Below are 54,830 nucleotides of genomic sequence, written 5' to 3'. Positions count from 1 at the left end.
TTCCAACTGTTATCCCCCAGTATGAGGCAGGTTGCCCACGCGTTACTCACCCGTCCGCCACTAACTTTACTCAAGCTTCGACCGAAGTCTCTGCTGCGAGCAAAATCCGTTCGACTTGCATGTGTTAGGCACGCCGCCAGCGTTCATCCTGAGCCAGGATCGAACTCTCACGTTTAAAAGTTTGATCTGGCCAGAACTTAAGCTTGGCTTTTGTTCTGTCCGTTATTTACTATCTTCGTTCTGAATAATTCTTTTGGAATTTTTCAGGGTTGCATTACTGTTTATTTGTCAATGTGCTGGAGTTTATATTCCGCTCCTTTGTTGCATTTGAAGCTGTTCATCAGTTGCATCAGCAGCAACGAATACAAATATACCACCCTCCCCTTAACATGTCAACAACTTTTTTAAAAAATTTATAATTTCTAATATTCTAATATTATAAATTATTGAAGAATGATTAATTAGTATATTCAGGCTGTCAACGCCTTGGGAATATGTTTGTATGATCATCTTCCCCATTCCTTATCAAGTATTTATAAGGAATTGATATTGCTTTAACAAAAAAGGAACTGTAAAAAAGATTCCTCTTCTTTACAGTCCCCATATATCACTTTACTGTTACTTTGCAAGTTGCAGTAAGTTTTGTTTTGCTTGTTGTAGCAGTAATCTTTGCAGTTCCTGGTGCAACTGCTTTTACTTTTCCTGAAGCTGAAACTGTAGCAACATTTGGATTACTGCTCTTCCAGATAATTGGTTCATTTGCATCAGCAGATGCTTCTGTTGCCTTTAATGTGAATGATTTTCCCTTGTTTATTGCCTTTGACTTTACATTAAGCTTAATGCTTGCAGCTTTTACAAGGCCAAGCTTAACACTCTTAGCATAAGAAAGCTCGCCGAAAGATTTCTCTCCGTAAATCATTTTATAAGCTCTTACACGAAAATAGTATGTGCTTCCACCGGTAAGATTGTTCATATTAAATGTAGTGATTGAAGGATCTGTAATATCTGCCACTTTCTTATAATCACCCTTGTCCTGTTTCATATAAACAGCATAGCCTTTTGCTCCGGAAACCTTTTTCCAAGAGACATTAATTGACTTGTAGCTTGCTTTCTTAACACTTGAAAGAGTAACCTGATCCGGTAAGATATCTTCTGTAGATGTATCCCACTCACACATATAATAATAAAATGTAGTAGTCCACCAACTATCTAAAGCACCAGAATTCATTCTCTTTGCACAAACGAGATCAGTCCCTGCTGATGGCCAGCCACCACATGGTGTATAAGTTGCCTTTTCATTAGTAATCCATTTCCATCCAGCGCCTTTAGAATATGCTCCAATTGCATATTCTTCATAACTGGATTTATCTACAATATTCTCAATAAATGTTTCTTCTTTTGATGATGTAATTGTTACAAGATGTCCCCCCAATGCATCACATAATTGCTGTGCCTTAGCCCATGTTACACCACTTTGGCTGTAGTACAATTTGTAATAATGCCCATTAAAAGGCTTTGCATCGTTCGGAATTTTAAATGTTGATGCCTCAACTGTCTGCGCTGGCAAAATACACATTAGCAATGCAATTGCCAATAAAACTCCCCCTACTCGTTGTAATACTTTTTTCATTTGTTACTTTCCCTCCTTGTTTAACCCAAAAATCATTATATTAGCAAAGCATCCATGTTTTCGGGCTTTTTTCCGTGAATTATTATAGCATCCCGCAAATATACTGACAATATTAAACTATTTCTCTGTTGCGCTGATTTTCTACAATTTTCAAAACAATTAATTTACACTTAAATCTTAAAAAAATTGTACCTGAATACCAAAAAACATATGATGCCTCGACAAATGATATATAAAAAATGGAGAAACTCTGTTTCACTAACAGTTTTCTCCATTTTCATAATCTTATGATATTACTTTACAGTAACCTTACATGTTGCTGTCTTCTTTGTAGATTTTGTTATTGCTGTAATCTTAGCTGTTCCTTTTCCTACAGCTGTTACCTTACCTGTTGATGAAACCTTGGCAACCTTTGTATTGCTGCTCTTCCATACTATTGGTTCATTGGCATCAGTAGATGTTTCTGTTGCCTTTAATGTGAATGATTTTCCCTTATTCATCACCTTAGCCTTCACATTAAGTCTAACACTTGCAGCTTTTACAAGACCAAGCTTAACACTCTTAGGATAAGAAAGCTCACCGAAAGATTTTTCCCCATAAATCATTTTATAAGCTCTTACACGAAAACAATATGTGCTTCCACCGGTAAGATTATTAAAAGTAAATGTAGTTATTGAAGGATCTGCAATGTCTGCAACCTTCTTATATTCGCCTTTATCCTGCTTCATATATACAGCATAGCCTTTTGCTCCAGAAACCTTTTTCCAAGAAGCATTAATTGACTTATAGCTGGCTTTCTTCACACTTGTAAGTGTAACCTGGTCCGGCAAAATATCTTCAGTAGATGTATCCCACTCGCAAACATAAGCATTGACTGCGAAATAACTATCACAATAATTCAACTCACCTCTCTGAGAGCTTTTCAGACAGTATAAATTTAAACCTGTTGATGGCCAGTCTTCGCCCGGCTTATAAGTTGTTTTTTCATTTGTAACCCATTTCCATTCAGAATCTTTGCAATAAGCTCCAATAAAATACCAATAAAAATTTGAATCTTTACCTGGAAGAGTCTCTATAAATGTTTCTTCTTTTGATGAAGTGATTGTTACAAGATGTCCGCCCAATGACTCACATAACTGCTGAGCTTTTGTCCATTCCATACCATTCTCATAACTATATAATTTGTAATAATGCCCATTAAAAGGCTTTGCATCGCTTGGTATTTTAAACGTGGACGCCTCAGCTGTCTGTGCCGGCAAAATACACATAAGTAATGCCATTGCTAGTAAAACTCCCCCGAATCTTTGTAATACTTTTTTCATTTGATACCTTTCCCTCCTTGTTCACCCCGATAATTATCACATTAGCAAAAACACGCGTGTTTTCGAGTTCTTTAACGTGAATTATTATAACATTTGCCAAATATACCGACAATTCACATATATGTTGAAGCCTTTTATTATGAATAAGCAAAGATTGCAAAAAAATGGAGAAACTCTGTTTCACTAACAGTTTTCTCCATTTTCATAATAATATGATATTACTTTACAGTAACCTTACATGTTGCTGTCTTCTTTGTAGATTTTGTTGTTGCTGTGATCTTAGCAGTTCCTTTACCAACTGCAGTTACCTTACCGGTTGATGAAACCTTGGCAACTTTTGTATTGCTGCTCTTCCAAATGATTGGTTCATTAGCATCAACAGATGTTTCAGTTGCTTTAAGAGTAAATGATTTACCCTTTGCAATGCTCTTGGATGTAACATTAAGCTTAACACTTGCAGCCTTTACAAGACCAATCTTGGCACTCTTTTCAAATGAAAGATCACCATAAGATTTCTCTCCAAAAATATACTTGAATGCTCTTACGCAGAAAGTATATGTGCTTCCACCTGTAAGACCTGTCGCGGTGAATGTTGTTATTGAAGGGTCTGTAATATCTGCAACTTTCTTGTATTCACCCTTATCCTGCTTCATATAAACAGCGTAGCCCTTTGCACCGGAAACTTTATTCCATGCAACATTGATTGACCTATAGCTAGCTTTCTTAACACTTGTAAGATTAACCTGATCCGGAAGGATATTAGCTGTAGATGTATCCCACTCGCAAATATAATACTTGAACTCATGTCCTTTATTCCAATAATCAAACTTTCCAGAATTTGTATTTTTTACACAAATACGATTACTTCCAGCTACTGGCCATCCGCTATAAGGAGTATAAGAAAACTTCTCATTAGTAACCCATCTCCAAGTATCACCATTTGAATAAGCTCCAATAAAGCACCATTCATATACGCCTTTTTCAGTAAAAAGTTGATTTTCTATAAAGGTGTCTTCCTTGAGTGACGTAATAGTTACAAGATGTCCGCCCATAGATACACATTGCTGTTGTGCCTTATCCCATGTTATATAATCTTCAACATGGTACAATTTGTAATAATGCCCATTAAAAGGCTTTGCGTTGCTTGGAATCTTAAATGTGGATGCCTTAGCTGTCTGAGCCGGCAAAATACACATTAACAACGCCACTGACAATAGAATTGTCACAACTCTTTTTAATACATTCTTCATTGATACACTTTCCTCCTATCTCACTCAAAATTTTAACGACAAACTAGATATTTTTTGAGCTTTTTCGGGTAAAATTATACCATTGTGCATATATACGAAGCAATAAATTTGATCATTTATTTCAAAAATTTAACAAGTAATAAAATGAATTTTCATATCCATTTACAACTCATTTTTTATAGACAACATGATAGCCACAATAGTCTTCGACGTTGTACAAAGAAGCATCTGAAAGCAAACTCAGATCATTACTTGAAAGCACAAATACATCTTTGATATAACCATCAGCATTTATATCTTCAGGCAAAGAAAAAATGAAATTGCCAAAGCTCTCAGCTATACGAAATTCCGCTTTTTCGTCCTTATAAACAACTGAGTCTATAAATTTGTAAGGATCGTATTCATTGTAATAAAGCGCTAGCATAAACGGAGCCGACAAACCATCATAAGTAGAATAAATTGTATTATCATCTCCTGTTATTTCGTATGCTCTTTTTATTGCTTCGCCATAACCAGGCATAAAGATACTGGTTGCATATGTGCTATATTGCATAAAATAATCCTTAGAAAAAGAAATTGCTGCAAACATCAGCAGTAAAGCAGCCACCACAAAAAGCTTGTGTGATTTATCAATAACAAATTCCATTCCTATCACTAAAAAGTAAATAAATGGAATAAACATCATGACCATTCTGCTGGTGTCGGGAACAATTATCATGTTTAGAACAGTGCATGCAAAAAGAAATGCTGTAAACAATGCATCTGAAAATATTTTAAATTTTCTTTTTATCACAAGAAATAATCCCAAAAATGTTATCGGAAATGTGAACTTATATAATGTTCCATACCCCGGAAAAAAATGCATCAAAGTATGGCTCTCATCTCCAATTGTAATGGAAAGAAGCATTGATTTTAAATTTCTGATAATAGTCGTGGGCAAAGAATCTATTGGAACAAGCGCTTCTCCTGTTCTGTCAGCTGTAAATCTATTTACGCAAAAGACTTCAGAAATAAACTCAGGAACTCCCAGATAATTGACACTATAAAACCATAACAATGGAGCAAATACAACAACAAATACAATAATCGCCAAAACAAGCTGATTTACACTAATTTCTTTTTTTACCAAACAATAAGTGCTAAACAGCACAAGAAAAACCGGAATAACAATCGTGGCAGCGCCATAACTGTACATGCACACAGCAAAAGCAGCAGAACTCAGGCAATAAAGCACAGTACTTTTCTTTTTGTGTGCAATTAAGAACAAGTATAGTCCAAGCATCATATTAAAAGGCATGATATTGCAATCAAGACTCCATCTTGACAATATAACGTGCCATGGACAAACAGCAAGAAATGCCGCTCCAAAAAGAGCTATTGCATTCTTATTCTTATTATTTTCAAACGATATTCTAAGTGAAAGATAAAAAAGAAAGACAGTCATAACTCCACAAATTGCAGGTATTAGCCTCAATTTAAAAATACCTGTTCCAAAGAGTTTGATTGAAATAACATTAAGATATATAAGAAGCGGGCTTCCTCCACCGCATCCCCATGTAATAGGATAAATAGGCCATGAATAGCCATTTCTGTCGATTCCAAAATTTGCAAGAATATAGGCCTCATAACCAATTGAAGCTTCATCCTGCTGAAGTCCAAGCGGAATGCTATCGAGTCTGAAAATCCTTATTACAGCAGCTACAAGAATAATAAGAATCAATAGAATATTTGTAATTCTATCATTAAGCCTTATCTCTTTATCTTTTCTTTTCATAAAAATGGCTGCACCAGCCATAAGGATGAATGCAGCCATGCATATATAATTATAGTAATCGATAATTCGCATAAATTCCCCGTCCCAACAATTCATTTTCAATTCACTATTGTATATCAACGCGGGGCTACTGACAACATCCTTACTTATTGCAATACTGAGAATATTTCTTTGGGGAAATACCTACTGATTTAGTGAATGCTTTGAGAAAGTTGCTGTAATCACTAAAACCGCACTTATCGCATACTTCGCTGACTCCAATGCCATCAGCAAGAAGTGACTTGGCCATAGATATTCTCCTTGCAGTCATATATTTATTAATTGTAGTTCCGGTTGCAGCCTTGAATATTCTGCAAATATAAGACTCACTGATATAAAAATGCTTGGACAGGTCATTAATACTGATGGGATATTGAATGTTATTATTTAAATATGAAAGAATCGCATCAACCTGCTCGTTATAGGTCGTAGTTTTCTCAGTTGTCTTATTGGTATTCATATTAATAATGATATTGTTGATCATCACAAAAAGTTCTGTAAAAGTAGCCTTTTCTAGAAGATCATGTCCATAATCATTACTTGTAGTTATCTTATTTATAAAATATAAAAAACGTCCCTGCTGTTCCTGATTGAGTCTTATTTTATGCGAAAACTTTTCGCCACGATTCTGAAAGCAAGCATCAAGATTGGTCTCAGGGCTTGAAATCTTCTGCATATACTCAGGATCGATCATTATCACAATTCTCTCATGAAGTTCCTTGTCAATCTGAGTCAGATAATGAGAATCATATTGATTTATCAGAAAAAGATCTCCCGGCTCAATATCATAGACTTTATTATCTATAAGAAACTGTTTCCCGCCAGAAATAGAATAATACACTTCATAACAATCATGAATATGCATCTCCATTGCTTTCTCATCTTTGTATAAGTGAGCAACGGCAAAATATTTATTCTCCATGCTCGCTGCCATTGCATCTTTACAGGAGTTTAGTTCTTTCATACACACCTCTAATAGCTGATAAAAATAAAATATTTTAGTAAAACACAAAGAAATTGTTCATGCTCATCCATAGAGGATGACTCTAAATTTATCAGGGTTTTCCTATTCAATTTAAAAGAGACAACATACATATTGTACATTGTCTCTTCAAGATATTCAATAATATTAAATCAATTGTTTTATTTTGTGCAAATTTTGCATTGCAGTTTATTCAACATAAATCTGTTTAATACCAAAAACTCCAGAATAAAGAATTACTTTGAACTCTTTATTTGCAAAGTGCGTATGTATCTCTTGCAATAGCAAGTTCCTCATTTGTAGGAACTACCATAAGAGTTACTTTACTGTCATCACCGGAAATAATCTGTTCTTTTCCACGTACCTTGTTAGCTTCATCATTTACTGTTGCTCCGATAAATGCAAGCTTTTCACAGATAAGTTTGCGAACAAATCCGCTGTTCTCACCAACACCGGCTGTAAAGCAGATAGCATCTACTCTACCCATTGCAGCTGTATAAGCGCCGATATACTTAACTACTCTGTAAACAAATGCATCAACAGCTCGCTTTGCACCTGCATGTCCGCCTACATATCCATCTTCAAGATCTCTGAAATCAGAAGAAAGTTCATCAGAAAGGCCAAATACACCAGACTTCTTATTAAGAAGATTTGTAACGTCTGCTACTGATGAATTCTCTTTTTTCATGATGAATTCTACAACAGATGGGTCAATGTCACCTGTTCTTGTTCCCATGATAAGTCCTTCAAGAGGAGTAAGTCCCATGGAAGTATCTACACACTTGCCGCCATCAACTGCTGATACTGAAGCACCATTTCCAAGGTGACATACGATCATCTTGAGGTCCTTTGCATCTTTTCCAAGAATCTCAGCAGCGCGCTTGCTTACATATGAATGGCTTGTACCGTGGAAACCATATCTTCTGATGCCATACTTCTCATAGTATGTATATGGAAGTCCGTAGAGATAAGCATTCTCAGGCATTGTCTGATGGAAAGCTGTATCAAATACTGCAACCATAGGAACCCCGGGCATAACCTTCTGGCAAGCTCTGATGCCAATGAGGTTTGCAGGATTATGAAGAGGTGCAAGGTCGCTTACTTCTTCAATTGCCTTAATAACTTCATCATCAATTATAACTGACTTTGTAAATTTCTCTCCGCCATGAACAATACGATGACCAACAGCTCCGATTTCTTCAAGAGAAACTACACCATTTTCACTGTTTGTAAGAGCCTCAATGACCATCTCGATAGCTCTGTTATGATCAGGCATAGGCTCTGCTATAGTAATCTTATCTTTTCCTGAAGGAGTATAAACTATCTGACTTCCATCGATCCCGATTCTCTCACATAAGCCTTTACAGATAACTGCCTCTGTCTCTGAATCGATAAGCTGGAATTTAAGAGATGAACTTCCACAATTAATAACGAGAATTTTCATAAAAAACCTTCTTTCTTTTAAATATGTGAATAGTAATTTTTGACTTAATAAAGACCATACCATTATAATTGTAACAGTGATAAATATATTCGCAAGGAAAAAATTGTACAAAAATCAGTAAAAAATGAAAGCGTTTACATTTTATGAAAATTGTCGGTATCGTAGCTGAATTTAATCCCTTCCATAATGGGCATCTGCATCTGGTTGATTATTGCAAAACAAAGCTAAATGCAGATTATATCATTGTTGTAATGAGCGGAGATTTTGTTCAGCGAGGTGCTCCTGCCCTGACAGATAAATTCACAAGGACAAAGATGGCTTTATCCTGCGGAGCTGACATATGCCTTGAACTTCCAATTTATTACAGTACAGGAAGCGCTGAGTTTTTTGCAAAAGGCGCAGTCTCTATTCTTGACAAACTTGGCATCGTGGATGAACTTGTTTTTGGAAGTGAATGCGGAGATATCGTGGCACTATCAGAAATAGCCACTACTTTATCTGAAGAATCCAATGATTTTAAATCTGCACTGGATAGTTCATTAAAGAAAGGTTCAAATTTTGCAAAAGCAAGGCAGGATGCTCTTTTATCCGTATTGAATCCGGAAAATGATCCATCAATAAAAGAACACTATTCAAACATCTTAAACTCATCAAATAACATTTTAGGAATTGAATATATAAAGGCAATCATATTAAGAAACAGCAGTATCAAGCCATTGACTATACAAAGAATCGGTGAAGACTATAAGTCTGAAGAAATAAATAATTTCAGTAGTGCTACTGCCATAAGGGCGCATATCTTAAAGCATGGTCTGTCTTCTGAGATATCAAATTCCATGCCATCAGAGTGTTTTAATTGTTTAAAAGATAATTCCGCCAGATTTGCTGACATGAACGAACTTTCAAAGCTTCTTTTGTTTAAATTGCTTGAGGAAAAGAAAAACGGATATGAGAAGTTTTTGGATATCACAAAGGATTTTTCAAATAAAATCCTTTCAAACTTGGAAAAATATACTACTTTTGATGATTTTTGCATGACACTAAAGTCTAAAGATCTGACCTATTCACGAATCAGCAGAAATCTCATCCATATTTTACTGAATATTACATCTTCAAATATGGATGAGTATAAGGAAGATGATTTCACTTCATTTGTTCGTATTCTTGGAATGAAAAAAGCTGCAACTGTAGCGTTAAAAAAAGCAAAAGATAATTCGTCTCTTCCTATAATAAGCAATCTGAAACAGGCTGATTCGCAGCTTGATTTTAATAGCAAAAGACTATTGGATGAGACTCTCTATGCCAGCAAGATCTATAATCTTATCTGCAGCTCTCTTCCACAGAGTGAATACCGTATGAAACAGATTATTATTTAATGAAAGTGCAAACTCCCCAAGGTCATTCCACATCAATGACCTTGGGGAGCGTCTTATAATTCTTTAATAATACAGCTATGATGTTTGTAATTATATTTCTTACTATCGGCATCCTTGTCGTAGCTAATACCTACAACAATGAGGTTTCCTTTGTATGCTTCAAGTACTTGCGGGTAATTATTCTTTTCAATCTGAGTTATTGCCGTCTTGGCACTTTCATCATACTTAAGCTCTATTAAAAGTGCCGGCTTATCAGGATGTTCCGGCGCCGGAATATATACAAGATCAGCATATCCCTTTCCGGTGTCCAACTCCTGTATCAGAGTATAGTAATTATGTGCGCTATAATATGCTAGCTGCACAGCATAACTTAGCGCGGCCTCGCTATTATATGTCATATTTGAAGCTCTGTCATGCGCATATTCTAGCAATTCTGCTACTGTTTCACTATCTTTTTCCCAGGTGGCTATTAAAAGCCTTTCAGAATCGTTTAATATAGCAAACAATCTGTTCCATTTTCCGTTTCTTTCTACAGAATTCTTATACTCATCAAGAATTTCTTTATTTGGTATAAATACTTCTTCTGTTTCAGAATCATATCCAAGATAACCAAGATGTATGAGCAATGTAAGAACGTCATCAGCGCTTACAAATGTTGTCATATCGTTCTGATATTTCTTAATATTTACTTTATATCGTCCACCATTTATTAAAACACTTATTATCTCACTTAGGCCATCTTCGTTTCTTTCTATATGAACTTTCAGAGCTTCTATCGTTTCAGTTGCATTCCAGTAATTTTTAAAATCGCCCTTCATCATACAGTTGACAACAGATTCCGGACTGTAAAGATTTACAGAACAATCTCTCCATCCTACTATTTCACCATTATTACATTCTCTCTTTTTATATTTTAAGACATAGCCATCATACCATTCTTTTACCTTAGCGTAATCAACTTTATACTTATCGCATAAGTTCTTAGCCTCATAATCAGTAAAACCCACATAGTCAGATAATTCTCCGGCGTCAACCATTGAAAACTCGTCAAACATGTTGAGTGCCGAATGCTCTCCATATTTCTTAATAGGCAGTATTCCTGTCATATAAACAAGTGCAATGTTTTTGTTATCTTTAAGAAGGTCACGTAAAAAATCCAGATACTCTTTTTGAAGCTTTGTCTCTTCCTGAAGATTTCTGAAAATACAATCCCATTCGTCAATTACAAAAATAAACTGTTTTTCATTTTTGCTAAAAGACTTTTCAATTGCTTTTTTCAGATTGCCATTATCATACCCTTCTTCAATTATTCCTTCTTCATATAATTCATGTAATATGTCACTTTGGAGAAGCTGAAACATATTTTTTTCTTTTCCAATATAATCAAGCATATTAATATGTATCACATAATACTTATTCATATGCTTTTTAAAGCTTTCATCTTCAGAAATTACATATTTATCAAAAATCGCTGCACTGCCAACGCTATAGTCATAATAAGCACACACCATATCAGCCGCAGTTGTCTTTCCAAAACGCCTTGGCCTTGAAACACAAACAAACCGCTGTTTTGTTCCGATAACTCTATTCAAATAGGCTAACATGCCTGTTTTATCAACATATATTTCAGAATTGATAGCTGTTTCAAATGACATTGTGCCCGGACTTACGATATTCCCCATTTATTTCTTCACACCTTCCTAAAAATATGACAATTCTTGCCTTTTTTATTATAGCGTACAATATTTTCAAGAACAATCGTATGTCTAACATATCAAAGAAGCCAGCGGACACAAAGCAAACACAAAAGCCGCAATAACAAATCCTGCCTCACGTTCTCTTTTATACTTTTACATCTTCCAGTTCTGGGAGATCATCTGTTGTTTTGTCATGCGGCTATAGATGCTGTCATAGCCTGACAAAGATTCAGGACTTCCCTGCTCGGCAACAACACCATCTTTTAAGACAACAATGTGGTCTGCTTTTGCTATAGTTCTCATGCGGTGAGCGATGATCATTACTGTCTTGTTCTTTATAAGTCTTGAAAGTGCTTCCTGAATTGCTGTCTCATTTTCAGCATCAAGTGAAGCTGTTGCTTCATCAAGAAGAATTACAGGGGCATCCTTTAAAAAGGCTCTTGCTATGGAGATTCTTTGTCTTTCACCGCCCGAGAGTTCACTTCCGTTCTCTCCGATATTTGTGTTGTATTTATCGGGTAAAAGATTTACAAATTCATCGCAGTTTGCAAGTCTGGCTGCTTCCATGACTTCTTTGTCAGTTGCTCCGCTCTTACCGATACGGATATTTTCCATAACTGAATTGTTAAACAATGTTACATCCTGAAAAACTATAGAATATTTGGAAAGAAGTGTCTCAGGATCAACCTTGGAAACATCTGCGCCGCCTAGAGTTATTTTGCCGCTGTTTACATCCCAAAATCTTGCAGCAAGTCTTGAAATAGTGGTCTTTCCTCCGCCTGAAGGTCCGATAAGGGCTGTAACCTCACCCTGTCTTGCAGTGAAACTTACGTCTTTTAATACATCCGTGTCATCAGAATACTTAAAGCCTACATGATCGAATACAATATCATAGCCATTGTTCTTTAGTTCCTCTGAGCCTTTCTGTATCTCATGTGAGAGCACTTCATCCAGTCGCTCGCACTGAATTCCTGTAGCAATTATTGCTGCAAAGTTCTGCAAAGTTATTTCCATTGGATCATAGAGCCTTGATACCAGCATTAAAAACATGAAGAACGTGAGCAGATCAATCTCCCCTTTGGCAAAAAGAATACCTCCAACAACAGCTGTTGTTCCAATTCCCAGTTTCAATATGATTGCTGCTGAATTTACATATACTGCCATTTTCAGTTCAGTAAAAAGAGCAAACTTTTCAACTTTCTTAATTTTCCCGTCAAGTTCCTCCATGTATCTGTCCTGAGCGTTATTTGCCCTCAAATCTCTGATTGATTCAAGGCATTCCTGAATACCATCTGCCATATCAAGCTTTACCGCCTGATTCTTGCGGACAGCTCTTTTCTCAGCGCCGGAACATGTTATCACGATAGTAAATGCAACTGGTATCACCCAAAAGCTCGCAAGTACCATTCTGAAATCAAAAAAGAAAAACATGCTTATTCCTACAAGACTGACTGATGCCACTGCCCCGATAAGTTCAGGAATCCAATGGCTTGATGCTGTTTCGATCATTGCGCAGTCACCCATGATATTTGTTGTGAGATCTGCAATATTCTTTTTACCAAAATAGGATAATGGCAGTTTTCTTAATCTCTCAGCTATAGTCGTCCTTCTGACTCCGCTCTCACGATAAGTGGTAAGGAATGTGGCATTATACTGAATAAAGTTCATGATAAAAACAAGGACAAGAACAATAACCGAGCTTATAACATAAAATGAAATTCTGTCTTTATTTAAAGTGTTGCACAATAAATCTTTTATCAGCGTATATAGTATTCCGGCCGACATCATATATACAATATTTGTACATGTAACACTTATGCAGGCTTTGATCATGTCAACTGCGCCTTGCCTTGAAAGCGCGTATTTATGCTGAAGTTTTTCTATCATCTTTATGCACCTACCTTCCACTCAATGGATCTTGTATATTCATCAAACATATGCTTATACAATCCGTTCTTTTTCATTAGTTCATCGTGGTTTCCGGATTCGATGCACTTTCCGTCATCCATGACAAAAATCCTGTCTGCATTCATAACTGTACTTAATCTGTGGGCTATCATTATGAGTGTTTTATCCTTCGAAAGTTCTTCAAATGCCGCCTGCACTTTAGTCTCATTATCAGGATCTGCAAAAGCTGTTGTTTCATCCAAAATGAGTATCGGAGCATCCTTTAGGACCGCTCTTGCAATGGTTATTCTCTGCTGTTCACCTCCGGAAAGATATGTTCCCTTTTCTCCGATCACTGTATGAATACCATCCGGAAGTTTTTCTATGATATCCATGCACTGTGCTTTTTTGAGTGCTTCCAAAACCTGTTCTTCCGATGCGTCCGGCTTAGCCATACGGACATTTTCCAAAATAGATTTTTTTATAAGTCTGCTATCCTGAAATACAAAAGAAACCTGCTCCATAAGTTTGGCAGAACTGATATTTTTTACATTGACACCACCAATCAAAATCTCACCGGATGTAACATCAAAAAATCTCACCATGAGTTCAGCCAAAGTAGTCTTCCCTGAACCTGAAGGTCCCACAAGTGCAACATGCTCGCCGGGCATGATACTAATTGATACGTTGCTTACAGCATCTCTACTTGCCTCTTTGTATCTATAGGTTACGTTTTTAAGGTCAATACCACAGTCTTTGGGCATCTGACCGGATTTTTTTTCTTCGAGAGGCTCTATTTCCATGATTCTGTCCACTCTTTTTAAAGCATCAATAAGATTCATTTCTGCCTCACCGGAATATGCAATCTTTGTAAGAGCCACCGTTATCAGCGGTGTGATGATAATGTAGTACATAATATTCAATATGCTGGCGTTATCAACCCCATCTTTTGTTACAACAAATGCCGCAATAACTATGAATGCGAAGATGGCATTAATACAGGTCATAAATCCCGCCATAGGAAACCTGAGCATCAGCGTGTAGTCAGTTGCCCATTTTCCAAAACCGTCTATGCAGGCCTTGAATCTTTTAAAAGAATGCACTGTCTGTCCAAAAGTCTTTACAACAGGAACACCGCGTACATACTCTGTTGCCTCACTACTCATTGTTTCAAGCGCATCCTGATATTCCTTCATCTTCTCCTGCATGCCTTTTCCCATCATTGCCATGAGACAGGTAAAGCCGATAAGGGCAGGAATCATACAGATAAGTCCTATCTTCCAATTAAAAGCAAATACGAGCACAAGCATACCTATAGGAGTAACCGCGGCAACAGTTTTATCTGCCAAAGTATGAGCTATATAAGTCTCTGTAGCAGCTGTTGAATCATTGACAATGCGCCTTATCTTACCGGTTCCGTCTTCATCGAATACTCCAAGTGGCAATGTAAGTATCCTTCTCATCAGAGCACTTCTCATATTTGCCTGAACCCTGAATGCTGAAATATGCATACAAAGAAGCGCCAGTATGTATACAAAAAGAGCTCCTATTATCAGTCCCACTGCTGTCCAGGCATAAAACTTAATCTTATTTGGATTCTCGCCATTTACCGCTGTTCTTATGATCTTCCAAAGCTCATAATATGGTATCAGTGTCAGCACTGCGCTCACTGCTGCAAGGCATCGCCCAAGAACCATCAGATTCTTATGTCCTCCTGCATACTGTCTGATCAGCTTCATATGATCATATTTTTCCGTCTTTCCCAACTTCTTTTCCTCCTTGTTTTCTATTTATATGAAATATGTTCATATAAGTTATCAATGATTCGCTATCGTTAGCTATCGCTAACTTGAAAATGATAGCTAACAAAAGAAAAAAGAGCCTGTCGGCTCTTTCTACTTAACTCCCATAATTCTCAGCCATCCCGGCATGAAGAACTCCTGGACTGTATTTAGATATTTATCAACTTTTTCATCATCATAATAATGGATGATTGGTTCAAAGCATGCTGTGAGATATGCTGAAAGCAGCATATGTAATTCCTCCTCGCTTAATTCCAAAGTCGGATAACCTTTTTCTCTAAGATATCTTATAGCCTCGAGAAACTCTTTCTGATTACTCTCCACGTAATCATGAATAAAGTTTTCGTGCTTCGTTCCACCTGAACGTGTCATAAGAAGAATAAATTCATCTCTCTGAGGAAGTATAACCTCCCTGATCATATCAATAAACGTCTCTCCAAAAAGTTCATTATCTGGAGCTCCGTCATCGAGCATATTGTGCTTTTTACTGGTATGCCGTCTGGTCCAGGCCTTCATATCTGCGATAAGCGGCTCAACCATCGCATCAAACATTGCTTCCTTGTCTGCATAATGTCTGTACAATCCAGCCGAAGTCATTCCTGCACGGGCTCCTATGCTTCTGATTGAAGCATCTTCGTACCCTTTTTCCAAGAATTCTTCTTTGATAGCCTGTTTGACTTTTTCGTGGCTTAACGACTTATCTCTTGGCATATGATACCTCTAAGTTGTTTCTTTTAGTAATCAGTGATAGCTATCATAGATTACTTCTTTTTAAGATTAATGTCAATCCCCTTAGCTATGTACCACTTAACATAAATTTAATATTTACAACACCGCCTACAATTGAAGTATATTTTTCAACGTGATACCATAATTATGTATATGTTATTTTGTATTTGGAGGTGTTTCATGGGTCTTGTTAAGCTTGAAAAAGGTCAGGTTTTACACAAAGCTGGAACTGATGAAGTAAGCACTATTGAAGTTGTTGTAAAAGGAAGTCTTAAGATTTCTAATCAGTTCACCTCTATATCTTTGGGCGTTGGTGGATTCGTTGGAATTGTAGAAACTCCCGGAGAAAAGTACACCTATAATATTGAAGCAAATGAAGAATCTGCTGTCTATTCATATCCATATGAATCGGTGGATGATATTCCAAATGTTGTTAGATCCAATCCCAAAATTGCTGCTATTCTTGCTGCCCAATCCGTCGAGGCAGCTTCAAAATGCTGTGATGTTTTTGAGGAAGAATTCGACGATGCAATGCATGAATATGAAACAATCATCTCTGATTATGCTGATTATCCAAATCTTTGCATAAAAGTCGGTGAGGTTGCAAAGCAGTTCCCTGAAATAGATGAACTCATTCCTCCAGAAAGAAATGAATCTCTATCAGACTGGGCATTCGATTACATCAGATCTCTTAAGAAAAATGAGGCAACACTAAAAAAGACTCTTTATCCATTAAGCCTAGAAATTGCAGCCGGAACTGTAATGACAACTTACCATATATATCACAATATATCCGAACAGTCCAAGTTATTGTCTGAGTATCGCAAGACTCTAAAATCCAAGACTTCTGCATTTAACACCACCATGAAAGCTATTCGTGCCAAGTTAAATGACCTTGAAAATGCGGAAGAAGGCGGCTCTCATACAGTAACGATTGTAAATGCGCTGAGCACCATTTTGTTATACTCCGGTGTGTCACAGGAAATATCAGAAAAATTTGAAGACCAGATAAGTCAGTTCAAGAGCAACGAAAACCGCTATGACTCATCTGATGAAGCAAGAGCTCTCAGAAGAAGCATCGGAACCACCTTTTATGAAATATACACCCCGGCCTTTATTAAAAGCTTATCTGACCCAAATATTCCTATAGAACTTAAGATGTTCTTTATGTTTGGCTTTGTCGATGAAGAACTTGCAGGAGAGAAAAATACCACAACTCTCTGTAACATGGCAAAAGCCTATGCGCCTGACCCTGATGGAAAAGTCCTTACACTCTACGAATGGCTGGTAAAAATTTATAATCTCAGAGTAGAACCTTCAAGAAATGAGTTTGATCAGGACTGGCCTACCTATCTGCGCGAGCAAAAAATGAGCGGAGACATTAATCAGGAACAGCTTGAACAAATGACTAATGATCCTGTGAGCCGTTTAAAATTTGAGATACATAATCTTTTTGCTCTTGGAAATAGAATGACTTTTGGAAGAATATCAGCTTTTGTGCCTGTTTTCGATTCACAAAATGTCCTAAAGCCTCTTGATATGGCCTACATGACTGTTGGCAAAGTAAATGATTATTATAAGATGATCAGAAATGTTGATTATGGCGTATTCTGCAGGCAGGCTGTTTTTTCAAATCCAGAAATCGGAATAAACCAGATTTACTATGCAAACGACATCACTCCTTACATGATTTTGATGCCAAATGTTGGCTCAAGAGCATCCCTATGGCAGGAAATTGAAGGTAAAAACAGAAGCACACCGGCCAGAATGCTTGTATCCATATTTAATACTGAGAATACCGAAGAATGCATGGTCAGACTCTTTGGTGAATTCAGATGGGAAATGTGCAAGACAGAACAGGGTGTACACTGGAATGACGTTACAGACCCATCACTTACATCTATGTATTGTGATTATCTGCAGTTTTATAAAAAGAATCCTGCCCTTTCATCAGACAATAAAGAAAAGATACGAACTGACCTCAAGAAATACAGTAACAATTATAAAAACATGTTTATTGCTGATTATCTGCAATATGTTAAGTTTGAGTCTGCCGGATCACCTAGACTTAATAAGCTGGCGCGTGAAATCCTCTTTACCTTCTGTCCTTTCTCCAAAGAACTCAGGGAAAAGATTGGCGATAATCCTCAATATACAGAGCTTATCAATCATTACAGCACAAGAATCAACAATATCGCTAAGCCGGTGCTTAATGCAATAGCCAAGCTGAATAAGGAGCAGATTCCTGTTCCGGAAATTTTGACAAAGCAGATTGAACATTTGAAGAAGTGATTTTTCAATAACTTAGATTTTTCAAATATAATATCAATAAAATAGAGATGGAGCAGAAGGCATATATTTTATGATATGCAGCTACTCCATCTCTTTTATGTTATATATAAACTAAAATACAAAATGTCTAGCCTATGCATAAATTGCCAATGAAATATATCCGGCTAATTCATCGCTTCTGGTCCATTGCCAATTATGAACTATAATCAGATCATTTTTGCCTGTTCCAGATTTTGAATATACTCTCTAGCAGCAACAGCATTATCCGGCTTTGTATCTTCCAATGTAGCATGAATAAATGGTTTCTTCTCGTTAGTGAACTTTATTATTGAAGAATAGTCAAGTTCTCCAAGTCCGCATGCCATACTCTTCACTCCATCATTTTCAAGAACGCAGTCTTTTAAATGAATCATACAGATTTCTTTTTCCAAAATATCCATTGCTTCTTCAAACACTTCATATCTCTGAGCATAGTTGTCAGTCCAAAGAAGGTTTACCGGGTCAAAGATGATCTGAAGATTTGGAGATTCGATTCTATCAAGCACTTCTCTTGCTCTTTTTGGTGAATAAACAATATGTCTGTAGACAGGTTCAATTGCAACTATAACGCCCATCTTCTCTGCATATTCAACAACAGGCTTCAAATTAGTAATAAATGTTTCCAGTGCTTCCTGACTATGGCAGGCTTCCTTGTCATATGAATAATTCACATTAGGAGCTCCGGTCTCTGTACCAACCATACCTGCTCCCATAAGCGAAGCAAAACGGATATGGGCCATATATTTTTCCTGATTTGCTCTAAGCGCTGCTTCATCAGGAGTTGCAAGATTCAAATAACAACCAAGAACAGCAACATCCAGATCAGCATGTCTGAAAGCATCTCTTAAATACATTGCATATCCAGGTGTAAGCGCTGTGGGATTCGCAGTAAATCCGGGCACTTTAGAAAGAGCTATGTGGGTGCAGGAAAATCCTTGTTTTTTTATTTCTTTAAGACGTTGTTCAAAAGGAAGTTCAACTGTATCATGAAATCTGATTCCAATCTGCATATTCTTCTCCTCAAAATCATATTTTTCTAACAAATTCTATTATCAACCATTTACCTCAATTTTAAAAGAATCTTTTATCAAAGCTTCATCTGCCAGAAGTGTAGAATAAGGCTTTCCTAAATCTGATATTCCCTTTGCAATCATTCCGGCAAAGAGCATTGCTCCTTCATATTTAAGATGAGTATTATCTATCTTCCCTTCAGGAGCCCACTCTGCCTCCATAGGAGCAAGATTCATAAAGTATTGCTTTGACCTCTCATCTCCTACTCGCTGTAAAAACTCCCTGCTCATTCCAAAGAGGTCAATTAGAGGAACCTCATATTTAGCTGCTGCTTCTTCCATACCCTTTACATATTCGATATGGGCAGAGGCTTTGAGCTTTCCATCTTCAAATAATCTTCTCTCAACAGGGCTTATCAGAACCGGATATGCTTTTTTATTTCTCGCAGCGGTTATAAATTCGCCAAGATTATCGATAAATGAACCATGTGGTTCTGTATACCTTGATGGATCCTCTTTTTTCTCATCATTATGACCGAATTGAATAAAAAGATAATCTCCCTCTGATATTTCTTCTTTTATTCGTTCAAGTCTTTTTTCATCAATAAAGCTCTTTGTGCTTCTGCCATTTACTGCATGGTTGTAGATGATAACATCTTCCTTGGCATATCTGTCAAATGCCTGTCCAATACCGGTCTGCGGGAAAGTATTAAATTTATTACAGGCAACCGTCGAATCTCCTGCCCAAAATATACGTCGCATTTTTGTCTCCTACTCTTTTCGCACACGAACACCAAATACACTTGTATGCAAGCATTCATTCTCTTGCCGCTCTTGTGATACAAATTTAAAAGGGAAACCGAAGTTTCCCTTTTAGAACAATTATTCTTTTACAGCTCCAACATTAACACCCTGAACAAAATACTTCTGCAGGAATGGATATGCTGCCATGAAAGGTAGGATAGCGCATACAATTGCCGCATAATAAAGTGTGTTCTGTGAAACCTTGTAAGCTGTTGTTGGCGTGTCGCCATCCATGATCATAACTCTCAGCTTGTACTGGAAGTTAACCTGATCAGGATTTGTAATATAAATCTGAACGGTACTGTAATCATTCCAAACAGTTACCGCAAACATAAGACCGATAGAAGCAAGCGCTGCTTTTGAGAGAGGGAGCACAATCTTGAAAAAGATTCCCATTGGGGTGCAACCATCAATCTTAGCTGCCTCAAATAAAGACTCTGGTATTCCTTCAAAGAAGTTTTTCATAAGTACCAGATTGTAAACATTCATACCATGCTTGACAACAAGTATCCACATTACATCTACAAGATGGAGCTGTTTCATAACAAGGTATTCAGGGATAAGTCCGCCATTGAAAATCATCGTAAAAAGTAGGAAAAAAGAAAAAATACTTCTTCCCGGCATATCTTTCTGAGTCAGAACATATCCACCAAGTGTTGTAAGAACGAGTCCAAGAAGTGTACCTAAAACAGTTGTAATAACTGAATTAAGGAATGGTCTGTATAATCTTACAGTTGTAAAAATTGTTTTGTATCCATTAAGTGTAAAATCTTTCGGCCAAAGTCTAAACTGATAAACACCAACCGCGTTAAAAGAGTCAACTACGACCTTCCAAATAGGAATGAGAACGATTAAAGCAATTATAACGAATACAATATAGTTAAGAATATCAAATACGTGTATTTTATTCTTTTTAGCATTAACACGCATTGGTGCTGCATTTGCCTGCGCCATAATGTTCCTCCTTAAATAATACCGCGTCCACGAATTTTCTTACTTGCCCAGTTACATACAAGCACAAGAACGCAGCCTACAATTGATTTAAATAAACCTACCGCAGTGGTATAACCATAGTTCGGTATGGCAGTAAGGAAGGTCTGACGATAAACATATGTAGAAATAACGTCAGATACATCAAACACACGGTTGTTATATAGTACAAATACTGACTCGAAAAGGTTAAGAACCTTAGCAAGGTTAAGAATCAGTACGATAATTACCGTATTCATAAGTGCCGGTACTGTAACATACCATATTTTCTGAAGTCTTGAAGCTCCATCAATATCTGCAGCTTCATAAAGTTCAGGATTGATTCCGGAAAGTGTTGCAAGGAAAATAACTGTTCCCCAACCTGTTTCTTTCCAAATATTGATCATATAAAAGATAGGTCTCCACATACTCTTTGTATGAAGGAAATCTATACTCTGACTGAGTAATCCCCATGATTTCAAGGTTTCATTTACAAAACCTGTTGAAGACTTTGATAAAAACAACTGGAAAATAGCTGCTACTACTGCCCATGACATAAAGTGAGGCAGATAGATAATTGTCTGTAAGGATTTCTTTGCGAACATATTGTGCATTTCATTTAAGAAAACAGAAACCAAAACAGATGCGAATGTTGTAATCAAAAGCTTTGTTATAGATAATTGCAGTGTATTGGTAAACGCAGTCCAGAACTCTTTTTTACCAAACATTACACGGAAGTTGTCAAGTCCAACCCACTTAATACTCTTAAGTTTATATTCATAAAATGCGTAACGAACGCCTAACATAGGCCAGTAATAAATAATAATTACATAAACCAAAACCGGAAGAAACATCAGGTAATATCCACGGTTATTCCAAATACGTGTACCTAGAGGTTTCTTATTGACAGAAGCACCCGTGGATGTTGTAGTAATATTCTGTTTCTTACTCATAGCACCCTCATCCTTTCACAATATAATCCCCATCCCCAAGAAGATTCTGCTCTTCCTGAGGATGGGGAAGACAAATCAAATAATTTTATTGTAATTCAATTACTGAGCATTGAGCTCGTCAAGAATCTGCTGAGCAAGATCACCAAATTCTGCCTGGTACTGAGCAACTGCTTCTTCAGGTGTGATTTCACCTGCTACAGCCTGCTTCATAAGTGTTGTCTTAGCTTCAACAAGAGCTGCTTCGTTCTCTGCAAGAGTATCGCATGAAGGTGCTGCAGGAGCATCAACACAGTTCTCTGTGAAGAACTTATTACCCTTCTGAACGAGTTCATCGTTATCAACGAAACCGTTTGTAAGAGGAGCGATTACAAGTACTGAATCAAGATGGTTCTTCTTCCATACAGAGTTAGGGTCGTTAGGAGACTGCTTAAGGTGGAACTGACCTTCTTCATATGAATAATCCTTCTTCTTCTCTGGATCATCAGCATTTGTTGAGAATTCCTCAGCGTGTGTTGACCAGTGAACATCTTCAGCACCATATGTCCAAAGAGTCTGAACCTTGTCACCATCAAGCATTGTCTCAAGAAGTGCATCGAAGATAGCCTTTTCACGAGCTGAATTACCATCCTGATCATCTGTAATTACCCAAACAGGAGCTTCTCTGTTGATGTATCCACCCCATGTATCCTTGATTTCCTGGATAGGAGCAAGCTGAACAAGTCTGTTATCACCAAGATCGTTGTCAACTTCCTGCTTTTCCATGTTAGTTGTAAGTGTTCTAAGCCATGTACCAGCCCAATATGTGAATACACCTTCTGATGTTGTCTGATCGTTAGAGAAGAACTTCTCACGAGCCTGCTTTGTACCAGCATCTTCTGTATCAGGATCGATAACGCCATCAGCAACACCCTGTGCAAGTCTGCCAAGTGCATCGATTGTAGCCTGCTCCTGGAATCCATCTACCCAAACGCCATCCTTCTGATAGAATGAAGGGTATGCGCCCTGCCAGAATTCAGGCATGTAGTTGATGTATGGAGCTTCATCAAGCTTACCAAAGCCGGCAGCAATAACGCCATATGTACCAGCACTTCCGTTTCCGTCAGGATCATTCTCTGTGAATGCCTTAAGGAGTGCATAATAATCATCAAATGTCTTAATATCTTCAACCTTCTTGCCTACTGCATCAAGCCATGACTGCTTAATGTAAGTAACACATCCGTTACCATATGTAGGAGCGAAACCATAAAGGTGTCCTTCGCTGTCTTTCATGTTCTCGTTAACTGAAGGAAGTGTTACACGAGACTGGAACTCAGCATTTGCATATGCATCAGCCATATCCCAAAGTATACCTGTTGTCTGATACTGTCTGAGCATTGATGCGCTCATGATCATAGCGTCAGGATAGCTTCCGTCACCAGGTTCGCCTGTTGTAAGAAGTCTTGATACTGTTCCTGCATAATCTGAGTGATCAAGCTGATTGATATTAAGGTCAATTGGATGTCCAAGCTTCTCAGATACTGCAGCTTCCCACTGCTCTTCAAATTCCTTCTGTCCGCTTTCAACTGTAGCTGTAAGAGTTCCGTCAACTACAATGTTAAGAGTCTCAAGTTTGAAATCCTCAGCAGCTGCTGTTTCTGTTGATGCAGCTCCGTCTGTAGCCTGAGTCTCTGTCTTAGTATCAGCCTGAGCTGTCTCTGTTGATGCAGGAGCAGTTTCTGTAGAACCGCAAGCTGCGAGAGATGCAACCATTGCTGAAGAAAGAAGTAAAGATAAAACTTTCTTTTTCATTTTTATTTGTTCCTCCCATTAATGTTTGAAAATAAAATGTAAGCGTTTTCACTTGCTTATGTACGTACTTTATCATGTATTTGAAGCCTTTGCAAGCATGAATTTTGTCGGTTTTGTAACAAAGTTGTGTAACTTTTCATGAAAGCGGCGATTTTACTGGGTTTCCGAAAATGCTTACATGTTAAAATTTACAAAAAAAATTTTAAAAATACAATTTTTGACAAAGGCTTTATAAATATTTTGTACATTATTTCAAATAAGAAACCGCTTGCATTTGTATGTATTTACCAACAAGCTAAAATGTAACCAATTACATTTTAGTTACCCATTGGTACAGATGATCAATTCAGCAATTCCATACCAAGAAGTATGTGTTAAAGTGTGACGCCTCTCTTCCATATTGCCATATCATGGAAACCTGCAAGTTCACTCTTTAGCTTTTCTCCTGATGCTGTTCTGAGAATTTTTTCAAAGAGTTCATCTGTAAGTTCTTCAAAAGTTCTTCCTTCAAGGATCTGTCCCGCTCTAAAATCGATCCAATTTTCCTTTTTATCTGCAATAGTGTTATTGCTTGCTATTTTCATAGTAGGCACAGGGCAGGCAAAAGGTGTTCCTCTTCCTGTTGTAAATAAAACTATCTGAGCGCCTGAACTTGCAAGAGCTGTAGCTGCGCACAGATCATTTCCGGGTGCACAAAGAAGATTAAGTCCTGCTGTGTCTGTTCTCTGTCCATATTCAAGGACATTCATAACAGGATAATCTCCTGATTTTTGTGTGCATCCAAGTGATTTATCCTCAAGTGTAGTGATACCACCCGCCTTATTTCCAGGTGATGGATTTTCGTAAATTGGTTCGCCCTGCTTTGTAAAATACTCTTTGAAACCATTTATCATATTAACTGTGTCATCAAAGGTTTTCTCATCCTTACATCTGTTCATGAGGATTGTTTCAGCGCCAAACATCTCCGGAACTTCAGTTAAAATGGAGGTTCCTCCGCATTCAACGATTCTGTCGGAAATCCTTCCTACCAATGGATTTGCAGTTATGCCGGAAAAGCCATCACTTCCACCGCATTTTAAACCAATGATAAGCTTAGATGCATCAACTTCCTCTCTCTCATCAGTATTTGCACTTTCTATGATTTCTTTTAACAGATCAAGGCCTTCTTCCATCTCATCTGAAGACTCCTGGCAAACAAGGAATTTAACTCTGTCAGGATCAACGCTTCCTATATAAGGTTTCAAAACATCTATGTTGCTGTTCTCACAGCCAAGTCCCAAAACCAGTACGCCTCCGGCGTTTGGATGATTTATAAGATCCGCAAGAATTGTCCTTGTATGTTCCTGGTCATCTCCTGTCTGCGAGCATCCGTAATTATGTGTAAACGCAACAACTTCATCAACGCTGCCCTTTACAAACTTATTTGCCTCTTTTGCAAGCGCTGTTGCGATATTATTGACACAGCCAACAGTTGGAATTATCCAAACTTCATTTCTTATTCCAACTTTTCCATTTTTTCTCACAAAGCCTTTAAAAGTTGCCTTCCTGCTTCCGGCCGATGCAAGTTTTTTCTCCAATTTATCTTTATCCGGATCATATTTGTAATCCAGGATTCCCTCAAGATTTGTCTTGGTATTATGTGTATGAACCCACTCTCCTGCCTCAATATCCTCTAGAGCATGACCAATGGCATATCCATACTTTATAATATTCGCATCTTTTTCAATTTTCCTGACAGCCATCTTGTGTCCGGCAGCAATATCCTGCAGCGCAACAATTGAAGTTCCATCAGAAAAATCAATCTTTTCCCCCTTTGCAAGCTGCTTAAGACACACAACAACATTATCTTCAGGATGAATCTTTAATATTGAACTCATATAACCTACCCCTTGTTTCATTTTTGTTACATAATGTAAGCAATTACATTAAAACTATATTATCTTACAATGCAGCCGTCAACAAATTTTTCTATTGTATTTGCTGATACCGTCTAGTATAATACCTTTGTAAAATTGTATGAAATCGCTTACATAGTTTCATATTTCTTTCAAAAAAATGAAAGATATCTCGTGGCAACATATTCAATCATTTTTAAGACTACAAAATATTATTGGGAGGTATATTTACATGAAAAACTTCATGGATGAAGATTTTTTACTTCAGTCTGAATCAGCAAAAACACTTTATCATGATTTTGCCGAAAAGATGCCAATTCTGGATTACCACTGTCACATCAGCCCTAAGGAAATTGCAGAAGATCGTCATTTCGACACAATCACACAGGTATGGTTAGGGGGAGACCATTACAAATGGCGTCTTATGAGAGCATTTGGTGTGGATGAGAAATACATCACAGGTGATGCTTCTGATAAAGAAAAATTTATGATGTTTGCAAAATGCCTTGGCAAGGCTGTTGGAAACCCTCTATATCACTGGGCTCATCTGGAACTTCGCAAATATTTTGGCTATAACGGAATTCTAAACGAAAAAACAGCTGAAGAAGTTTACGATATCTGTAATAAAGTACTTCAGGCTCCTGACATGAGTGTTCGTAAGCTCATTAAAATGAGTAATGTTACACTCATCTGCACAACAGATGATCCTGTAGATTCTCTTGAATGGCATGACAAGATCAAAGCAGATACATCTTTTGATGTAAAGGTTCTTCCTGCATGGCGTCCGGATAAGGCCAAGAACATTTCAAAACCGGAATTCGTTTCCTATTTGGATACACTCTCAGAAGTAAGCGGTGTCAAGATTGACTCTTTTAAGTCACTCAAAGAGGCTTTAAGAGTTCGTTTCGATTATTTTGCATCAAAGGGTTGTAACGTCACAGACCACGCTCTCGAATACGTTATGTACTACCCTGCTTCTGACGATGAAGTTGAAGCTATTTTTGCCAAGAGATTATCAGGCGCTGAACTCACAAAAGAAGAGGATCTTAAGTACCAGACTGCATTCATGATCTTTGAAGGCGAAGAGATTGCCAAGAGAGATTGGGTTATGCAGCTTCACTTTGGATGCAAGCGTGATAATAATACACCTATGTACAAAAAGCTTGGTCCTGATACCGGTTTTGATACAATCGATGCATATTATCCAATGGGTGAATTGGCAGATTTCCTTGATGCTCTTCATTCAAGAAAAATACTTCCTAAGACAATTTTATACAGCTTGAATCCAAGTGATAACAAGATAATAAACACCACTCTCAATGCTTTCAATGAGGGACCTACAGTAGCTAAGATTCAGCAGGGTTCTGCATGGTGGTTCAATGATACAAAATTCGGTATGGAACAGCAGCTGCTTTCCGTTGCAGAGTCAGGAAATCTTTCAGGGTTTGTAGGAATGCTTACTGATTCAAGAAGTTTCACTTCTTATACACGTCACGATTACTTCCGTAGAATTCTTTGTAACTTCCTTGGTTCTTTGGTTGAGAACGGCGAGTACCCTGCAGAGGATATGTCCATACTTGGCGAAATCGCATCAGATATCTCTTATAACAATGCGGTAAGATATTTTAATTTTCCATTAGAAACGAGATAAAATATGAGTAACCAGATGACTATTTATGATATATCCAAAAAAGCCGGAGTATCCATTGCTACAGTATCCAGAGTCTTAAACGGCAGCACTAATGTTAAGCCCAGGACACGTAAAAAAGTAATGGATATCATCGAGCAATATGGTTATAAGCCAAATGCATTTGCAAGAGGACTTGGTCTTAATTCCATGAAAACCATAGGAATCTTATGTGCCGATGCATCTGACCTATATTTAGCCAAGGCCATTTACTTCATTGAGCAAAAGCTCCGTGAGAATGGCTACCACTCTGTTTTATGCTGTACAGGATATGAAATGGATTCAAGAAAAGATTCTCTCAATCTTCTTCTCTCACAGCATGTTGACAGCGTAGTAATGGTCGGATCTAATTTTATCATGAATAATCCGGAAGATAATCAATATGTAAAAGACGCTGCGGCCTCCGTTCCGATCATGCTTTTAAACGCTGATTTTGATTGTCATAACGTTTACTGCACTCTATGTGATGATTACAAGGCAACACAGGATGCCACAGAAAAAATGATCAATGCTGGAATCAAAGATATCTTGTATCTTTATAACAGTAATTCCTACAGTGGTCTGAAAAAACTTGCAGGTTATCAGAATGCGCTACTGACTCATGACATTGCACTCAAAAAAGAAATGCAGCAGTGTTTTAAGGGAAGCCATGAAGATATTGATGGTGTAAAAAACTTTGTTGAGGCTATTTATAAAAAAGGAATAAAATTTGACGGCATTGTTACCAGTGACGACTTTCTTGCAATTGGCGCTATGAATTTCGCCAGAGCAAACAATATAAACGTGCCAAAGGATCTTCAGATAATCGGATACAACAATTCAATTCTCACCCTTTGTTCCGAACCTGATATCTCTTCAATCGACAACAGGCTTGAAGATATGTGCATTCAGCTTGTAAAAACACTTATTGGTACACTGTCTCAAAATGAAATGCCACAAAAGACTATTTTTTCCGGAGAACTGATAAAGCGCGGTTCAACTTCGTTCTAGGAACTTGCACTTTCACACTAAACTTGATAATAATCAGTATAAAAAACTCGCCAAGAAACAATCTATCGATTATCTCTTGGCGAGTTTTATTTAACATATTTTACTGAACTGAATCCATTGCAAGCTTTATAGCTCCCATAATTCCCTGATCATCATTCAAGCTTGCAGGAACGATATATTCATCAAGATTCTTGAGGTTCTTAGTCTGAATATATCCATTCATATATTTCTTGAAATACTCTCTTATCAAAACAAACAACTGCTCCTGGTGCATAACACCGCCTCCAAGAATAATCTTTTGAGGGCTGAGTGTCATACAAAAATTCACTAGTGCTTCACCGATATAATCAGCTTCCAGTTTCCAAACTTCCTCTTTATCCGCAAGTTCAACAGCTTTCTGGCCCCATCTTACTTCTATTGACGGGCCTGAAGCAAGCCCTTCAAAACAGTTTTGATGAAATGGGCATACGCATTTTCCTTTATCTTCTGTTCTTTTGCTGATCATGATATGGCCAAGCTCAGGATGAAGCATTCCATGAAGGAGACGGCCGTTAGACATAACACCTCCGCCTACTCCTGTGCCTATTGTAAGATATATAGCATCTGTCAGCCCCTTTGCACAGCCCCATGTTATCTCGCCCAAAAGAGAGCCATTGACATCTGTATCAAAGCCCACAGGAATTCCCAAAGCATCCTTAATACAGCCAACTATGTTAAAATTCTTCCATGCAGTCTTGGGTGTTGATGTTATGTATCCATATGTGTCAGACTCTTTGTTTAGATCAATTGGTCCAAAGCACGCTATTCCAATAGCCTTAATATCTTTGTCTTTGAAATATTCTATAATTCTTGGCATAGTTTCATCCGGCATAGTTGTCGGAATCGAAACCTGTTCAAAGATTTTTCCGTTTTCATCCCCAATCGCACAGACCATCTTAGTTCCGCCTGCTTCTAAAGCACCATATAACATTACCTTCTTGTTCTCCTTTCATATCGCAATGTAAAATTTGCTTGCTCATTCATTTTTACATACAATCAACGGTCAATACATATTTTGTGATTTCATTTTATCGTGAATCCCATTAGATATTGCCTAATGTCGTTTGCGGCGCCTGAATCTATACAGTAAACGGCAAATTTATCTGACAGTTACTATAGCATATATGAATAGCTATAAAACAAATCAATTATCTCCAACAGAATCTATAATACCGCCGCCAAGAACAATATCGCCATCATATAAAACAGCTGACTGTCCGGCTGTTGCAGCCCTCTGAGGCTCGTCAAATACGATTCTTGCCATTCTATTATCTAAAGGAAATACTGTAGCCGGCTGTTCTTTATGCTTATATCTTATCTTAGCATTGCACCTAAACTCTTTTGAAGGCGCATCTCCTGTTATCCAATGGAATTCACGTATTACGACCTCTCTCTTAAATAAGTCTTCGTTATCAGCCAGAATTACAGTATTATTTTCCACATCAAGCTTTGTTACATAAAGTCTTCTGTCAGCGGGAATGCCAAGTCCTCGTCTTTGGCCAATCGTATAATTAATAATTCCATCGTGGGTGCCAAGAATTTTTCCATCCTTGTCAACAAAATTCCCCTTAGGATACTCTTTGTTTCTATAACGCCTTATCATTCCGGCATAGTCACCATCAGGAACAAAGCAGATATCCTGGCTCTCACTCTTATGAGAAGTAACAAATTCATGCTTTTGAGCAATCTCACGAACCTCCGGCTTACTTATATTGCCCAATGGAAAAAGAGTATGTCTTAGCTGCTCTTCTGTAAGATCATATAATACATAGCTCTGATCCTTATTTGCATCCTTAGCTTTCAAAAGATAAAAATGGCCATCACGCTCTTCTATTCTGGCATAATGCCCGGTAACAATGTAATCGCAGCCAAGTTCACGCGCCTTTTGATACAATATATCAAATTTAAGATATTTATTGCACCTGATGCATGGATTGGGAGTTTCACCTTTCTCATAGCTGCAGACAAATGGTTCAATTACTTTTTCCCTGAATTCAATTTCATAATGATAAATATTGTAATCAATCCCAAGTCTGTCACACACAGCTCTGGCATCCTTAGTATCCTCTATGCTGCAACATGTATCAAATATGTCCTTTCCAACCATATCATTTTCATATAGACGCATTGTGCAGCCATGGCAGTCAAGCCCCGCTTCCATAGTGAGGGCTGCTGCTACCGAACTATCTACTCCGCCACTCATTGCTATCAGTGCTGATTTATTTTTTTCCTGTAAATTCATATTATCACCCATGTCTTTATTATACATAATTTCATAGAAAAAGCGTGGATAACTTTTATGTAATCCACGCCTCTTTAGATTAAATTTTATTTCGTGTCTGAATACTAATCTTATCTGACAACAGCAAATACAATCTGTGCTGCATAGATCAAAATCATTATAATGCCTTCCGGTCTGTTAAGTTCTTTTTTACTAACTAGAAATACGTATGTTATCACACTCATAAAGATAAGAACTATTAGGTCAAAGAATGATGCGAAATTAACTGTAACCGGATGAAGAAACGATGAAACACCAAGTATAAGCATCAGGTTAAATATGTTTGAACCGATTACATTTCCTACTGCCAATCCTGTCTCATTCTTCCTTGCAGCAACAACCGATGTCACAAGTTCAGGCAATGATGTTCCAAATGCAACAACTGTAAGTCCGATAAGTGTCTCAGACATTCCAAAGAACCTTGCAATTTCTTTTGCGCTGTAAACTACAGCCTGTCCTCCTGCAACAATAGCTACCAGACCTAAAACAATAAATAAAAAGCACTTCCATACCGGCATAAGCTTTTCGTCAGATTCTTCTGTTTTGTTTTTTTTCGCAGCCTTGATCAGCCAAAGAATGTATCCGACAAATGCCACTATAAGAACAACTGCTTCTAATCTTCCAATAACTCCGGCCTCATCTGCCATATTGTGAGCAAACACATTTCCGGAAAAAACTACTGATGACAAGGTGCATATCAGAACAAAAACAGTAACAATTATCGAAAAAGGAAAATCTCTTTTAAAAATGTCTTCGTTACCGGGAACAGTGCAAAACAATGCACATGCGCCAAGAACAACCAACAGATTGAACATGTTAGAACCAACAACATTACTAAGGGCAATCTCATTTGAACCCTGAAGCGCAGCCGTTGTACTAACCGCAAGTTCCGGAGCGCTGGTACCAAGAGCCACGATAGTAAGACCGATTATAAGACTTGGAACCCTGAAAACCTTGGCAAGTGAAGCACTTCCGTCAACAAAGTAATCAGCACCCTTTACCAATGCGACAAATCCAACAATCAACAGTAACAAATTAAGTATCATAAAATAATCCTCCTTAAAAATGTGCAGAAAAAGCGAGACTTCTTCCACAACAAAAATTGTGGTAAAAGTCTCGCTACTTATAACATATCCCGAGGAATAAATATTCCTGTGTTGACGATATATGTTACATAAGAAATCTTCATCGCATCAAAAATAATTTCTTATGCAAGCTACTCCCTGATACCTAAAAGAGATTATAGCACTCTATTATAAAAAAATAAACCTTTTTTATAGATCAGATGTACAGCAAGGACACTTTGTAGCCTCAATGTTGATCTCACTCTTACATTTAGGACAGATTTTGGTCGTAGCAGGTGCTTCAGCCTTATCCTTGGCAAATTTATTAGATACACCATTCATGCACTTTACAAGAAGGAAAATCACAAACGCCATCAATAAGAAATTGATAACTACAGTAATAAACGTTCCATAATTCAAGGTTGCAGCGCCAGCTTCCTTAGCCGCATCCAAAGTCAGATATGTAGCGCCCGGCTCTCCACCTCCAAGAACAACGAACTTATTATTGAAATCAATTCCGCCTGTAAGCAAACTGATAACAGGCATAATAATGTCATCAACCAGTGATGATATTATTTTTTGGAATGCACCGCCAATGATTACACCGACAGCCATATCAAGCACATTGCCACGCATGATAAACTCGCGAAATTCTCCTGCTAATCCTTTTCCTTTACCCGCAACATCTTTCATTTTCTCTGTCATCTCGCCTTCTTTCTACACAAATCAACAGTTTGTGTTCCCCAAAAAAGTTTTTTGAAATAAAATAATAAAAAATGAATTCACTCTTGAAATTATATCACAAATTAGCTAAAATGAAATAGTTGAGTCACCAAAGATGCATGAATACTGAATGATTTGACATTATATTTTTCGCAGGATTAGTACATCGGTAGTATATCAGCTTCCCAAGCTGAGGAGGCGGGTTCGATTCCCGTATCCTGCTTAGTCTCAAGTCGCATGGCTTGAGACTTTTTTATTTTTTGTGCTATAAAAAAGAAGGCTGCCGTTTCAGCAACCTTCCTTTTTATCTTTATTACTCAATATCTAATCAGCTGTTTTCATTCACATATATTGAGAGTCTGCTCTGAATAATATCAGCAACTTCTTTTGCAGTCTTCTGTCCACTAAAGAATGCTGAAGCCTCTTCAAAGATGATGTTGTTTACATTCTTATTGTAGGTGTATGTAAGGTTAAGTGACTTGATAAAGTTTGAGAAATCCAATATTTCATCATCATTAAGCGGATCAAGAACGATTTCCTGACCATTTACATAGAATGTCTCGTCATATTCAATCTTCTCATCACCATCCATGTAATATGGTCTTTCTTTAGCTTTTTGAGCCTTCTTATCAAAGCTTGACTTTCTGATTGGGAAGCTATAAGTCACTTCATCCTGATAAGCTTCTGTAAGGAATGCTCTTAAGAACTCCCAGCATGCATCTTTACTCTTTGTCTGTGAACTAATTGCCATTCTCTTGGACGGATAAATAATTGAGTTGTTGATACCCAGATTATTAGGGAATCCAACAAACTTAAAGTCATCGCCAAATACTGCTCTCTTATAATATGCATAATCACTGAACTCAGAGAACACAATAAAGTTAAACAATGATTCATCATTGAGATACATAGTATCCTTATAATCTTCCCATGCGCTTTCAGGGTATTCTGTAGGAAAATCTTTTGCAAATTCAAGGAATTCAATGAAGGAATCGCTATTAAAGTTACACTGTTTCTTTTCCCAGTCTATATAGGAATTACCTGAATATGCAATGCCCTGCTCAAGGAATCCGTCTCTTGTGAGCATCATGCCAAAAGCATTATCTCTCTTAACACCTGTATTCTTGATAAGTTCGTCGCAATCCTTAAATGTAAGTACATCTTTACCTTCAACAAATTTTGACTTAGCTATCATTGAACTGATATAGAAGCTTGGAACTATCTGGTATACCTTATCGCCGGTCTTAAATGCATCAAAAATGTTTGTAATAAAATCTGATTCTGATATTTCTGAGTCGTTACTTATGAAACTTGCAAGGTCAAGGAAAAGTCCTTTATTGATATAGCTATCAACCGGCATCTCATCACCAAGAATAAGAATATCCGGAGTATTTCCAGAAACAATATCCATATTAAGCTTGTCTGCACCAGCACCATAATTATCATCAGTATCATAAGATGAATAGTCTACAAACTTAATCTTATATTCGTTGCTGTTTCTGTTAAACTCAAAAGCTTTCTTTCTGATCTCATAATCAATATAGTATCCACCCAGTGTAATAAGCTGTTTATCCTTAACATCTTCCGGTGCTACCTTTGTAAGATGTGCAACATAGTAGTTGTAATCAGAATCCGGAATCAATGCAACAAATTCCGAATCACTTATTGCAACAGCCTGACCAACTGAACCATTGAGCTCGAGATCAGAATCCACATAGTCAAGAAGCTTAGTCATTGTGTCGGCAGCCTGATCATAACCATAAATACCTTCAGCATTACTCATATAGAGGTCATATCCATTTCCGCCAAAGAAAGAATAATCTCCATAGCTCTGTAATGTTTTTGAAGGTTCGCCTATAGCTCCTGTACCAGGATCAAAAGAACTTAACTCTATTCCTTTATCACCATATGATGAAAGGAAAATCTTGCCATTAAAGCCTTTATACATCTGGTAATAACGATACTGTGTTCCATTATCCACAAGCATCTTAAATCCGTCAGCACTTGTATAGCTCAGGATTCCCTGCTCAAGACTAATAAGAATTGTTCCATCATCTGTTGCAGTCATACCACTGATAGATACATATCCATCATTTGCATATTTTTCCATGAGATCGATCTTTTCAAGAAGATTGCCGTCTTTATCGAACTTTACAAGATAACATTCATCTTTTTCAGGTGCACTGATATCTTCTGAATCAGTATCTTCTTCGGTTACTGTTACATCGTCAGATTCTGCCCCTTCATTTGCTCCATCAGCACTTTCGGTGTCTTTATTCTCTGCTTCTTTATCTTCAGTATCTTTGTCATCTGTTTTCTCTGAAGCATCTCCGGAATTATCAGCACTCTCTTTGTCAGATTCATTTTCACTTTGATTCTCTGAGTCACCATCTTCTAAAGAGCCATCCTGCAAATCTTCCAAACCTTCTGCATCACCTTCGTAATAATCAGACCAAGTATATATATTGCAGATAGCGTACATGTTCCCTTCTGAATCAAAGGTATAATATGAATAATTCTCATTTTCACCAACTTTAATATTGGTTTTCTCGATATCGGAACCATCAGCATTAAATGAGATAAGCTCGATTTCTCCATCTTCACCATATGAAGTTGCACATAATCTGTCACCCAAAGGTATAATTCCATTTATTCCAGATGGATCTTCAGTAATATTCAAAACTTCAGATGCAAATACATAATCCTTTGATGCCTTTGTAGCTTCATTAAGAATGCTTTCTTCATCAGTCTTCTTTTTGCCGCAACCAGTGAAAAGCATAGTTCCCATGGTCAAGGCAAGCACCACGCTCAAACCTCTCTTTGCATAGTTCTTCATAATATTTCTCTCCTCTCTATAACAGTTTGCATTACCTTCCCTGAATTTGCTTTCTGGCTTCATATTCATACTTCTTATCAGCCAGATAAGCGACTATCTGAGAAACTCTCCATGTCTTTTTCCTATATGCATCAACAATAAAAATAGTCACAAGCAGAGCGGCGCTAACGCGAAACAAACATTTAAAAAACCAGATAAGCGCAATAATATCTTCCCATCCTCTTGCCACATTTTCCCAATAAGGATAAAAAATCGGCTTATCCCACATACTTCTTTTACCAAAACTTCCGATTATCTCAAGTATATTAAAAAAGGTAAAACGGTTGGTATTATCTACCACAGAGATATATTTATCTTCAATTCCGGAACTTTCTTTTACCATTTTAGCAGCGCTACCGTCAACGGGGTTCGGTATTACAGCTTCATAACAGTTGATACCACCATTTGAACTGCTTGTTCCATCCTCGCTACTCCCGGAAGAATCCGTACGTCCACTAAGAATTGTTCCATATTGTGACAAGCTCTCATAGGACATGAAAACAACGCTTTTGTTCAGTCCTGCTGCTTTATTAATCCTTCCTTCATCACGCTTAACAACCCCTGCAATATAGTGGTTTACTCCACCAATCTCAACGCATTGTCCGATAATATCGCTTGAGCCAAATAATTGCCACGCAAGTTCTTCATCAACAACAATGCGGTCTTTCATAATATCATCCGGTGAAAAGTACGCTCCATTAACAAGCGTAAGCGGATGGAAAAAGAAAAAATCACCTTCAACGCCAATGGCATCTACATCAGAAGCTGTCCTATCCTCAAAAACAATTGAAGTAAATCCTTGAGCACTGTAACAACTATTGTACAATAATGCGATTTCATTAACCTTTTCTTTATCAGAAGCTTCGGTTTTCTGCTCATTACCACCAAGTTCAATAGTATCAACTATTTTACCGGCGTTTTCTTCTTCATCATCATCCTTATTCAGAACACCTGCATCTCGAAGTTTAGTCTCCATGGTATATTCGAGCTTCTTGATGTCATCAGGAGTTATCATCTGATCCTCAGTAAAAAATATACTTACCTGAGCATCGTTTCCCTCATAATTCCATCTGTCTGCCGCAAGCTGCTCAGGAAGCTTTGATACAAAGAGCCTGCATATCAGCCCCAGGATAAGGTCAACTAATAAAAGCGCTGCTATTATTATCAGGATTACATTTCTCTTTTTATTTGAAAAAAAACTTTTTATACAGTTACAAATCTTTTCAAAAATCATTACTCGTTTGCAAGCCTCACCTGATCACCTGCGTTAACAGGCTTTGTAGAAGTAGTAATTACATATTCATCACCATTTAATGCTGCTGTAATTGCTGCATAGTTGTCATCAGATGCAACAACAGTAACCTCAACATTTGATGCAATATATCTGTTTCCCAAAGGACTGGATTTACTGTTTACAACAAGGACAAACTTTCCTGTAGTTCCTGTCTTTATAGCACTCTTGGGCACGATCATGTCATACTCAACAGAACGCTCTCCAATTGCCAGTGCAACAGACTGTCCTGGTGCAACATCCTTACTCTCAATCTTAAATGTCAGCTGTTTCTTGCTTGAAGGGTCTGATTTGTCGTTCTTGATATTTATAAGTGTAGCCTTAAAGTCATCACCATAGAGCCATGAGTTTTGGGGCTTTGCAGGATCTCCAACATTAAGCTTCTGAGCCTGAGCATTTGTAACTGAAAAACTTACAGTCATATCTTTACCATCAATCTGGATAACAGCTACCGCTTCATCTGCAGACACTGTTTCACCTGAAGCCTTATTGATCTGAGAAACAGTTCCGGCAACAGGCGCTTTGATTGAAGCTCCAATGGATTCTTTTTCAAGTTCTGCAATTTTATCCTTCTGCTCTTTTATCTTATCCCTTTGATTGCAGAGAGATATTTCAGCATTAATGCTCTTAATCTGCTTGTTTTTTTCTGCTTCTGCATCTTCAAGGATTTTTTTTGCTTTGCTTTCATTAGCTTTTGCTTCAGTAAGCTTTTGATCATAACCAATATTCAATTGATTCTTATATGTTTCAAGTTCCTTTGTTTCTCTATTGTTCTCAGCAACTACATAATCCCATTCATTCTCTACATTTTGAATAATTTCATTCTGAGCTTCATCGGTAGAATCATAAATATACTTAGCATAATTCTTCTGATATTCAGCATTTGCATTCTCATATTCGTATGTAAGAGTCTGATAGTCTATTTCATTTGAATCATGGCTCTTCAAATCTGTAAGATACTCTACCGCCTTAGTAGCTGCATCAGCCACTGCCTTTGCTGAATCATATCTGTCATTTACTTCCTTAAGCTTGAGCTGATATGCATCATATGTCTGAGTATTTCCTGTTCTGACTCTTGAAATTACATCATCGGGAATATCTCCTGTAAAAAGAGCCTGTTCGTAGGCTAATTCCATATCATCCAATTCTTTTTTGGCTGATTTTAATTCCTCTGATTCTCTGTCCTCAAGATAGAAAAGAACATCTCCTATCTCAACATGTGCCCCTTCCTTGACAGCTACACCTGAAACTTTTCTGGTTTCCTTAACTGTAACATTGTAAGGATCCTCAGCAGATACAACTCCTGTTCCTCTTATCTGAGGACTGATTGAGCCGCTTGTAATCTGCTGCGTTGCCACCTGTGACAGCGAAAAATTCATAATCGTATTAGAAAAGAACGTAAGCACAAGCATTAAGGATAAGAATCCTATTGCAAAGTTCTTTACCATATCCTTCCTGTTAACCGGTGGCTTCTTGTCATTTTGCCTTGGCGAAAGTGCAGAACTTCCGTCAACATCAACAATGATTTCATTTTTGTTATCAAAACTATCTGACATCTCCCATTACTCTCCCTAAAACTACTGAATCACTTTCTTACAAAATACGTAGCACAGTACGCATTCCTGTCTGAACTGAAACGAAAACATAACTATTTTCGTATATATTATCACAAAACAAGTACATTTCCATGACACTGTTCTACAATAATCACCATTAAAAACCGCTTATGCTAAAACCTCGCTCACATCAGCCCTTAATTCCACCCTGATATGAAATACCTTCAACAAGATACTCTTCTCCATATAAGAATATCAGAAGCGGCGGAACAAGGTAAATTACAGCAACCGCAAAAGCAAGACTTATCTCACCTGAATTGATTTTGGATAAGAACACTGAAAGCGGATGCATTTCTGAATCCGGTAAAAGAATCAGCGGCTGCTCAACCATGTTCCAATAATCAAAAAACACCAGGATTGCGATTGATGCGATACCTCCCTTACACAGCGGAAGACATACTCTCGAAAAAATATACCACTCATTTGCTCCATCTATCGAAGCAGCTTCCATTACTTCCGTAGGAATACGCCTCATAAATTTAGTCAAAAGATAAACCGCAAACGGCGAAAACATTCCGGGAAGCCATATTGACCACCTTGTTCCATAAATCCCAAGTGCCTTCGAAACAAGAAAGTTCGGAACAAGCGTAACCTGATAAGGCATAAGCATCATAATTATATAAGCAAAAAATATAGCATTTTTTAGTTTCCCCGTATATCTGGCAAATCCATATGAAGCCAATGTCGCTATCATAAGTTGGACTACAACTATGGGGACAACATATATCATCGAGTTCCAAAACTTGATCAAATACTCCGGGCTTTTAAATAAAACCGTAAAATACTGTGTAAAAGAAACTATATCCGGAATAAATTTCAGATTGACAGTCTTGGAAATAAAAACCTTGCCGCCCTTTTCTGTGGTTGCAAATATACTACCGTAATTAGCACTTATTTCAGACGATGACATAAAAGAGTTTGTTATCGTCAAGAAAGTCGGAAGAAGGAATATTACCGCAAATATTACAGCAATCACAGTAACTATTACTGTCTTTAGCGTATCAATACGCATCTTTCTTCTTTTTATCCGTTGTCTTACTCTTGTCTGCATTTTCACTCTCATGTCATTTACCCCTCTATATCCTTACCATAGATATTTTCTATCGCATACATGGCGTAAACAAGAGCTGTAACAACAATGAACATGATAATCGCAGCAGTTGATAACTTCTGGTAATCCAATGATGCATAAGTATTATTCATAAAATGCTGTAGTATATACAATGTCTGATACGGATAATCTCCGGTCATAAGGTAAACTTCTCTGAATACCTTAAATGAACTGATAAGCGACATGATAGCCACGAACATAATTGTCGATGACAGATATCTTGCCTTAACAAGCCAGAAGACCTGCCATTTATTCGCATTCTCAAGAGCCGCCACTTCCAAAAGATCCTTGGGAATACTCGCAAGAGCCGCCATGAAAAGGATCATGTTATATCCAAGATTTTTCCATAGGAACAACGCAACTATTACAATACATGCCTTATCTGACTTAAGCCAGTCAATCTTATTGGCGCCAAATAATGCCGTAACATTATTAACAAGACCATTTTGATGAAACATTACCTGCCATATAAGCACAACAGAAGCAGTCGGCACCATCAACGGACTTAAGAAAAAAGACCTGAAATAGCTCTTAAAAGGAATTCTTGTTTCCATGATCGCCGCAAGAAACAATGATAAAAATACCGCCATCGGCACTGAGATAAGCGAAAATACAAGTGAATTACTTGCTGCCTGCTTAAATGCTGCATTGTTCCAAACATTGATATAGTTGTCAAATCCCACAAACTCTTTCTGAACAGGATTGTTTATAAGCGAATAGTATATTACTACCATAAACGGCGCCACAAAAAACAAAATAACCCCGAAAAGAGATGGCAAAAGAAACAGCCAGGAAATCAGCTTTTTTCTCTTAAGACTTGAAGCATGCTTAGTCTTTTCATTATTTAATTTTTCTTTTTTGGACAAATAAAACTTTTTCAATTATCAATTGGTATCTGAATATACAAAATCAGGTACTTTCCCCACTTCAAATGAATAAAAAACTGTGCGGCTCCCGTAGGAATCCACTGCACTTTTTGTTTCAACACTAATACTATACTGACTATTTAAATAATCTGTATCATTATACCATTTATTATAGAATTCTCTGCAACGGGCATTCTCCAGAATCTGTACTATCTTATCCCTGTCTGTGTAGGTAACAGTTTTCTCCTCTACAGAAGTATTTGAAATATCTATATCCTCTTTTTCAGAATCAACACCGGGATAATAATTTGTCACACTAACGCTTGCAACATTATTCTGGACATCGAGCTTATCCTCTGTAAAAATACCATATTTTTTAAGCAGCGCAATCGTATTTTCATAACACTCGAACACATCAAAATCACAACTTGCATATCCGTCATTTGAACTGTTTGAATATTCTATTCTTCCTATAGGAATACTCTTGCCTACCATTTCATATGAAAAGTATTTTTCTATATCTTTTCTGTAAGCATCGCTAAGTTCAGCATATGACAGATCAGTTGTAATCCTATTGCCGGAAACAGACATGTACTGCATGGACGTAGTCTTTCTGTTTGCCATATCATACGCTCTCATCTTATCATCAAAAAATACGCTAAAGCAGCCCTCTTTGTATTCTTTTGAATCTATAAGCTTAGAAAACAAAGCACTGTCTATATCATATGGTATAGTAATGCTTCTGTATATCTTCTTGCCATTCTTCATCCTGAAAAGAACTGTAGTATCGTTTCCCAAATTCTTATACTTACCTGTTCTTGAAGACTTGGCTTCTTCTTTCTTGGTCTGCATACCTATTCTGACTACTTCACAAAAAGTGTCAGTATCGGTAATCTTCATATTTTCTTCAGAATCATTACCATATGTATTCTCACCATTTGTATAAAGCTGATAATCATAGCCACTCTCAAGTATAGCACAACTCTCAATTTTTGTGCGTTCAGGCACAAAACTATCATATCCTAAAAGATCACCCTTGAATATGACAAAGATAAGCGATGTAATAGCAAGTGCCAGAATTGTCTGGGGCATTCCTTTTAAAATACTTCTGATGTTGCCATCAAGAATTGCTTCCAATATACAACCTGAAAACAGCCCTGAAATGATCATCACAATAAACATTATCACATAAACACTTGTACTCCAGGCAAAATCATACATCACATAAAGAACAACCCCTGCCCCAAGTCCTATCACTATACAGAGAACTATTTTTAAGAACCATCTAAATGGTCTGTAAACAATAGTCTTGCCCGCATGCTCTGCTCTTCTGAATTTGCTGAAAACAATAACAAAAATAAACGCTATGATACCAACAATAAAAGTATCAATATCTTTATTCTTAAAATAGCCAAAGCATTTTGTGATGGATTCCAAAGAAGTATTGAACCAGTCCTGACTTCTAAGTGATCTCATCTGAAATGTAAGTACATATCTGTCATAAATTGGCGAGCCTATCATGACAGATTCCCTTGCTGCATAGGTATCATAGAAAATATTCTTATAACCAATAAGTTCTCCGCCAAACAGTACAGAAATTGCAAGGAAAAACGCAAGTACAAGCAGTGCTATCGGAAAACTTCCGGTAAGCATTATCGCAAGGACAGTAATACTATAAACAGCAAAAAATAAAACTATGATTCTTGCTGTTTCAATGAGAGCTGTAAGAAGAACGACTTTGTTCACAGCTCCAAAGAAAGCTGCTATTATAAGCGCAATCCCATTTGTAATGATGTACATTGCTGCAAAAGTAGTGATCGCATTTATATAATTTCTTGTGAGTCTCTCCGCCCTGGTAGTCGGCTGGCTTAAGTAAAAATCAATCTTTTTCTGGTCAAAAAGATAATTAAATCCCTGAAACGCAAATACTATGGCAAGTGCAACAACAATGATCCAGCCTAGCTGCTCAAATCCCAGAATACTTGTAACCGCAACGTATTTTTCTCGTCTTAATACTTCCGGCGCCTGATTATACATTCTGCCATAATTCAATGCTCTTGTTAAAATGAGCATCACGCCAAGAACATAGTAAACAGCCATGATCACAAACCCAATGTAGGATGACCATAATGTTCTTGAAATATACTTTTTATGATTACTAAATCTATCAGCCAAGGACAAATTTGCGGATGTCATATCCGACCACCTCCGTTTCACTAATAAATATCTCCTCTAATGAAAGAGGCAGAACTTCGAAGAAAATCGGATTTCCGCGCTTAAATGCTGCCTCAACCTCTTCTCTTTCCCCTCGAATAGTAATTGTGTGGAGACGTCCTCTCTTTTCATGTATAAGAACATTCATATCCTCAAGGGCCTTTGCTTCATCATCAGAGCTTGCAAATACGCATTGAACCTTCTGCATTCTGACCTTCATATCGCCAAGGTCCTCAGAAAGAATCACGCCGCCTTTATGAAGAAGTCCTATATGGTCACAGATATCTTCAAGTTCTCTTAAGTTATGGGATGCAATTACTGGTGTAAGCCCTCTGTCTGATATCTCTGCAGCAAAAAGGCTCTTCACTCCCTGTCTCACAACCGGATCAAGACCATCAAATGTCTCATCACAGAGTATATATTTGGTTCCTGCGCATATTCCAAGAAGTATTGATACCTGTTTCTTCATGCCCTTGGAAAAAGAACTGATTTTGCGCTTAACATCAATTCCAAAGCCGCCGCAAAGCTTTAAAAACTTAAGTTTGTCAAATGAAGGATATATTCCTTCATAATAATCAGCCATTTCTTCAGGAGTACTGTTAGGCAAAAAATACTGGTCATCTGATATATAAAAAATATCTCTCTTAACTTCCGGATTATCATAAACAGCCCGATTATCCACACACACCACACCACCATCAGGCTTTATCACACCTGCCATAATCCTGAGAAGTGTGCTCTTCCCCGCACCATTTGTACCAACAAGACCAAAAACTTCACCATCTTTGATAGACAATGAAACATGATTGACAGCCTTGATGTCGTCAAATGATTTTAATAATTCCAGTAACTCAATCATGTTGTCCCTCCCCTTTTCTTATCAAGTTTATGTCAAAAGACATCTCAGTATCGCCATTTTGTGAATCAACTAATACCACTTTAAGGTCATGTACAAGTTCATTCAAAGGAATGCCAATATCCTGAGCCTCTTTAAAAAGACGTATTATCTTGGCAATTATTTCATTCTTCTTATTGTCCATCATAGAAGAATTGCCCTTAACAAAGTTGCCTTTCCCCTTGACAGTATAAATAAATCCCTGTCTTTCCAGTTCAGCGTATGCCTTCTGAACTGTATTGGGATTTGTAGATAATTCCATGGCAAGACTTCTGACAGATGGCATCTGATCATTTTCCTGCAAGATTCCCTTGTATATCTGAATCTTCAAATTTTCAACAATTTGTTCGTAGATAGGTCTACTATCCTGATAGTCAATTAAATTCATATCATCCCACCATACAATCACATATGCACTAACTGTACTAACATTATTAGTACAGTTAGATAATACAATACCCCTTGCCATAATGCAAGGGGTATACTCAAATAATATGTATTTAATTCTTGAAACTATGCACAGGAGCTGGAATGCGACCTCCACGATTAACGAAAGCATCGCAGGAAAACTGATTAACAGGCATAATTGGCGCGTAACCCAAAAGTCCGCCAAACTCAACTGTTTCACCAACTCCTTTGCCAATTACAGGAATAAGTCTTACAGCAGTTGTCTTCTGATTTATCATGCCAATTGCCATTTCGTCTGCAATAATTCCGGCGATTGTTGTATCCTTGGTATCTCCGGGAACAGCAATCATATCAAGTCCTACTGAGCATACGCAGGTCATCGCCTCAAGCTTTTCTAAAGTAAGTGCGCCTGCCTCTACTGCATTTATCATTCCCTGATCTTCACTTACAGGAATGAATGCTCCGGAAAGACCGCCAACATAAGAAGAAGCCATTACACCGCCCTTTTTAACCTGATCATTTAAAAGAGCCAAAGCTGCAGTTGTACCTGGAGCGCCAGCATGTTCAACACCTATCTCATGCAAAATATCAGCAACGCTGTCACCAATTGCAGGTGTGGGAGCAAGGGAAAGGTCAATAATTCCAAAAGGTACGCCAAGTCTTTCTGAAGCCTCTTTTGCAACAAGCTGACCAACTCTTGTTACCTTAAATGCTGTCTTTTTGATTGTCTCACAAAGAACTTCGAAGCTCTCTCCTCTTACCTTTTCAAGAGCTGTCTTAACTACGCCGGGACCTGAAACACCAACGTTAATAATCTTATCTGCTTCTGTCACACCATGGAAGGCTCCTGCCATAAATGGGTTATCATCAGGCGCATTGCAGAAAATAACGAGCTTAGCACAACCAAGTGAATCATTTTCCTTTGTAGCCTCGGCTGTCTCTTTTACAATCGTTCCCATAAGACGGACAGCATCCATATTGATACCTGTCTTTGTAGAGCCTACGTTGATTGAAGAGCATACAACATCGGTTGTAGAAAGAGCAAGCGGAATAGATTCAATCAAAAGTCTGTCTGCCTGAGTCATTCCCTTGCTTACAAGTGCTGAATAACCGCCAATAAAGTTAACTCCTACTTCCTTTGCAACCTTATCAAGAGTTTTGGCAATACTTGCAAAATCCTCTTTAGTCTTGCAGGCAGCGCCTCCAACAAGCGCAATGGGCGTAACTGAAATTCTCTTATTAACAATAGGAATACCAAATTCCCTTGAAATCTGATTGCCTGTTGATACAAGATCTTTAGCTGCATCATAAATCTTGTTGTAAATATTTCTGTTTAATTCATCAAGATCATCACTGATACAATCAAGGAGGCTTATTCCAAGAGTAATCGTTCTAACATCGAGATTTTCCTTCTCGATCATATCATTGGTTTCAACTACTTCTGTAACATTTATCATCTTAATTCTCCCCAAACGGTAATGTAGTTACTGTTCACTCGCTTGCAGCTCACTCTAGTAACTAATTCGTGCAATATTGTTCAAACAGTAACGTAATATAATCAGATTCTGTGCATAGAGTCAAAGATTTCTTCTCTCTGACATTTTATTACTACGCCAATATCATTACCCAATTTATCAAGGTCATCAGCTACAGTGTTGAAATCCTTTTTGGTTGCTGCCATGTCAACAATCATCATCATGTTAAAATATCCGCTTACAATAGTCTGGGAAATATCTAAAATATTGATCCCTGAATCTGCCAGATAAGTACAAACTCTGGCTATGATACCTACTGTATCCTTACCAACAACAGTTATGATAGTCTTATTCATATTTTCCTCCCGAGCAAACGCCATTTCTTACAAAATTACCAATATCTGTAATAAATGTCAATTCTATTTTTTCCTGCTTTGCTCCATTATCCTTTTCTTTTTTCAAAAAACTCATCAATCTGTTTTTTAAGCTTTTCTTTATCAATCCCCTTTAAAATATACCCTTCAGGCTTTAAGCTTAATACTTTTTTTACGCTTTCCTTATCACCCTTTCCCGTCAAAAAAATAACCGGAATAGTTGATGTCGAACTCTCACTTCTTATCATCTCCAAGACCTTGGGTCCGGGTGTAACTGGCATTTCATAGTCTAATAAAATAAGATCAGGCGTATTTGTTGCAAGGTAAGTAATGGCCTGGACACCGGAATTTACGATGACTACCCTGTATTTATCTTCAAGCCATGATTTTATAAGCGTCAAAAAAGTCGGATCATCATCAACCAAAAGAATTCTCTTTCTCTTTGCAAGTTCGTTGTTCATTGACATGATGATCTGCATCTTCTCCGCCACATTTTTAACATTGAGTGGCCTGTTATAATGCTCTTTTACAATCTCAGCAGGAATGACCTTAGTAAGAGCTTCAAATTCAAGCGGATCTCCGATAGTGCAAAGAATCTTATCTTTTTCAACGCACATATCTTTTAGATACACTAAAACATCACTTATATCATCAATAAAACTTCCAAGATAAAACAAAATAACAGGCGGATTATCTTTGTATTTTTCAAGCTCACTTATCTTTGGCGCGCACTTTATTACCATGATGCCAGCATCTTTGAGGCCATTACTTAATGCATCAACCATAAATGTCGACCCGCTACTTATGAGAAGTATTATATTTTTCATTGCTCTCTCCTTATTAAGCTATAATATCCTGCCAATTTCGTCCCAGTCAGCATGTGCTACAGCCCGCCTTAGCTTCTCCATGAATAATTTCTTATCAGGAGGAACTCTGTAACCATTCATTGAATCAATTATATACGTAATACTGTCATAATCATAATTATAAACAAGTTCTTTGATTGAATTGACAGCATCCTCAAAGGCTTCCGGATCCATTTCCTCAAGATTTTCATCGCCTGTATCCTCAGGCATTTTCTTAAGAAGTTCATCGCCGATTTTTTTGTACAGAGAAAGAAGTATCGGCGTCTCTGAAATGATTGCATTTATATCTGCTTCATTTCCTGCTTTTTCAAGTTTCTCTGCAAGAAGTGACAGTTTCTTTGCTCCGATTATCCTTGCCGAACTCTTTAAAGCATGTACTTTTATCGTATAATTCTCTATTGCCTTATCCTTAAAGCTGTTCATTATAGCGTCATAGTTCTCAACAAAATTGTCGATAAAAGCCCTTATTGTCTGAATATAGACATCTGTTCCGCCACAGTTCTTAATGCCCTCAAGCGGATTAAGGTCAGCTATATTAAAGAGCCCTGAAATAATTCCTGAATCTGTCGCTTCATCCACTTCATCTTCTTCCTGCTCATCTTTTTCAAGGCTTGTCTCAATCTTATCTTCCGGCAGATATCTGAGCATCATTGCCTCAAGTTTATCCGACATAATAGGCTTTGTGAGGTAATCGTCAAAACCGGCAGCGATATACTGCTCTCTTGCTCCTGAAACAGCATTTGCAGTAAGACTTATTGTTACTGTATCAACATTTGGATTTCCCTCTTCGCCCTTAAGTGCCTCCAAGGTCTCAATTCCATCCATTTCAGGCATTCTGTGATCAAGGAAAATAATGTCATATTTCTTTTTACGTGTTTTTTCAAGGCATTCCATTCCACTTAAAGCAGTATCAATCTGCACAAGTGTCTTTTTAAGAAGACCTGTAAACACAGTAATATTCATTGGAGTATCATCAACAACCAAAACTCTTGCAAGTGGCGCAGTAAACTTTTCCTTGTAATTATCCTGCTTTTCAAGAGCCCTACTATAAGCCTCCATGAAATCACCAATAGGCTCCCATTTCACAACGCTCTGCTCAAGCACAAATTTAAACTCGCTGCCTTCTCCATATACGCTGTTTACTTCAAGTCTGCTCCCCATAAGTTCAAGAAGCCTTTGTGAAATATTTAATCCAAGACCAGTTCCTTCGATATTTCTATTTCTTTTTTCGTCAACTCTCTGGAATGCCAGGAACATCTTTTCAAGGTCTTTTTGTTTTATTCCGGTTCCTGTATCTTTTACGCTGATATCAAAGCGAATACTCTCTTCCGAGATTTTCTGAAATCCCACACTTAGTTTTACGCTTCCTTTTTCTGTGTACTTAACTGCGTTAGTCAGAATATTGGTTATTACCTGTTTGATTCTTATCTCATCGCCATTTAGGATGCATGGAATATTCTGGTCTACGTCAAAGATAAGTTCCAGATTTTTGGCATCTGCTCTTGGCTTTATCATATGCATCAGATCATTTATCACTGATGAAAAATCGTAATCAACGGGTATGATATCCATTTTACCGGCTTCAATCTTGGAGAAATCAAGAATATCATTTACAAGGCTAAGCAGGGTATTTCCTGCCGCCTTTATATTCTGAGCATACTCCAATACGTTTTTATCATCACACTCTCTAAGAATCATTTCATCCATGCCTATTATCGCATTTATAGGCGTTCTTATTTCATGTGACATATTAGAAAGAAAAGAACTCTTGGCTTCACTTGCAGCCTTTGCTTCACCAACTGCCGCAGTCAGCTCTTCCGTCATAGTTTTAAGAAAGTGTGATAGTCTTTCAGCCAAAGGAACTGTTCCATAATGCTCATGACTTGCAGCAGTTTGAATGATATGACTCTCTTTTTCTCCTGAAAGCCCCTCTCTCATCCCAAGTGCCACAAGGGCGCTGTTCAGAACTCCGCCCTGTCCTTTATATCTATATAATTCGCCCATTCCAAGCACAAGGTCGTATCCTTCCGGGCTTGCTTCAGCATAATAATCCCGCTCAAAATGTGCATCATTTTGCAGGAGCAAAAATCTGTTTCCGCAAAGACAGAGTGAGAGCTTCTCAGGTTCAAAACCTTTCATTCTGTCAGCGCCTTCTCTTGTAAGTCTCAGTATTTCTTTTCTCTCAGCGTAAGAGAACCTTACCTTCTCCCCCGGACGAATATCTCCTTCAAGATAAATCTCGCCTTTATCTCCGCACGAAGACGGTGTCCTTGCAATCAAAAGACCATTTCTTTCAACAACGAGTGGAAATTCGCTTACATTTGTAACAAAATATCCATTTGGATTAACACCAAGATATTTTTTATAAATATCTGTAGTTTTCTCATTATCAATAGACCAAATTGTCGTCGTACCATGTTTGGAAACACAAAGAGAATCAACAGCCATTGATTTGCCAATCGGCTGCCAACCCAAGATATAATCTTCATAGATATACAGGTCTTCCCCAGTATAAGCAACTGCAGCCACTCCGGGGCCAAACCATTTATCAGATAACACAATAGAATCTCTATTGCTTATAGAAATATAGTTTCTCATATACTCAATGGAATTGACACTGGCGATTGCACCATAAATCGGAACTTCATTTAGTCCCTCAGAAAGAATATCAATAAATTCAGAAGCCGAAGCTTTAAGCCATGCAAAATAAATCTCGATACACTTAACCTCAGGAATCTGTCTTATCTTCTCATTCAATTCCTTAGCATATGCCAAAGAATTCTCAACCAGATTCTCAGACTCTCTATAAAATTCCCTGTGAAAAGAATGTACTTTGGAAACAGTCATAAGAGTAAAACCAAGCTCAAGAGTGCTTGGCATATCGTATAAAATAGTATATGTAGCAGATGACATACCAACTACTTTCAGTTTAGGAAAATGTTCATTCAGCATAAAAGTAATGTCTCTCACTTCATCTTCCGAAACATTACCGACAAAAATGTTTATCACGCCATCTGAATAATCAATACTATCTATTTCCTGACTGATTGAGGAAAGCTTTTCTCTAAGCTCCTCTGCACCGGTCAGGCGATATTTTTTGTGAACCATATTTTATCCTCATAATACGTTACTGTTCACCCTCTTAAAGCTCGCATTTTAGCCCAAACAGTAACCATAGTACATCTCAACATGGCCGTCTCATATATCAGAAAATATAATGAATAGAAAAAATATGTTGTACTCTGATCAGAATGAAAGAACCGGAGAAATCTCTGTTCTGTTCGCAACTATCAGCGGAAAATCACTGGCATGAAATGGATTATCCCCCATCTCAATCTCAACTCTGACTGTCTCATAAGCCAGTTCAGGAAGATTGTTTTCCTTGGATAAATGACCAAGAAAAATACCCTGAAGCTTATCATTTAACAGCTTGCAAAGAAGTTCTCCACTCTTATCATTTGATAAATGCCCTGTATCGCCAAGAATACGGCGCTTTAAAACATATGGATATGGCCCTGTCTGTAGCATTCTCACATCATGATTAGCTTCAAGCAAAAGCGCATCGCAGTTTGAAAGGCATTCAACAGTATAATCCGTATAGCAACCAAGGTCAGTTGCCACACCGATTTTTTTTCCTTCACAATATACTCTGTAGCCACATGGTTCAAGTGCATCATGAGATATAGTCATAGGATTGATAACCATATCTCCAAGAGTTATCTCCTTATCCACCAGGATAGGGATAAACTCTGAATTTGTCATTTCATTCTTTTTATCACTATTTCTAATGCCTGTAATTGTTCCATTTGTAGCATATATCGGTATTTCATATTTTTTCAAAATAGTATGAAGCGCTGAAATATGATCAGTATGCTCATGTGTAACAAAAATGGCTTTTATATCTGCAAGACTTAAATCTAAAGCTCTTAGTCCCTCCTCAATCTTTTTCTTGCTAGTTCCCGCATCAATCAAAATATGCGTACTCTGTGAGCCAATGTACGTGCAGTTTCCGCTGCTTCCACTGGCAATGCTTGTAAATCTCATATACTCTCCCAAAAAACTTATAAAATATTACTTCCAATATACTTCGATTTTATCCCCTTCGTGGATAGATTGCATATATTCAGGTTCTCTGCCATTTAAGGTAGTGATTATTGCTCTGCCGTTTGGCTTGGACAGATCAAAATCTATTGCATCGAAGATATCAACAAAAACATAATCTGCTTTTCCATGCAGTGTGACTGAATCATTATTGACAACAACATGAAGATCATGGGCAAGGATATTTCTTACAGGTTCTTTATTCTCAGAATCCTCATCTTCATCCTGCTCATTTTCATCCGTAAGCATCTCACTGCTTTCAACTTGTCTTACATCGTTGTCGTCGCTTTCAAAAGAATTCTCATTTTCCTGGCTGACAGCCACTTCGTCTGCACTTGGAAAATCAGAATAGTATTCCATTATAGCATCTTCCTGGTCCTTAAACTCAACCTTAAAATTCTCATATACAGGAGTGTCAAGATCACCGCGCTCATTATTGACGATGATGATGGTATCCTCTGTAATAGTGATATCTAAAAGCTCGGCTATCTGAGCCGCTGTATTGTAATCAAGAATCTTAACTTCATCCCCCGGCTGTATGCTATAAAATCCTGTCTGAGCTTCGCCATTTACTGTGGCGTATCTTGAAGCCTCAACATTCTTGCCATTTACATTGACATTAAACTTTGTCTTAAACTCAGGAATGCTTTCAATCGTAGCTTTCCCTGGATCTCCTGCAGTTGAAGGAGTTACCTTTATAATATCATTGGCATGAATCTTGGAATGAATATCCGCAGCTTTGCCGTTTAGGGAGATTACCGCAGCATCTCCCGGGCCACCTCGCTGTGTTCTTTCTTTGCCATTTACGGTATACTTCAGTTCCTGACCTCTCTTTGGGAAAAGATCTTCATTAGGAAATGCAACCTGCATGGCTGCATCAATAATCTGAAGCTTGCCATTATCATACAACTTAGTCTGAGTTCCATTAAAAGAAACAAAGATAAAGTTATTGGCCTCTTCATAATAGCTAAAGCATATTCCAAGAGGTGTGACCAGCAATGAATCTCTCTCAAGTCCATCACTATTAAGGAAAGTAATATTTTTCATTACTTCCTCACCTCTAAGAGCAACACGCTCCTCAGGAATTCCCATTTCTTTGGCGATCGCTTCAGTGTATCCCTGAACTCTTCCACCACCGCCCACAACAAACACAGCACTTACAGGCTTGTCGCCATTAAGACGTTTTATCTCATTAACTGCCTTCTTAGCCATTTCTTCTACCTTAGGCTTTAAGATCTTGGAAATCTCTTTAGCAGTAATGGTCTTCTCAAGCCCCATGATGTCAACATATTTAACTTCACTATTATGGCTTGCGGCAATTTTAATCTCATCTGCGGAATTAAAGTCAACAAGGCAGTTCCTTGCGATCATCTCAGTCATATCATCACCGGCTATAGGAAGCATGCCGTATGCAGTGATGGAACCGTCATCTGTAATACAAATATCGGATGTTCCTGCGCCCACATCAACAAGGGCCAGATTCAGCATTCTGAATCTGTCGGGAATTGCGATCATCATGGCTGCGATAGGCTCGAGTGTAAGATTAGCAACCATTAAACCAGCCCTCTCACATGCCTTGTAAAGACCATCAACGCAGTCATCAGGAAGGAATGTGGCAATAAGTTCCACACTCACCTTGCCTGCATTATGTCCCTCAAGATTTGCTATCTGATACCCATCAAGATAATAATGCATAACAGAGTATCCCACAAGATAAAATTTAAGTCCGGAATCATTATTCTCAATAAATTGGGCATAAGCCTTCTCTACTGCAGAAGAATCCAGATTATAAATATCTTCATCGGTAATTGTATGTCCTTCAGGATACTCATAATCATAAATAATACGTACCGTTTTCAGAACACGACCGGCAGCTGCTATGCAGACATCTGTCAGATGCATATCGGTCTGCTGTTCAAGTTCTTCTTTTACAAGGCGGATTGTCATACCGACCTTGCCAATATCATGGATCTGTCCGTCAAGCATAGCCCTGGTCTGATGCATTTCAACAGCCTGTGCTATTACATTGAACTGGTTATCTTTCATATAACCGACAGTTCCGACAACACTTCTGGTTCCGATATCAAGTCCAAAAACAACCTTCTGATCTGCTTGTTCCAAACTAGGCATACTCTTTTCCAATCCCCCTATTATTAGATTACTGCAATATTATGTGGCAGGTTCCTTATTCCAATCAGATAATCTGGAATCTATCTGTTTTGCAGCCGATGTAATACTGTCGCTGTTATCTATGGTAAATTGGCAATGCTCTCTGAATGTCGCGTCATCAAGCTGCTTACTGAAAATATCAGTTATCTTCTCATCAGTATAGCCCCTCGACTTTTTAAGCCGCTTTCTTCTTATCTCTTCTGACGCATACACATACCATAATTCATCAGCGATCTTGTCATATCCATTCTCTATCAAAAGAGCTGCTTCAACAAAAACAAAATCTAATTTCCCACTTTGTTTTTCACTCTCTATAATATTAATAATAAAGGTATTTACCGCAGGATGCAAAATATTATTGACTTTTTTTAGTTTATTTTTATTATTAAAAATAGCATCCGCCATTTTCTTTCTGTCTATCTCACCATCTTCCCCCAGGATTTCTCTGCCAAGAAGCTCTACAAGCTCGTCATAGGCCGGATATCCCTTCTTTTTTATATCATTTGCAACATCATCAGACAGGATAACCCTGCAATTGTAATTTTGTTTAATATATTCAAGGACAGTGCTCTTGCCGGCGCCAACACCTCCTGTTATCCCAATAATGTTCGTCTTACCGACTTTAAGCTCTCCCATTGCAATCTCCTATAATAAAAATCATTTAGCCTCATACCAGTCGCTTCCGATATGGCATTCAGCTTCAAGTGGAACAAGCAAAGCTGCTGCTTTCTCCATCTCCTGGGTCAGAAGCTCTGTAACCTTATCTTTCTCATCATCAGCGGTCTCTATTACAAGTTCGTCGTGAATCTGAAGTATCAGTCTTGACTTAAGATTTTCTTTTTTTATCCTGAAAAAGACATTTATCATCGCAATCTTCATGATATCAGCAGCAGTTCCCTGAATAGGCGCATTCATCGCAACTCTCTCACCAAACTGCCTTAAATTGAAATTACTTGCCTTGAGTTCAGGAATAGGCCTCTTTCTTCCAAACATGGTAAGACTGTAGCCCTTTGCCTTGGCATCCTGTATTACTTTATCCTGGTAATCTCTAACCCCCGGGTAAGTTTCAAAATATTTCTCCATATAATCTTTGGCTTCACCAACACTGATTGAAAGGTCCTGTGAAAGTCCAAAGGCGCTGATTCCATAAACAATTCCGAAATTGACAGCTTTTGCGCTCCTTCTCTGGAGTGGAGTTACCTCTTCAAAAGGTACATGAAATACTTTAGAAGCAGTTATTCCATGAATGTCCTTTCCTTCATGATACGCAGAAATAAGCTCTTTATCCTCAGACATATGTGCAAGAATCCTAAGCTCAATCTGTGAATAGTCAGCATCCGCAAAAACATATCCGTCCTTAGGAACAAAAACTTTTCTGATAAGTCTGCCAAGCTCAGTTCTCATAGGAATATTCTGAAGATTCGGATCTGTAGAACTGATTCTTCCCGTTGCAGTTATTGTCTGATTAAAGCTTGTATGTATCCTGTCATCACTCTCAATAAAAGCTGTAAGGCCATCAGCATAGGTGGATTTCAATTTAGAAAGCCCCCTGTATTCCAATATGTCTGCAACAATCTTGTGCTCCGGAGCCAGTTTTTCCAGAACATCTGCCGCAGTTGAATAACCGCTCTTTGTCTTCTTCTCAGCAGGGAGTCCTAACTTTTCAAAAAGTACCTCTCCTAATTGTTTTGGAGAATTAATATTAAAGGTAAGTCCGGCCGCTTCATAAATTGCTTTTTCAAGTTCACTGATTCTTACCTGAAGCTTATCTCCATATACCTTAAGTTCATCTCTTTTAGCAATAATACCTTCTTTTTCCATTGCAAAAAGAATATAGGAAAGCGGCATTTCTATCTGATAAAAAAGATTCTCCATTCCTTCTTTCGAAAGCTTTTTTTGTATCAAAGGAGATGCTTTATAACAGACATAAGCTATCTTGCAGGCATAATCTGTAACTATCTTCTCATCTGCTTTTCTTAGACTTGCCTTTCCAAACAGATCATTCTTTTTGGGGAGATTAAGGCTTAAATATTCCTTGGAAACATCCGATGGTTCATAATCATTTTTATTTGGATTTAAAAGATACGCTCCAATCAAGACATC

Annotated in this window: 40 protein-coding genes, 1 tRNA gene and 1 rRNA gene (1 of these 42 only partly in view); 5 read left to right on the top strand and 37 right to left on the bottom strand. The window is 37.7% G+C overall.

The window, feature by feature from the left end; genetic code table 11:
- The 7 genes from BM086_RS10640 to BM086_RS10610 form a co-directional block, all read right to left on the bottom strand.
- Positions 1–175 (bottom strand): 16S ribosomal RNA (locus tag BM086_RS10640); the annotation flags it as partial.
- A 432-nt stretch (positions 176–607) separates the two neighbouring features.
- Positions 608–1,630 (bottom strand): Ig-like domain-containing protein, encoded by a 1,023-nt coding sequence (locus BM086_RS10635; RefSeq protein ID WP_092326123.1) that lies wholly within the window; start codon positions 1,628–1,630, stop codon positions 608–610.
- Between the two features lie 293 nt (positions 1,631–1,923).
- Positions 1,924–2,952: an Ig-like domain-containing protein gene (locus tag BM086_RS10630; protein ID WP_092326121.1), complete on the bottom strand. Its 1,029-nt coding sequence runs from the start codon at positions 2,950–2,952 to the stop codon at positions 1,924–1,926.
- A 218-nt stretch (positions 2,953–3,170) separates the two neighbouring features.
- Positions 3,171–4,202 (bottom strand): lectin-like protein, encoded by a 1,032-nt coding sequence (locus BM086_RS10625; protein ID WP_092326119.1) that lies wholly within the window; start codon positions 4,200–4,202, stop codon positions 3,171–3,173.
- Positions 4,203–4,371: 169 nt separating this feature from the next.
- Entirely contained in the window at positions 4,372–6,048 is a 1,677-nt protein-coding gene (locus BM086_RS10620) for an ArnT family glycosyltransferase (RefSeq protein WP_175560213.1), read from the bottom strand.
- A 70-nt stretch (positions 6,049–6,118) separates the two neighbouring features.
- Positions 6,119–6,979 carry an AraC family transcriptional regulator gene (locus tag BM086_RS10615; RefSeq protein ID WP_092326114.1) on the bottom strand — a complete coding sequence of 287 codons (861 nt, stop codon included), beginning with the start codon at positions 6,977–6,979 and terminating at the stop codon, positions 6,119–6,121.
- 268 nt (positions 6,980–7,247) lie between these two features.
- Positions 7,248–8,441: an acetate/propionate family kinase gene (locus tag BM086_RS10610; RefSeq protein ID WP_092326111.1), complete on the bottom strand. Its 1,194-nt coding sequence runs from the start codon at positions 8,439–8,441 to the stop codon at positions 7,248–7,250.
- Positions 8,442–8,584: 143 nt separating this feature from the next.
- On the opposite strand from BM086_RS10610, the gene BM086_RS10605 reads away from it, so the two are divergent.
- Positions 8,585–9,817 (top strand): nucleotidyltransferase, encoded by a 1,233-nt coding sequence (locus tag BM086_RS10605; protein ID WP_092326109.1) that lies wholly within the window; start codon positions 8,585–8,587, stop codon positions 9,815–9,817.
- Positions 9,818–9,870: 53 nt separating this feature from the next.
- Here BM086_RS10605 and BM086_RS10600 read toward each other — a convergent pair whose 3' ends face one another.
- The 4 genes from BM086_RS10600 to BM086_RS10585 form a co-directional block, all read right to left on the bottom strand.
- On the bottom strand, positions 9,871–11,499 hold the full coding sequence (locus BM086_RS10600) for an AAA family ATPase (protein ID WP_092326106.1): 1,629 nt from the start codon (positions 11,497–11,499) through the stop codon (positions 9,871–9,873).
- 168 nt (positions 11,500–11,667) lie between these two features.
- Positions 11,668–13,401 carry an ABC transporter ATP-binding protein gene (locus tag BM086_RS10595; RefSeq protein WP_092326103.1) on the bottom strand — a complete coding sequence of 578 codons (1,734 nt, stop codon included), beginning with the start codon at positions 13,399–13,401 and terminating at the stop codon, positions 11,668–11,670.
- Between the two features lie 2 nt (positions 13,402–13,403).
- The gene (locus tag BM086_RS10590) at positions 13,404–15,140 is read right to left on the bottom strand and encodes an ABC transporter ATP-binding protein (protein ID WP_092326141.1); all 1,737 of its coding nucleotides are present in this window, start codon (positions 15,138–15,140) and stop codon (positions 13,404–13,406) included.
- 156 nt (positions 15,141–15,296) lie between these two features.
- Positions 15,297–15,914, bottom strand: a complete 618-nt coding sequence (locus BM086_RS10585) for a TetR/AcrR family transcriptional regulator (RefSeq protein WP_092326100.1) — start codon at positions 15,912–15,914, stop codon at positions 15,297–15,299.
- 198 nt (positions 15,915–16,112) lie between these two features.
- Between BM086_RS10585 and BM086_RS10580 the strand changes: the two genes are divergently transcribed.
- Positions 16,113–18,224: a cyclic nucleotide-binding domain-containing protein gene (locus BM086_RS10580; RefSeq protein ID WP_092326097.1), complete on the top strand. Its 2,112-nt coding sequence runs from the start codon at positions 16,113–16,115 to the stop codon at positions 18,222–18,224.
- Between the two features lie 206 nt (positions 18,225–18,430).
- On the opposite strand, the gene BM086_RS10575 is transcribed toward BM086_RS10580, so the two are convergent.
- The 6 genes from BM086_RS10575 to BM086_RS10550 all read right to left on the bottom strand — a co-directional run bounded on the left by BM086_RS10575 (position 18,431) and on the right by BM086_RS10550 (position 25,664).
- Complete coding sequence (locus BM086_RS10575) at positions 18,431–19,273, bottom strand: sugar phosphate isomerase/epimerase family protein (protein ID WP_092326094.1); 843 nt, start codon at positions 19,271–19,273, stop codon at positions 18,431–18,433.
- A gap of 42 nt (positions 19,274–19,315) precedes the next feature.
- Positions 19,316–20,035, bottom strand: a complete 720-nt coding sequence (locus tag BM086_RS10570; RefSeq protein WP_092326092.1) for a rhamnogalacturonan acetylesterase — start codon at positions 20,033–20,035, stop codon at positions 19,316–19,318.
- 120 nt (positions 20,036–20,155) lie between these two features.
- Entirely contained in the window at positions 20,156–21,031 is an 876-nt protein-coding gene (locus tag BM086_RS10565; protein ID WP_092326090.1) for a carbohydrate ABC transporter permease, read from the bottom strand.
- A gap of 11 nt (positions 21,032–21,042) precedes the next feature.
- Entirely contained in the window at positions 21,043–21,999 is a 957-nt protein-coding gene (locus BM086_RS10560) for an ABC transporter permease (RefSeq protein ID WP_092326088.1), read from the bottom strand.
- A 99-nt stretch (positions 22,000–22,098) separates the two neighbouring features.
- Positions 22,099–23,787 carry a hypothetical protein gene (locus BM086_RS10555; protein WP_092326086.1) on the bottom strand — a complete coding sequence of 563 codons (1,689 nt, stop codon included), beginning with the start codon at positions 23,785–23,787 and terminating at the stop codon, positions 22,099–22,101.
- A gap of 374 nt (positions 23,788–24,161) precedes the next feature.
- The gene (locus BM086_RS10550) at positions 24,162–25,664 is read right to left on the bottom strand and encodes a UxaA family hydrolase (RefSeq protein WP_092326084.1); all 1,503 of its coding nucleotides are present in this window, start codon (positions 25,662–25,664) and stop codon (positions 24,162–24,164) included.
- Positions 25,665–25,914: 250 nt separating this feature from the next.
- On the opposite strand from BM086_RS10550, the gene uxaC reads away from it, so the two are divergent.
- Together uxaC and BM086_RS10540 are read left to right on the top strand one after the other, a co-directional pair.
- On the top strand, positions 25,915–27,333 hold the full coding sequence (gene uxaC / locus BM086_RS10545; RefSeq protein ID WP_092326082.1) for a glucuronate isomerase: 1,419 nt from the start codon (positions 25,915–25,917) through the stop codon (positions 27,331–27,333).
- Positions 27,334–27,336: 3 nt separating this feature from the next.
- Complete coding sequence (locus BM086_RS10540) at positions 27,337–28,359, top strand: LacI family DNA-binding transcriptional regulator (protein ID WP_242952171.1); 1,023 nt, start codon at positions 27,337–27,339, stop codon at positions 28,357–28,359.
- Positions 28,360–28,459: 100 nt separating this feature from the next.
- Here the strand turns inward: BM086_RS10540 and BM086_RS10535 are convergent, their stop codons facing one another.
- The 4 genes from BM086_RS10535 to mscL all read right to left on the bottom strand — a co-directional run bounded on the left by BM086_RS10535 (position 28,460) and on the right by mscL (position 32,448).
- Entirely contained in the window at positions 28,460–29,329 is an 870-nt protein-coding gene (locus tag BM086_RS10535; protein ID WP_092326080.1) for an ROK family protein, read from the bottom strand.
- Positions 29,330–29,542: 213 nt separating this feature from the next.
- Entirely contained in the window at positions 29,543–30,640 is a 1,098-nt protein-coding gene (mnmA, locus tag BM086_RS10530; RefSeq protein ID WP_092326136.1) for a tRNA 2-thiouridine(34) synthase MnmA, read from the bottom strand.
- Positions 30,641–30,750: 110 nt separating this feature from the next.
- Positions 30,751–31,725 (bottom strand): calcium/sodium antiporter, encoded by a 975-nt coding sequence (locus BM086_RS10525; RefSeq protein ID WP_092326078.1) that lies wholly within the window; start codon positions 31,723–31,725, stop codon positions 30,751–30,753.
- 228 nt (positions 31,726–31,953) lie between these two features.
- Complete coding sequence (gene mscL, locus BM086_RS10520) at positions 31,954–32,448, bottom strand: large conductance mechanosensitive channel protein MscL (RefSeq protein WP_092326076.1); 495 nt, start codon at positions 32,446–32,448, stop codon at positions 31,954–31,956.
- A 170-nt stretch (positions 32,449–32,618) separates the two neighbouring features.
- On the opposite strand from mscL, the gene BM086_RS10515 reads away from it, so the two are divergent.
- Positions 32,619–32,689, top strand: a tRNA-Gly gene (locus BM086_RS10515).
- 105 nt (positions 32,690–32,794) lie between these two features.
- Here the strand turns inward: BM086_RS10515 and BM086_RS10510 are convergent.
- From BM086_RS10510 to polA, 16 genes are all read right to left on the bottom strand, one after another.
- Positions 32,795–35,302 (bottom strand): ABC transporter substrate-binding protein, encoded by a 2,508-nt coding sequence (locus tag BM086_RS10510; protein WP_141107732.1) that lies wholly within the window; start codon positions 35,300–35,302, stop codon positions 32,795–32,797.
- A gap of 31 nt (positions 35,303–35,333) precedes the next feature.
- Positions 35,334–36,575: an ABC transporter permease gene (locus BM086_RS10505; protein ID WP_092326072.1), complete on the bottom strand. Its 1,242-nt coding sequence runs from the start codon at positions 36,573–36,575 to the stop codon at positions 35,334–35,336.
- Positions 36,575–38,188, bottom strand: coding sequence for an HlyD family efflux transporter periplasmic adaptor subunit (locus BM086_RS10500; protein ID WP_092326070.1), 1,614 nt, complete (start codon positions 38,186–38,188; stop codon positions 36,575–36,577). Before BM086_RS10500 ends, BM086_RS10505 begins: the two co-directional genes overlap by 1 nt.
- Before the next feature lie 190 nt (positions 38,189–38,378).
- The gene (locus BM086_RS10495; RefSeq protein WP_242952170.1) at positions 38,379–39,311 is read right to left on the bottom strand and encodes a carbohydrate ABC transporter permease; all 933 of its coding nucleotides are present in this window, start codon (positions 39,309–39,311) and stop codon (positions 38,379–38,381) included.
- 5 nt (positions 39,312–39,316) lie between these two features.
- Complete coding sequence (locus BM086_RS10490; protein ID WP_242952169.1) at positions 39,317–40,225, bottom strand: carbohydrate ABC transporter permease; 909 nt, start codon at positions 40,223–40,225, stop codon at positions 39,317–39,319.
- A gap of 18 nt (positions 40,226–40,243) precedes the next feature.
- Complete coding sequence (locus BM086_RS10485; RefSeq protein WP_092326066.1) at positions 40,244–42,421, bottom strand: DUF6449 domain-containing protein; 2,178 nt, start codon at positions 42,419–42,421, stop codon at positions 40,244–40,246.
- On the bottom strand, positions 42,393–43,298 hold the full coding sequence (locus BM086_RS10480) for an ABC transporter ATP-binding protein (protein WP_092326064.1): 906 nt from the start codon (positions 43,296–43,298) through the stop codon (positions 42,393–42,395). Before BM086_RS10480 ends, BM086_RS10485 begins: the two co-directional genes overlap by 29 nt.
- Positions 43,291–43,722, bottom strand: coding sequence for a GntR family transcriptional regulator (locus BM086_RS10475; RefSeq protein ID WP_092326062.1), 432 nt, complete (start codon positions 43,720–43,722; stop codon positions 43,291–43,293). Before BM086_RS10475 ends, BM086_RS10480 begins: the two co-directional genes overlap by 8 nt.
- A 112-nt stretch (positions 43,723–43,834) precedes the next feature.
- The gene (locus tag BM086_RS10470) at positions 43,835–45,199 is read right to left on the bottom strand and encodes a PFL family protein (protein ID WP_092326060.1); all 1,365 of its coding nucleotides are present in this window, start codon (positions 45,197–45,199) and stop codon (positions 43,835–43,837) included.
- A gap of 101 nt (positions 45,200–45,300) precedes the next feature.
- Positions 45,301–45,573, bottom strand: a complete 273-nt coding sequence (locus tag BM086_RS10465; protein ID WP_092326058.1) for an ACT domain-containing protein — start codon at positions 45,571–45,573, stop codon at positions 45,301–45,303.
- An 86-nt stretch (positions 45,574–45,659) separates the two neighbouring features.
- On the bottom strand, positions 45,660–46,418 hold the full coding sequence (locus tag BM086_RS10460; protein ID WP_092326056.1) for a response regulator: 759 nt from the start codon (positions 46,416–46,418) through the stop codon (positions 45,660–45,662).
- 18 nt (positions 46,419–46,436) lie between these two features.
- Positions 46,437–49,565, bottom strand: a complete 3,129-nt coding sequence (locus tag BM086_RS10455) for an ATP-binding protein (RefSeq protein ID WP_092326054.1) — start codon at positions 49,563–49,565, stop codon at positions 46,437–46,439.
- A gap of 138 nt (positions 49,566–49,703) precedes the next feature.
- Positions 49,704–50,501: an MBL fold metallo-hydrolase gene (locus tag BM086_RS10450; RefSeq protein WP_092326052.1), complete on the bottom strand. Its 798-nt coding sequence runs from the start codon at positions 50,499–50,501 to the stop codon at positions 49,704–49,706.
- A 27-nt stretch (positions 50,502–50,528) separates the two neighbouring features.
- Positions 50,529–52,688: a cell division protein FtsA gene (locus tag BM086_RS10445; protein ID WP_092326050.1), complete on the bottom strand. Its 2,160-nt coding sequence runs from the start codon at positions 52,686–52,688 to the stop codon at positions 50,529–50,531.
- Between the two features lie 39 nt (positions 52,689–52,727).
- Positions 52,728–53,363: a dephospho-CoA kinase gene (coaE, locus tag BM086_RS10440; protein ID WP_092326048.1), complete on the bottom strand. Its 636-nt coding sequence runs from the start codon at positions 53,361–53,363 to the stop codon at positions 52,728–52,730.
- A 21-nt stretch (positions 53,364–53,384) separates the two neighbouring features.
- Positions 53,385–54,830, bottom strand: partial view of a DNA polymerase I gene (gene polA, locus BM086_RS10435; protein ID WP_092326046.1) — the 3' portion only. 765 nt of this gene lie beyond the right edge of the window; the window shows 1,446 of its 2,211 coding nt (coding positions 766–2,211); its start codon lies off the right edge, out of view; its stop codon occupies positions 53,385–53,387.

This window comes from Butyrivibrio sp. YAB3001, assembly GCF_900112195.1.
GTDB lineage: Bacteria > Bacillota > Clostridia > Lachnospirales > Lachnospiraceae > Butyrivibrio.
Note: the sequence above shows the minus strand (reverse complement) of the source record. Positions and strands in the feature narration are given on the sequence as shown.

What these genes read in the sequence shown, in the direction of transcription:
- BM086_RS10635 (WP_092326123.1), bottom strand. Translation starts at nt 1,630, where the DNA reads ATGAAAAAAGTATTACAACGAGTAGGGGGAGTTTTATTGGCAATTGCA.
- BM086_RS10630 (WP_092326121.1), bottom strand. Translation starts at nt 2,952, where the DNA reads ATGAAAAAAGTATTACAAAGATTCGGGGGAGTTTTACTAGCAATGGCA.
- BM086_RS10625 (WP_092326119.1), bottom strand. Translation starts at nt 4,202, where the DNA reads ATGAAGAATGTATTAAAAAGAGTTGTGACAATTCTATTGTCAGTGGCG.
- BM086_RS10620 (WP_175560213.1), bottom strand. Translation starts at nt 6,048, where the DNA reads ATGCGAATTATCGATTACTATAATTATATATGCATGGCTGCATTCATC.
- BM086_RS10615 (WP_092326114.1), bottom strand. Translation starts at nt 6,979, where the DNA reads ATGAAAGAACTAAACTCCTGTAAAGATGCAATGGCAGCGAGCATGGAG.
- BM086_RS10610 (WP_092326111.1), bottom strand. Translation starts at nt 8,441, where the DNA reads ATGAAAATTCTCGTTATTAATTGTGGAAGTTCATCTCTTAAATTCCAG.
- BM086_RS10605 (WP_092326109.1), top strand. Translation starts at nt 8,585, where the DNA reads ATGAAAATTGTCGGTATCGTAGCTGAATTTAATCCCTTCCATAATGGG.
- BM086_RS10600 (WP_092326106.1), bottom strand. Translation starts at nt 11,499, where the DNA reads ATGGGGAATATCGTAAGTCCGGGCACAATGTCATTTGAAACAGCTATC.
- BM086_RS10595 (WP_092326103.1), bottom strand. Translation starts at nt 13,401, where the DNA reads ATGATAGAAAAACTTCAGCATAAATACGCGCTTTCAAGGCAAGGCGCA.
- BM086_RS10590 (WP_092326141.1), bottom strand. Translation starts at nt 15,140, where the DNA reads ATGAAGCTGATCAGACAGTATGCAGGAGGACATAAGAATCTGATGGTT.
- BM086_RS10585 (WP_092326100.1), bottom strand. Translation starts at nt 15,914, where the DNA reads ATGCCAAGAGATAAGTCGTTAAGCCACGAAAAAGTCAAACAGGCTATC.
- BM086_RS10580 (WP_092326097.1), top strand. Translation starts at nt 16,113, where the DNA reads ATGGGTCTTGTTAAGCTTGAAAAAGGTCAGGTTTTACACAAAGCTGGA.
- BM086_RS10575 (WP_092326094.1), bottom strand. Translation starts at nt 19,273, where the DNA reads ATGCAGATTGGAATCAGATTTCATGATACAGTTGAACTTCCTTTTGAA.
- BM086_RS10570 (WP_092326092.1), bottom strand. Translation starts at nt 20,035, where the DNA reads ATGCGACGTATATTTTGGGCAGGAGATTCGACGGTTGCCTGTAATAAA.
- BM086_RS10565 (WP_092326090.1), bottom strand. Translation starts at nt 21,031, where the DNA reads ATGGCGCAGGCAAATGCAGCACCAATGCGTGTTAATGCTAAAAAGAAT.
- BM086_RS10560 (WP_092326088.1), bottom strand. Translation starts at nt 21,999, where the DNA reads ATGAGTAAGAAACAGAATATTACTACAACATCCACGGGTGCTTCTGTC.
- BM086_RS10555 (WP_092326086.1), bottom strand. Translation starts at nt 23,787, where the DNA reads ATGAAAAAGAAAGTTTTATCTTTACTTCTTTCTTCAGCAATGGTTGCA.
- BM086_RS10550 (WP_092326084.1), bottom strand. Translation starts at nt 25,664, where the DNA reads ATGAGTTCAATATTAAAGATTCATCCTGAAGATAATGTTGTTGTGTGT.
- uxaC (WP_092326082.1), top strand. Translation starts at nt 25,915, where the DNA reads ATGAAAAACTTCATGGATGAAGATTTTTTACTTCAGTCTGAATCAGCA.
- BM086_RS10540 (WP_242952171.1), top strand. Translation starts at nt 27,337, where the DNA reads ATGAGTAACCAGATGACTATTTATGATATATCCAAAAAAGCCGGAGTA.
- BM086_RS10535 (WP_092326080.1), bottom strand. Translation starts at nt 29,329, where the DNA reads ATGTTATATGGTGCTTTAGAAGCAGGCGGAACTAAGATGGTCTGTGCG.
- mnmA (WP_092326136.1), bottom strand. Translation starts at nt 30,640, where the DNA reads ATGAATTTACAGGAAAAAAATAAATCAGCACTGATAGCAATGAGTGGC.
- BM086_RS10525 (WP_092326078.1), bottom strand. Translation starts at nt 31,725, where the DNA reads ATGATACTTAATTTGTTACTGTTGATTGTTGGATTTGTCGCATTGGTA.
- mscL (WP_092326076.1), bottom strand. Translation starts at nt 32,448, where the DNA reads ATGACAGAGAAAATGAAAGATGTTGCGGGTAAAGGAAAAGGATTAGCA.
- BM086_RS10510 (WP_141107732.1), bottom strand. Translation starts at nt 35,302, where the DNA reads ATGAAGAACTATGCAAAGAGAGGTTTGAGCGTGGTGCTTGCCTTGACC.
- BM086_RS10505 (WP_092326072.1), bottom strand. Translation starts at nt 36,575, where the DNA reads ATGATTTTTGAAAAGATTTGTAACTGTATAAAAAGTTTTTTTTCAAAT.
- BM086_RS10500 (WP_092326070.1), bottom strand. Translation starts at nt 38,188, where the DNA reads ATGTCAGATAGTTTTGATAACAAAAATGAAATCATTGTTGATGTTGAC.
- BM086_RS10495 (WP_242952170.1), bottom strand. Translation starts at nt 39,311, where the DNA reads ATGAGAGTGAAAATGCAGACAAGAGTAAGACAACGGATAAAAAGAAGA.
- BM086_RS10485 (WP_092326066.1), bottom strand. Translation starts at nt 42,421, where the DNA reads ATGACATCCGCAAATTTGTCCTTGGCTGATAGATTTAGTAATCATAAA.
- BM086_RS10480 (WP_092326064.1), bottom strand. Translation starts at nt 43,298, where the DNA reads ATGATTGAGTTACTGGAATTATTAAAATCATTTGACGACATCAAGGCT.
- BM086_RS10475 (WP_092326062.1), bottom strand. Translation starts at nt 43,722, where the DNA reads ATGAATTTAATTGACTATCAGGATAGTAGACCTATCTACGAACAAATT.
- BM086_RS10470 (WP_092326060.1), bottom strand. Translation starts at nt 45,199, where the DNA reads ATGATAAATGTTACAGAAGTAGTTGAAACCAATGATATGATCGAGAAG.
- BM086_RS10465 (WP_092326058.1), bottom strand. Translation starts at nt 45,573, where the DNA reads ATGAATAAGACTATCATAACTGTTGTTGGTAAGGATACAGTAGGTATC.
- BM086_RS10460 (WP_092326056.1), bottom strand. Translation starts at nt 46,418, where the DNA reads ATGAAAAATATAATACTTCTCATAAGTAGCGGGTCGACATTTATGGTT.
- BM086_RS10455 (WP_092326054.1), bottom strand. Translation starts at nt 49,565, where the DNA reads ATGGTTCACAAAAAATATCGCCTGACCGGTGCAGAGGAGCTTAGAGAA.
- BM086_RS10450 (WP_092326052.1), bottom strand. Translation starts at nt 50,501, where the DNA reads ATGAGATTTACAAGCATTGCCAGTGGAAGCAGCGGAAACTGCACGTAC.
- BM086_RS10445 (WP_092326050.1), bottom strand. Translation starts at nt 52,688, where the DNA reads ATGCCTAGTTTGGAACAAGCAGATCAGAAGGTTGTTTTTGGACTTGAT.
- coaE (WP_092326048.1), bottom strand. Translation starts at nt 53,363, where the DNA reads ATGGGAGAGCTTAAAGTCGGTAAGACGAACATTATTGGGATAACAGGA.